Here is a 56,744-nt window from a genome sequence, read left to right on the forward strand (position 1 = left end):
TGAGCTGACCGAAGCGCTGACCGAACGCCTCTTCCCCCAGGCCGGCGTCGAGCCGCTGGTCGGCGGCCTGCCCGAAGGTGTGGAGGTGACGATGCGGATGAACGACGAGCGGCGGCTGCTCTTCGTGCAGAACTACACGGACCAGCCAGCGACGATCGGCGGCGTGCCGGCCGGGCGAGATCTTCTAGATGATGGCAAGACGGTTGCGGGGAGGCTGGAGCTTGGGGGCTATGGGTGTGCGATTGTGGAGTTGGAGGGGTGAGGGTTAGCAGCCAACGATGACGAAAGGTGTCCACGCGCGTTCATGACGCGCGGGGACGTGCTTCGCTGCTCGAGCAGCTGTGGTTTGGTGGCGGCCTTCTCCCAGCCGGATTCTGGCCACCTATTTGGAACCAAGGACGGGCGGGACTGTTTCAGCTGTGACTTTGGCTTGACGCCGACGTGCCCTCCTGGCTGGGTAAGCCTCGATTTTGAGGAGATTCGCATTATGAAGATTTCGTCCAGATTTCGTTCAGTCGCGGCTGCGGCTATCGCAGCAGCAGGAGTGAGTTTTGCCGGCTCTGCGTATGCCGACAGCGGTACGATCAGCTTTTCAGTCTACAAGGCTGCCTTCTTTGTAGGTGGTTCTGGAGGCGAGGGCACGCTGACCTTCCATGGTCGCCATTATCCCATCTCTATCGGCGGCATCTCGGGCGGCCTCGCCTTCGGGGCTTCCAAGACCAATTTTCATGGTACTGTTCGCCATATTCGCCGGGCTCGAGATGTGACCGGGGTCTACGGTGCGGCGGGCGGTGGTGGCGCGGTCGGCAAAGGGGCCCAGGTGATCGTCATGACCAATGAGAAGGGCGCCGAGCTCGAACTCTCAGGCAAGCAGGTAGGCCTGCAGGTCAACGCCGATATCAGCGGTATGGCCATCACGGTAAAGTAATGTAGGTGCCGTGCAGCCCCCTCATCCGACCCTTCGGGCCACCAGCCGGATGAGGGGGCTGCACGGCACGCCGCTCACACCCCACCCACCCGCTGTCACATCTCCGGCAGGCCGGCCTTTCGGAAGCCGTCGACAAAGTGGTCTCGTACAGATGCATCGCGCAGCGGCTGGGAGCTGAGCCAATGGCCGATCGTGAAATGCGGGTGGGCGATCAGGAACAATTCTGCTTCTCGCCGCGCCTCCTCATGGTGGCCCGACTGCGCAAGCGTAGCAGCCAGGAATTTGCGTGAGTTGGTACGATACGTGTCTTCCCTGCGGAGGGTAGCGGCTGCCGCCTCATAGTCACGTGCGGCGTATTGCGCCTGCCCAAGATGACAAAGATACCAGCAGGCTGGACGGGGATTGAGCCGCAGAGCTTTCTCGATCTGCGCCAGTCCGTCGGCAACCCTGCCGTCCAGCACTGAGATATCAGACATGGCGGCCCAGGTGTCGGCGTGGTTGGGGTCCAGCTCCAGGGCCTTGGCGAAGGCGGCCTCCGATTCCTCCCATCGCCGCTCGTAGGCCAGAATGGTCCCCAGAACGTAACGGCAGCCGGCATCGTTTGGATCCAGCTCGACCGCCTTTTGCGCTGATGTCGTCGCCATCTCACGGTTGGGATCTTCGGGCTCGCCGAAATGAGTCCAGGCCAGCCAACGGTTATAGGCGAGCAGACCGAGCGCCTCGGCATAGGATGGCTCGAGCTTGACCGCGCGCTGGAGCAGCATATAGGCCTCGCGCTCGGTTTGCGGCGACTCTTCCGTCAGGAGGCGGGCGCGCACACACAGGTCGTACGCCTCAAAGTTCGTCGGCCGATTGCGCGGCGTCGGGATGGTCAGCCGGCCGACGAGGGCTTCGACAATCTTGGCGTTGACTTCATCCTGCAATTCGAAAACATCTTCCAGCGTCCGGTCGAACCTCTCGGCCCACAAGTGCCCGCCGTCAGCCGTGTCGACCAGTTGGGCGTTGATGCGGACACGGCCCATTGCGCGTCTGGCGCTCCCCTCCAGGACGTAGCGGACGCCGAGTTCCTGGGCGACCAGCTTTACGTTGACCGGCTTGCCCTTGTAACCGTAGACGGAATGGCGCGCGATGACGAACAGCCCGGCCGTGCGGGAAAGGTCGGTGATCAGGTCTTCCGTCAGGCCGTCGGCGAAAGGCGCGTCGGCTTCATTCCCACTCATGTTCGTGAACGGCAATACAGCGATCGAGGGACAGTCGGGCAGCGGCAATATGCTTTCCAGCGCATCCGGCCAATGCCACATGTGGACGGGGCGAGTCAGGTTCTTCAGGTAGCGTTCGCCTGCGTCGAAGAACCGGTCGCCGATCTTGCCGACGATCTCGTCGTGAACGCCGGCTGAAATGCAGATACCTCCCGGCGCGGCCTGCGTCTCCAGGCGCGCCGCGACATTGACCCCGTCGCCGAGGACGTCTGAACCATCATCAATGACATCTCCCAGATTGACACCTACACGTAAAAGTAGGCGTCGTTCTCCGGAAGCCTCGACAGTCGTGGTGGCCCGCTGCATTTCCAGCGCTGCTTCGACTGCGTCCACCGCACTGCCGAATTCGATCAGGAAGCCGTCGCCCACGACCTTGAAGATGCGACCGTTGTGGCGCGTCACAGCCGGCTCGATAACGCCAGAACGGAGTTCTCTGAGATTCTCAAGCGTTGCGACTTCATCAGCCTCCATCAGGCGTGAAAATCCCACCACATCGGCAACGACGATGGCAGCGAGACGACGCTGAAGAAATTGATCCGTCATGTGAGGACAAGCCCAACGACCAAATTAGCAAGTTATTGTTCAACTGCGGGTGAGTCAACAAGCCGTAAGAGGTAATGTCCAGGCGATCTCCACCTCCGAGTGGACAATGTCCCCTAGTTGCCCCAGCCAATTTGGAACCGATCAAATCGAACCTCGCTCAACGGCTGGTTGGAGGCGCTCAGCCTTACCGAACGAAGAACGAGATGAAGCTCGGGGGAATAATATTGTTCGAAAATAATCGGAGGCAATTCCGTCAGTTCCAGACGGCTGTTGATGGCCCAGACTTTGTAGGAACAAGATGCAATCGTTTCCTCTCCCAAGCCGTCGAACCTCATGAAAGTCGTGCCCGAAACGGATTTCTTGCCATTGATGAAAAGCGTGGTGTCGGATTGCCAGTTCTTCTTCTGCAGTAGATCGTCCAACGCAATCGCATTCGCGTATTTCAGCTCATGCGTTCCGCTGGCACTCACTCTCTTTTCGACGAGCAAGGGGTGCAAATATACAGCCGAGACCGGCTGCAACGAACCGTCGCGCTCCATCAGCCGTTGTTCGGTGAGAGCCGGGCCGTCCGGCTTGTAGAATACGGAATAGAAAGGCGCCTCTCTGGTCAGCAGCACGCCCTGTTTGGTCTCATTGGCGGTTAAGCAATTGCCAAAGGCTGGTACCGCCAATGTTATTCCAACCAGTAGCGACAGATTTCTTAGCAAGATCGACATCCTAGATTCCCCTCATCCAAGTCCGCTACCACAGTGCTTGGGTGAAATTGGGGAGATCTAGTCGAGCCCAGGCGGATCGCGCAAGCTCTCGCTTAGGCTGTGCGCATCCTCCTGCGCCCGCGATTACCGCGCGGCATCCTCCAATGCCCCTCATGCTGAGGTGCGCAGCCCGAGAGGGCGGAGCCTCGAAGCACGCCGCAACGCGGCTCCTTGCACCCATCTGACGTCGAGCGCCCGCCTCGTCCTTCGAGGCCCCTGCGGGGCACCTCAGGATGAGGCTCGCTTATATGCCCGCGTCACGCCAACCGCAGTCACCGCCGAACCCAGCATCGTCACCGCACTCAACACGAACGGGCTCCACCAGCCGACATGATCGAACAGCAGGCCGCCGGCGAATGCCCCTGAAGTGATCGCAAACTGAATAAGCGCGACAAACCAGGCGCCGGCTTCCTCCAGATGGTGCGGGACCGTCCGCGTCATCCAGGTTGTCCATGCCGCCGGCACCGGCGTCGTCAGCAAGCCCCAGAAAAGCAGCAGGCCGGCCGTTGCGAAGGCCACGGGGCCAAGGCCGACGAGTGCCAGTGCCACGGTCACCAGCACCGCCGGAAACCCGATCAGTACATGGGCCATATGCGCGCGCAGCATGGAGGGGATCAGCGAGGTTCCGGCGAGGCCGGCAAGGCCGATCCCGAGCAGCACCAGCGAGAGCGCGTTCACCCCGAGATGGGTGATGTCTTCGAGAAACGGCCTCAGATAGGTCGAGAGCGCGAACTGCCCCATGAAAAACAGGATCATCGCCGTCATGCCGAGGGCGAAGGTGCGGTTGCCCATCAGGCTGAAGGTCCTGCCGAGCGATCCGCTTTGGCCGCCCGGCATCCGGGGCAGGGCGATGGCCTGCCAGATGAAGGCGACAATGCCGATCGGCACGACGATGAAGAAGGCGCCGCGCCATCCGACAAGGCTGCCGAGGAAACTGCCAAGCGGTGCGGCGATCACTGCGGCGAGCGCACTGCCGCCTTGAAGCATGGCAAGGGCCTTGGGCACGTCGGGACCGGAAGCGATGCGTGCGATGATCGCCGTCGCCAAGGACCAATAGCCGCCGATCGACACGCCGATGAGGGCGCGGCCGACCATGAAGATGAGGTAATTGGGGGCAAAGGTGACCGCCAGACCCGACACCACGAGCACGACGGTGTAGCAAAGGATCACCAGGCGCCGGTCGAAGCGCGCAAACAGCACATTGCTGAACAAGGCGGTGATGACGGCGAAGAAGCCCGAGATCGAGATCGCCTGACCCGCCTGGCCTGCGGTGCTCGCCAGTTCGTCGGCGATCGGGGTCAGCAGGCTCACCGGCATGAATTCCGACGCGACGAGCACGAAGGAGGTCAGCATCATGCAGATGACCGCACTCCACGGCGTCGTCTTGGCTTCAATTCTCATGTCGTAGTTGATGTCCATCGGGCTGTCCCTTCAAAGCGGGTGTTCATGGCGCCGGGCGACGGCTGCGCGCCGCCGTTCCGGCGACCAGGGTCGCGCCGACAAGCCATGCCGGCGTCGTCGATTTCGAAATCTCTGACGGCTAAGTTTTCGGTGTGATCCGAAATCCGGACGTCACATCCGCAGAAGCGCCTTGATTGCCGAGCGCTCGTCCATCGCCTTGTAGCCTTGGGCGACATCGGCGAGCGGCACTTCGAGATCGAAGACCTTTCCGGGGTTGATCTTGCGCGACAGGATGAGATCGATCAGGTGCGGGAGGAAGCGGCGCACCGGGGCAGGGCCGCCCAACAGGTTCTTCTGTGTGAAGAACAGCATCTGTCCGTCGAGACTGACGCCATGGGGAACGCCGACATAGCCGATCGAGCCGCCGGGGCGGCAGGCATTGATCGCCTGCATCATCGACTCCTCGGTGCCGACGCATTCCAGCACCGAATCCGCGCCGACGCCACCCGTCAGCTTCTTGATCCTGGCCACACCCTCGTCGCCGCGCTCGGTGACGATATCGGTCGCGCCATATTCGAGCGCGAGGTCCTGGCGTTGCTTGTGGCGGCTCATCGCAATGATGCGGCCGGCGCCAAGCTGTTTGGCCGCGAGCACGCCCATCAGGCCGACCGCGCCGTCGCCGACCACGACCGCTGTGCATCCCGGCGTCACCCGCGCGGCGTCGGCCGCATACCAGCCGGTGCCGAGAACATCAGAAGCCGCGAGCAGGCTGGGGATCAGGTCGTCGGAGGGCATGGTGTCGGTCGCCACAAGCGTGCCGTCGGCAAGCGCGATCCGGGCATAGGGCGCCTGCGCGCCCGACATGAATTCACGATGCTCGCAGGACGACTGGAAGCCATAGCGGCAATGCGGGCAGGTGTTGTCGGAGAGGCAGAACGAGCCGACGACGAACTGGCCGGGCCGAACGGTCCTGACCTCGCTGCCGACCTCGACGACCACGCCGCAATATTCGTGCCCCATGTGCTGCGGGGCATTTATCGGTTGAAGGCCGCGATAGGGCCAGAGGTCGGAGCCGCAGACACAGGAAGCCGACAGCTTGATGATCGCGTCGGTGGGTTTCTGGATTGTGGGTTCCGCGACTTCCTCGCAGCGGATATCGCCGGGGGCGCGAAGGACGGTGCCGAGCATAATCATCTCCTGTCCGGGCGGAATGCCCGTCTCATTCTTTGGGGGATGGATAGCACTATTCGATAACTCCGATTAGCCGTTGCAATTTGCATGGACTTATCGAAATCGGCTATTAATGACGCCGGATCGGAATGACTGGAGACATCAACCGTGGCCCGCGAGAATTTCAATGAGCTGCTGCTCTTCCTGGCGGTGGCGGAGGAGCGCAGCTTCACCAGGGCCGCGGCAAAACTCGGAGTGGCGCAGTCGACGCTGAGCTACGCCGTCAAGGAACTCGAAGCGCGCATGGGGCTGCGGCTCCTCACCCGCACGACGCGGAGCGTGGCGACGACGGAGGCCGGAGAGCGCCTCCGGCAATCGCTTGCACCGCGCATTTCCGAAATCGAGGCGGATATCGCGGCATTGATGGCCTATCGCGACAAACCGGCCGGCACCGTCAAGATCACCCTTTCAAACCACGCGATGGAAAGCGTGGTCTGGCCAAAGCTCGCCCCCGTCCTGGGGGAATATCCGGATATCAAGCTGGAACTCAGCGTCGACAACAGCTTCCGCAACATCGTCGAGGATGGCTTCGATGCGGGCGTGCGTCTTGGCGAGAGCCTGGAGAAGGACATGGTTGCGGTGCGGATCGGGCCGGACTGGCGTCTGGTGGCCGTCGCTTCCCCCGACTATTTCAAGACAAGACCGGTGCCGACGACACCGCAGGAGCTGATGCATCATAACTGCATCAACAGGCGTCTCGACCGGGTGGGCGGACTCTACGCCTGGGAATTCGAAAAGAACAACGAGGAGGTCCGGGTGAGGGTGGAGGGCCAGTTTACCTTCAACACCGACCGCGAAATGGTCGGCGCAGCCCTTCAAGGCTACGGCATCGCCTTTGTTCCGGAAAGCTATGTCGAAACGCACATCGCGGACGGGCGTCTCCAACTCTTCCTCGAAGACTGGACCCCCAAATTCGCCGGCTATTACCTCTATTACCCCAGCCGTCGGCAGAACCTCCCGGCCTTCTCCGTCATTGTGGACGCGCTTCGGGAGAGGAATCTCTGACGCCGTCACACCCGCCCCGTCCTTCGAGGCCCTGCGGGGCACCTTAGGATGAGGCTCTCTTGGAGGCCGCGCGAGCGGCGGCGTAACAGCAGGCGAGACCAAACCACGCTATTCCAACCGCCTGTAATTGGGCGCGGCACCCTCCAACCTCCCTCATCCTGAGGTGCGTAGCCCGAGAGGGCGGAGCCTCGAAGGACACGCTCCAACGCTGCTCCTTTGCATCCCTCTGCCGCCGAGCACCCGCCTCGACCTTCGAGGCTCCAGCCTCCGGCGCTGAGGCGCGAGTTCAAAACCCTAGGATGACACGCATCCCCGCCGCACAGCCGCATTATACAGCAACGGCAACGTAGGATGAGGCTCTCTTGGGCGCTGGTGCGACACCCTCTAATGCCTGCGATGACGGCGCGGCACCCTCCAACCTCCCTCATCCTGAGGTGCGCAGCCCATAGGGCGGAGCCTCGAAGGACACGCTCCAACCATGCTTCTTGCATTCACCGAACTGCAATCGCCGGCCAGGCTGGACGATGAAAAAACGACAACCTAAAAGAGATGAAGCCCAACCCACCTCTTGAAGGAGGAGAAAAAATGAAACGCATCGAGATGCAGCTCAGCGGCGGCTGCCAGTGCGGTGCCGTGCGCTACCACGCAACCGCGATGTTCGACAATTCGCATCTCTGCCATTGCCGGATGTGCCAGAAAGCCTCGGGCAACATCTTTGCCGCGCTGGTCGCCGCGCCCGATGATGCGCTCAGCTGGACACGCGGCAAACCGGGCATCTGGAAGAGCTCGGAACTTGTCGAGCGCGGCTTCTGCGCCAATTGCGGCACGCCATTGTTCTTCCACCACCTCGAAAACGGCCGCACCAACCTGATGATTGGCTCGCTTGACGATCCGAACGCCTTCGCGCCGCATGCCAATACCTGCACCGAAAACATGGTGTCATGGTTCGATACGATCACCGGCATCGAAAATACCGGCGCGACTGAAACCAACGGCGCCGACTGGGCCGCGGCAATCAAAGAGAGCAACAACCAGCACCCGGATCACGAAACCGCCTCATGGGCGGTGAGGGGGCGTGACGGCTGAGGCTATTGCGGCAGCCCTCGTGCTTCGAAGCTCCTGGGAAGTCCACGTTTTAAGCGATAATTCCGCTGTCGTATTGCAGTATCATGTTGTCGAGGTAGGCATAAGCGGTGCCCGCAAAATTGGTGCCAAAGTGCATTTCCGTGAATGCATTAGCATCGACCACGATATGCCCAATGAAAGGGTCGTCATAGTACTCAGAAATTTGTGGGTGGTATGAACCGTCATTGATGCCATTTAGCACTGGGATAGTCGTGCTGAGGCCATCGCCATCGTGAAAATCGAACTCCACGAGCTTCACGTCATCTAATGCGTAAATTCCGGAGTTGTCGCCGTCACCCTGAAAGAAGATCTCTTTCCCGCCATCTGCAGCCTGCACCACGGTTGCGTTTTTGAATAGCAGTCCGTGATAAGTGAATGTTCCCGTTGTGCCGACCGGGAGGTCTTCGAAGTCAAGCAGCATTTGGTTGGACGTCAAAGGATCGCCTTTGATCTCCAAATTGAGCTTTCCGACATCGGCATTTCCCGCACCGTCAGAAATTTTGTAGGAGAGGTTTTCGGTGAAGATTTTGCCGGCAAACAGCAGAAGGCGCGCGTCGTCATTGAGCGAATATGTGTAAGAGCCATCGGCTTTTACATGGAATACTCCGTAGTCTCCTGCGATATCGGTGATCTGGTTCGCGTTTTTCGCCAAGACATTCTCGTTGTCGAAGAAACGCAGAAATTTGTGGCCGTTGGCGCCGGCATCGTCATTTTCGAGAAGGTTACCGGAAATCGTATCGCTCTCGTAGAAGCTGAAATAGTCGTCGGTCGCGATAGGTTTAATACTGGCAGCCATCGGTTGCTCCTAGTGAATCATGCTCTTCAGGATCACAGATAAAAGGATTGCCTGCAACCTATGAGACGCCCTATCATCAGGTGGATAGGCGGCCGTCGATACAATCACGGGCATAGAAAATACCGGCGCGACCGAAAACAACGGCGCTGGCTGGGCGGCGGCTCCCGCTAACGGCTAGTTTCATAGGGCGCTAATCAGCTTCTTGGTGGAGACGTCTAGCTTCGCCTCATTATAGGTCGGGTTGCTTGTGTTTTCGGGATGGTGAATACAGTGGCGCACGTATGTGCATTCTGAAACTGTTTGCGACTTCCCGGCGCGCACCCATATATGGTCACTCGGAATGCCTTTGCCCGACAAGAAGCGGTCAACGTCTTCGCACTTTAGAAGATTGTGCTTGTCTTGAAGGTAGCCGTACAACTCATTGTGGAAGTCCACCGTCGGCATGGCGAAGGCTTTGAAATTGACCTCGCCAAACGACGGGCTCCATGGAAACAGGCCTCCGCCTGCTTGTTGTTCCACTTCGATCCCGCCCGTTGCTGTGGACGAAAACACATTCGTCGTTCCGAATTTCACCAGCCTTTGGAGCAAATATGGGGAATGGCTACTGACGACAATTTGGCTGGTCTTGGCTTCTTCAAGCAGGAGGTCGGCCAGCTTCTTCTGGGCAGTCGGATGCAAGTGCATCTCAGGTTCGTCTATCAGCAGTATCTTGTCGCCCTTTGCCGTGTCGGAAAGTAGACGCTGAAGCAGCAAGGCCAAGACGAGTTCGACACCCGAACCAAGGCTCCGAGTTGTGACTTGCTGGATTTGGTCTTCGGCCCGGACAGCAAGAAAAGCCGACGAGAACGGCTCCAATAGGGACAACAGTTCTAATCTGAGGTTCTTGAAATGGGCATTGTCGAAGAAATCACTGAATTGTTCGCTTAACTTGGCACCCGTTCCCTTCTGCGCCGTGTCCAGCGCCCAAACGAAAACTTCCTTTGTGACCTTAGAAGCGTAATCCGCGCTCGCTTCTTCCTCGCGGAGCTTCTTCTGGTATCGCCAGTTCAGATCATCGCAGATCGCATCGAATGTTGTACGGTACGTGCCGCTTACCAGATGGCGGGCGCGGTTCTTGTCAAAGTAGAAGACGTTGACGCCGTTCGGACCGACCTTGCCCGTGTCGAGCGTTAGTTCGCGCGGGTCCACGTTCTTTGTGTCGCCTGTCCTGGTTTGCAGGTGGGGCTGTCCGTCGCTTTCGTTGTAATAGGCGTTCTCGTCCAATGAGAAATGGCTTTTCGCTGAAATTGTCGACGATAACAGTTTGCCCGGCTGCTTCCTGTCCCTCGGTTCGGCAGAGAATTTCAACCCTACGCAGTTGAAGTATTTCCCCTTGTAGTATTCCAATTCTGATTTGATGCTAAACCTATCGGTTTTTCCCGCTATTGAAATGGGCTTCACGAAGTCGTTAAAGTCTTTGATGCTCAGCTTATTTTCGGCTTTGTATCGTCCGCCGAACAGGTAGTCTAATGCCTCAAGGGCCGATGTCTTCCCTGTTCCGTTGTTCCCGACAAACAAGGTTAGACCGCTGCCAAGGCTACCGTTTGGCACCGCCAAATTGATCGTCTCCGCAGAGAAGCAGCGGAAGTTGTCGATTGAAAGTTCGCGTATAAAAGCGGGGCCGTCGTACATCCGTGCTCCTAGAGATGAGAGACCTTCGCTTCCAGCATGCGGTAATGCTCGCTTTGCCATCCGTGCAACTTATGGTAATGAGCCATGCAAGTAAACTATATCCACTAACCTTTCTCACGGAATAGGAAGCGGATTGGTTTCTTTAATGGTGCTGGTTTCGCCTCTCTATTCGTTTAGACTCTCAGTAGGAGGGCGGTAAGGTGGAGTCAGAAGCTGGAATGGGATGGAAATGGCAACGGTAAAATTCTTCAAAGTTGAAGACGATACTGCAATTCTCTTCGGGGCAAACGGGACAGCGCTTACGGCAAGCCTTGCAGCCGTTGCCGGAATGATCTCGAATATTAAGTTCCCAATTCCCACTTTCCCGATGTGGATATATTTCCTCGGGCTCATTTTCGCCTTTGGTTCGAAGATGGTAATCATGATTTACAATGGGGACATTCTGGAGAGAGAGAAGAGCCAGGCAACCCGAGATTTCTTGCTTGAGATTAAAGACGGCCCCAATCTGGATGACGCATTGAAAGCGGATTGGGACACGAGTTGGAAGATGATGGATGGCAGACGAAAAATTTTGTTGAGCATCGAGACCGCTGAACGAATGAATTACTGGCGGTCCCTACTTTTCTTCGCCTCAGCACTCTGCTTTCTAATAGCCACTTCCAGCGTCATTTGGTTTGTGGGAACCAAGGCGAGCATTTGATCGTTTGTATCGCTACGCTGACGAGTAAGACCGCATCAATCTGTCGATAAAGTATAGCTTTGCGGACATATTTGCGTGTCCTATAGGGCTGAAATGCCCAATCGGATAGCGCGGTGGTCGCACAGAACTTCTATGGTCGCTGATTGTCGAAGCCCCAGCGATTGATCTTGCGGGGAGCCCAGGGGTGAGAAGTTCAAACGACATCACGATGACCGGCGCGATCACCGCGCAAATCCATTCACCATACCAAGACACCGACCATAAACGACAATCTCACAACCTGACTAGACAACCTCGATATACCACCCGGCCGCCCCATTGATTTCAACCTTCCTTAAGCGACCGCTGATTAGCGTGCCCTCTGAAATCGAGGGCCTCTTCCATGTTTACCGTTCTGACGTGCGTTACCGAGCAGCATGATCTCACGCTGGTCGGGCTTGCGGGTCTGATCTGCTTTCTCGCAAGCCATTGTGCGCTCGTTCTGCTGCATCGGGCGACCTTGTCCGATGGCGCGGTCCGGTGGGTGTGGCTGGTGACGGCGGGGGCGGCGGGCGGTTTCGGCATCTGGGCCACGCATTTCATCGCCATGCTGGCCTACGATCCCGGTGTCGTCGTCGGCTATCACGCCGGATTGACGCTGGTCTCGCTGCTGGTCGCGATCGTGGCGACAACGGCGGCGGTTGCCGCCAAGATCGCCTATGATAGATGGGTGGCGAACGTCCTGGCGGGCGTGCTCTTCGGCGTCGGTATCTGGTCTATGCATTTCGCCGGCATGTTGGCGATCGAATTCCCCGGTGAAATCTCGTGGGATACGGGCTTCGTGACGGCCTCGGTCGTTCTCGGCGTGGCGTTTTCGGTCGCTGCCTTTCGATTTGCCGGCCGGAGCGGCCGGTCGACGTTGGGTAAGCTGGCGCCGACGGTTCTCCTGACGCTTGGCGTCGTTGCCCTGCATTTCACCGCAATGGCCGGGATAACGGTCATTCCCGGGATCACGGCGCTCAATCCCGCCATGCTGCTTTCGCCGGCGCTGATGGCGGTGACGATCGCCGCCGTCACCTTTTCGCTGCTGGCGGCGGGTTTTGCGGCTGCCATCTTCGCCGTGCGCTCGCAGGCCAAGACGGCCGGGGCGGAGCGCAACTTCAAGCTCCTGGTGCAGGGGGTGACCGACTACGCGATTTACATGCTCGATCCGGATGGCAAGGTCAGCAACTGGAATGCCGGCGCCGAGCGCGCCAAGGGCTATAGCGCCGACGAGATCGTCGGCAAGGATTTCTCGCTGTTCTATTCTGAGGAGGATCGCCGGAAGGGCCTCCCGCAGCGGGCGCTTCAGACCGCCCGCACTGAGGGCAAGTTCGAGGCCCAGGGGTGGCGATACCGCAAGGACGGCTCCTCCTTCTGGGCCCATGTCGTCATCGACCCGATCTATGACGAGGCCGGCGAACTGATCGGCTATGCCAAGATCACCAAGGACAACAGCAAGCAGAAGGCGGATGCCGATCGGATCGAGGAGGTCACCCGCAATCTCGACGTCGCGCTCGAAAATATCGGGCAGGGCATCTGCATGTTCGACAAGGACGAGCGCCTGTTGCTTTGCAACAAACGCTATCTGGAAATCTTCAAATTCCCCGAGGGATCGGTGCGTCCTGGCATGGTCTACCGTGAGATCGTCGACATCGGCTATGCCGCCAATACGGAGGATCCCGACGAGGCGGCCGCGCGGGCCGAGGCGCATTATACCAGGAACATGGCGCTGATCAGATCAGGCGCCGGCAGCGCGGTTCACAAATATCCAAGCGGCATATCCATCCAGCAGAATGTCAACATCCTGCCCAATGGCGGCTGGGTCGTCACCTTCGAAGACATCACCGATCGGCTGAAATCCGAGGAGCAGGTCGCCTTCCTTGCCAAGCATGACGGGCTGACGGGCCTGCCGAACCGGCTGCAGTTCGGCGAGAGCGTCTCGGAGGAAATGATGATCGCCGACCGGGTGAGGGGCAACGTCGCCGTCATCGGTATCGATCTCGACAAGTTCAAGGAGATCAACGACCAGCACGGGCACGGCACCGGCGACAAGGTGCTTGTCGAGCTGGCGCGGCGTCTTGACGAAGCGCGGCAGGAGGGCGAGTTCATCGCCCGGTTCGGCGGAGACGAGTTCGCGGCGACCAAGCGCTTCGATGAGCTGAGCGCGCTCCACGATTTCATCGCACGGCTGGAAGGCGCGCTGACCGGAACGGTCACGATCGACGGCTTCGAGATCAAGACCGGCGCCAGCCTCGGCGTGGCGGTTTATCCGAGCGACGCGGCAGGCGTCGACGGTCTTCTCGCCAATGCCGACCTTGCCATGTACCGCGCCAAACAATCCTTGCTGCAGAAGGTCTGCTTCTACGAGGCTGCCATGGACGAGCATGCGCGCCGCCGCCGCTCGCTCGCCAAGGACCTCTGGGCCTCGATCGACCGCAGCCAGCTGCATCTGCACTATCAGGTGCAGAAATCGGTGCGGACGGGCGAGATCACCGGCTACGAAGTTCTGCTGCGCTGGCGGCATCATGAACGCGGCAACATCCCGCCGATGGATTTCATCGGCCTTGCCGAGGAATGCGGCGCGATCCTGCCGATCGGCGAATGGGTGCTCAGGGAAGCCTGCCGCGAGGCGGCGAGCTGGAACAACGGTCACAAGATCGCCGTCAACCTGTCGCCGATCCAGCTCGGCCATGCCGATATGGCCGCCATCATATCAGAGATCCTTCTGGAAACCGGTCTGAACCCGCGGCGCCTCGAAATCGAGATCACCGAAAGCTCGATCATCGTCGACAAGGACAAGGCCTTGCGGACGATGCGGCAGATCAAGGCGCTCGGCGTCTCGATCGCCATCGACGATTTTGGCACCGGCTATTCGTCGCTGGAAACGCTGCGCTCCTTCCCGTTCGACAAGATCAAGCTCGACAAGAGCTTCATGGCCGAGGTCGAAACTAGCCCCCAATCAAAAGCAATCGTCCGCGCCATCCTGGCCCTTGGCCGCAGCCTTGAGGTGCCGGTGCTCGCCGAAGGCGTGGAAACCCAGGCGCAGCTCGACACGCTCTTGGAAGAGCAGTGCGACGAGGCGCAGGGCTACCTGCTCGGCAAGCCGCAGGCGATGGGCGAGCCGGCGGTTGAGAAGGCGGCTTGAGGCGGCGATACGCCTGTCCGGTTCGCACCGATAACTGCCCCTCACCCTAACCCTCTCCCCGTAAACGGGGCGAGGACTCGCCCTGCGAGACGTTGGCGAGGGACGGAGAGGTTGCCGCATATCCCCTTCGCCCCGCAAGCGGGGAGAAGGTGCCGGCAGGCGGATGAGGGGCTGCCCCCTCAATCTCCAGAAATTGCTCAAAAAAAGAGAGCATTCCGTTACTTAAACAAAGACGGAAATGCTCTCATAGTCTGGTGCGCAACATAACCGATTAGCTGCGCACCTCACGCAACCCACTGGTGGCTATTCGTCTGACGTCGCCGGCGCGGCGTTTTCCAGCGAGGTGCGGATTTGATCGATCTTACCGTTCGCATCGCCCACGCCCAGAATGGTCTTCGCTTCAGCCAGGACCGCCGGGCTCACCTGACCGGATTTCGTTGCGGAAGCCAATGCGTCCTCCAGCGCCGCATCCCCGAGCAGAGGATCGGTCGCTGCGGGCTCGATTCCGTTGTCGATTTCATACTGGGCATAAGCCACTGCATAGGCCGAGATGGCCGTCATGCGTGGGTCCGAGGTATGTATCAACGCCCTGTAATTCCGCTTCAAGGAGTTCAGGCCCGCAAGCTGCGCCGAAAGGTTTTTCTCTTTTGTGACCCTGTCTGTTTTTGCCGACTTCGACTTGCCTTCCGCTTCGGAAGATTTGCCTTTCAAGCCTGTCGATTTGGAGCCGCTATTGGTTGAACCTCTGCCTTGGTTGTCGCTGTGGCTGCCGCTGTTTCCATGGCCGCCACCATTGCCGCCGCCGTTACCACCACCGTTGCCGCCGCCATTGCCACCACCATTTCCGCCGTCCTTCGCCAGCGCGGCCATATCGATACCGGCAATCGTGACCGGGCCTGCGGCAAGAGCCAGCGAGAGCACAGCCAGAGACGCTAAGGTTGCTATCCGCATCGTTTTCCTCCGGATCAGATCAATAGGCGCCGTGCAGTTTCACGACGTAAGCAGTTGTTAAAGATTAAACCGCGATCGCATTCTGCACATCGGACTGAGGTCTGGTGCCGGGCCACGGCTATGGTCTTAGAAGAAACGCCGGCTAAGCTGACTTGATGAGGGTGGAAAGGTGTGCCGGCCCGATGAAACATCCTCATGAAGTCAGTACGACCGAGGTGCCGGTATTGTTTGGTTCGGTTGGTGGATCGCATTCCACGGCAGGCTCTGCGCCGTGAATAGCTCTTTGTGCTCACCCCGCCCTCCGTCATGCTCGGCCTTGAGCCGAGCATCCACACCGCACCCACCGGCACTCGTGGCATGGATCCTCGGCTCAAGGCCGAGGAAGACGGAGAGTGGGGTTGGCTTTTCAGCCAAACTCCCCGGCACAAAGCAGAGAGTTAGGTGCCTTGAGACGCAGACACGCCGCGGCTGATTCCTGTGACATCCCTCGGTCGAAGCCCGAGGACTGGTAAGGAGGAGAGGTGAGTGCCTGATGAGCATCTGTGACGCGGCGAACCTGGGGGCGACGCGGACGGATCGTTTTGGTGGGGCATGACCGCAGGCCGGTCGCAATATGCGGTGCACTACCTCTCATCCCTCATTCCTGTCCTCGTCACAGGAATCCAGCCACGGCGCGTCCGCGCCGTGAATGAATCAAATCGCAATGGAAAAGTCTCTCGCGCCCAAGGACTTGGGCGCACTGGATTCCTGTGACGAGCACAGGAATGAGGGCAGAGAGGTAGCGCCTTGAGACGCAGACACGCCGCGGCTGAGGGAGAGAAGGTTCTTCGCCCCCAACTCACGCCAAGCGCAAATCAAGAAGCGGATGCAGCTTTTTAAGGTTCGGCAGGGATTTGGCTTGCCAGGGATATTGGTGCGTGCCTTTGACGATGAGCAGCAAGTCGCCCATTTTTCTGGCTTCGATCGTCAACTTGGCCAGGAGATTTATGCCGGAGGAATTGAGGAACTCGAGACCGGTCAGGTTGAACGTCACCTGTTTGTGCCCGTCGTGGAGCAGGCCTGAGATCAAGGAATAAATCGGTGCATAGGCGTCCGGTCCGGCCAGCCGGAAGACGCCGTCGAAATAGACTTCGTTCTGTTCCGCCCATACACGGAAGTTTTCGTCGCTGATTTCCATTCTTCGCTCACGGATTGGAGGAGGGCGGCATTGCCACGGCTGCAGTCGTCGTCAGGATAATATGCTCATCATTATTCTCTTCGAATGCCCATGCCATTTTTGCGTCGTAATCACTTAAAAGCGTCAGCAAGCCCAAGCCGGAACCGCTTGCAGACGATATGGCGTTGGTTTCGATTTGCTCAAGAAGAAGTTCGCCGGGATCCTTCGATTGCAGGCGATGCAGCAGCTGCTGAAAGCGCGAGGCTGTCGCGCCGTCGATGGTGTTCTTTACCCGTATCAAGAAGCTCCCCTCGGATATGCCGGCTTCAATGAGGATTTCTCCCGGCAGTCGAAACTTGACGGCGTTTTCGATCAGCTCGTTGCTGAGGTAGCCGATGTCATGATGCGCCTGCATGTAGTCTTTTTTCGAACGCGAAAAGGGTAGCGCCATGACCTCAGCGATGAAGTCGGCCGTCATGCCCGAGTGCTTCCATCCAAGCTGAAGCGGTCCATCGGTCAAGGTGAGGCGCGTGCCCGAATCCAGGCTTATGTCAGTCAGAGATTCGATGCCGAATACCGTTGGCGCCATGTCTCACCTATGCCGTACTGCGAGAAGCGTGATGTCGTCGTAGATCTTCTGCGATCCGATAAAGAGCATGAGTGTCGCCACGATTTCGGAAACGACTTTCTCAGCGCTCAGATTCCTCAGGCGAACGGCTTCGCAGCACAGCCGGTCCATGCCGAACAATTCTCCGGCGTCGTTTTCGGCTTCCGTGACGCCATCCGTATGCAAGAGTATGAGATCCCCCTTTTCGAACGCGATTTCACGGGTTTTGATGAAGGCCGAGATATCGGCCTCCAGCCCGATCGGTATGCCCAGATCCATGGTGTCTATGCGTTCGACCTCGCCGTTCGCCCTGACAACGACAACTTCCTCGTGTTGTCCCGACAGGATCATCTCTTTTCCGTCGTAGTCAAGAAACGCCAAAGTGAGGTGCTTATCGATTTTCGTCCTGACGATATTTTTAAACAGGGCGCTGTTCAGATGTGTCAGAAATTCCACGGCATCGGTGTTGCCGGCTTCCTGCAGGGCGCGGGCGACAGACTGAACCATCAGCATCAACACGCCGCTTTCCAGCCCGTGTCCGGTGACGTCGCCGATGCCAATCTTCAGCCGGCTGCCATTCTTCAAGACGTCGTAATAATCGCCGCCGACTTCTTCCGCAGGTCTCATATAGGCGGCGATCTCGAGCGCCTGAAAGTCCTCGAGCTCCTGATCCAGCGGAAGCACCATCAGCTGGATTCGTTCGGCGACGGCGAGCTCCGTTCCAAGACGTCTGTTTTCTCGCTGCAGCTGTGCGTTCAGTGTCGAAATCTCTTCCTTGGCATCTTCGATTTGAGCGGTGCGCTCTTCGACGAGCTGCTCGAGATTTTCGGTGTGATAGCTGATCTCTTCGGCCATGCGATTGAAGGCTTCACCGGCTTCGCCGACTTCATCCTTGCTCGATATGGCCACCCTGACCGAATAATCCTTCGCCTGGATGCGTTTGGCAGCACCGGCCAAGGCGCTGATCCCGCTGGTTATTCGTTTCGAGGCCGCAAAGACCGCGATCGTCACGATCAGCAGCGACATCAGGATCGCCAGAATTTGATAGAGGACGATCCGGTTCGTCGCTTCGGAAATCTTGGCCTGGGCCGCATAGAGCGAGGCATCGATTTCGCGCTCGGGCACGACCACCCCAAGCAGCATCGCCTCTTGCCGAACCGGGCCACTGACCCAGAGATTGGTCGCAGGCAGTTTCTTCACGATAGCGATATAGGGAACCTCGTTGCCGTCCTGCTGCAACAGCAAGTGTTGGATGCCCTGTTCGCGGTCGAGGGCCAGTTTGGCGATCGCCGGCTGGGAGCTTCCCTTCAGGGAGCGCTCCAGGCCGGTCACGCCGGTTCCGCTCGCACCGCTTGCGGACCGCAGGCCGAGGGTTTTTTCGCCGGTGCTGTTGATCGCGACGACATTGCCGTCGGACATGGCGAGAAAGCCGAAGCCGGATTGGGCGACTTTGACATTTTCAACCGTCTGCGCCAGCTGATCGAGTGTGATGTCGGCACCGGCCGTTCCGGCCACATCCTGCCTGTCGGCTGTCCATAGGGGATGAAAGAAACTGACGATCAGCTTGCCGGTAATGGCGTCCGTATAAGGCGCTGTCTGGGTGATGTCGTCGGCGACCGGCCGCGTCTTCATATCCTTGGCCCAGCCCTGCCAGGATTCGTAAAGTCCGGGGAAAAAGAAGTCCCAGAAATTGGCCTCGTTATGGCCGGGATAAAGGCGGTCGAAGGTCTGGGCCTGGTCGGTATAGGGCGCCGTTCTGAAGATCGGCCGTTCTTTCGAGCCGATGTAATACATCTGCAGCTTCGAAGCACCGTGCTGCAGCAGGCTCGGCGCAACAAGATCCAGAACCGCGCTCGTGCGGATATCGCTCTCGACGTCCGGCCTTGGCTGCCGGTCTTGTCCAAGCAGGTAACCCCAGACGCTCACGACCGAGACCGAGCCCGGCGCGTTCTGAGACCACTTCCCCTGCGGATCGTAGGAAAGGCTGACGCTGCCGGGAGATGTGCGGGAGATTGCCGCGCCGACGTCCGAATTGCGCGCGGGATCGTCGATCTGCGCCTGCAGCACGCCGGCGAGCGTACTGACGTCGCTATGAACCTGCCGCAGCAGCAAACTCACCTGTGACGCGGTCGAATCCGCATAGGTGCGGATGTACTCCTGGCTTGCCGCTTCGAGACCCTGGCCGACCTCGAGCGTTGCGTCGCGCGACAGCCTCTGAACGTTCCAAAGCGCCAGCCCGCCGCTGACCAGCAGGTCGAAGAGGACGGCTCCGCCGACGACCAGGATGAACTTTGCCCGAAAGCCTATTCCTGCCGGTCTTTTCAGTGATCGCCCCTCCATCATTGTGGCTTTCGCCCGGAAGCCGCCCAGATCGGCCAGCCTGCATAACCTTTGGGGTGAAGGGCGGCAAAGACGTGATCCTTGAACCCTTGCCGGAACCTGCGGATAAAATCCACCGAGTCGCCGCGCCGGACCGCCATCTCACCGGCATAGACATTTTCCCAGGCTTCGATGATGTCGGCGAAGTCCTGAGGATCCCCGTCGAGGTTCGTCACCATAAAGCAATCGACCTTGATGGCATCGAAGCCCGCATCGGCAAGGAGATGCCGGCTTTTCGGCCCCATCTCGACATCCATGTCGAAGTGCCTGAACAGCTTGGCGACTTCCTCGTACGTCCATTTGATCGTTTCCGCATGCGGCTCGCCCAGGCAATGCGAATTTTTCTCGTTGGTGATGTAGACACGGCCGCCGGGCTTGCAGATGCGGTAAAGCTCGCGCAGCAGCATCTCGGGGCGGTTGAAAATCTGCAGCGAATGCCGGCAGGTCACAAAGTCGAACTGATTGTCCCGAAGCAGCATCTGAGAGGCGTCGCCATAGGTATACTCGATCCCCTGCAGATCGAAGTCGGCGGCGACCCTGCGGGCATAGTCGAGGCTGCGTACGGAATGATCGAGCGCCACCAGCCGTTCGGGTTTGAATTCCCGTTGAACCAAAGCGGCGAAATCCCCAATTCCGCAACAGATATCCGCCATGACAAGACCGTTGCGCAGGCCGTGGCGCGGCAGCAGCTCGCGTTCGTGCCTCCATGTCATTTTCGTCTGGGTGCGCAGGATGGGAATGAAGCTCTCATCCTCGACAAAGGTCTGGCCCGGATAAAACGCCGAATCATAGACTTCTACCGAAAGGTTTGGCTGTGATGTCGCCAAGGTCTGGAACAATGAGGTCGACCAGGCCACCACGCTCGACGTAATGATGACGATCTTCCGTTCCGGCCTGGTCCGGCAGTGCGCCGTCAGAATATCGGAAAGAGCTGTAAAGGCCGTCATGTTGATGTGCGTCAGACGTTTGACGTTCAGGTAAACGACGCCGCTGTATTTTTCCAAACTTTGCCGCACCAGCCTGAGTGCATCGGCAATCTCGTTTGCACTTTCGGGCCGCATCTTGCCGGACAGCAGCAGTTCCTGATTTGTCGGATCGAAATGGACGGTGAAGGGGCGGGCAAGCAGGTTCATTGGAAATCCTCGGCCGCGGGGAAATCCGCGATGATCTGCATTCCGTCAGCACCGTCTTGCTCAATTCGGATAGCGGCGCGGAATATGGTGGCCAGATCTTTGAGCAAAATCGCCCCGTCGGACTTCAGCTCAGGCCCGGCGCCCGGGAGAGGCTGGCGTTCACTTGGCCCCATGCCAGTGCTTTCGCGGTCCTCGCGGGCAAAGGCAATTCTCAGCCGGTTGGACGTCGCGCCACGATAGAGACTGAAACTTATCCTTCCCGGCTCACCCGTCGAGCGGAAGGCAAGTTCAACGAGTTCGTTGGCCGCGACGGAAAGAAAATTCGAATATCGAGCCGGGTCGCTGTGACCTTGGCCGAGAATGTCGGAGAGATATTCGGTAATCCTGTCGCAAAACTGCCACTGAGATTTGAACGTCGCAACATTCAGTTCCAGCGATACCATCGGCGCCAATGGGTGGTCATCGAAGCCAGATGCTTGCTCTTCCAATACAGCCTCCATCAGTTTGTCTGGAGCGTCAGATGCCCTCAAAAAAGCACGGCGAAATATCTCTCGTTTGCTATACCAGCGCGTGGCTCACCGATGTTTCAGCCCGGTCGATGAATTCGCCGATCGCCTCGACCGGAAGCGGCCTGCTCACCAGATAGCCCTGAAGCCTGTCGCAGCCCACACTGTGCAGCCATTCCGCCTGAGCCGGCGTCTCGACCCCTTCGGCCGTCACCTGCATGTCGAGGCCATGTGCGAGGTTGACGACGCAGCGGACGATCGTCTGGCTTTTCGGATCGGTTTCCAGATCGGTGATGAAGTATTTGTCGATTTTGATCGTGTCGAAAGGGAATGTCTTGAGATAGCTGAGCGAAGAATATTCGGTCCCGAAATCATCCAGCGAGATCCGTATCCCCAGCACGTTGAGCGTATTCAGGGTGTCGATGTTATTGACGGTGCGCTCAAGCAGCACGCTTTCGGTGATCTCAAGCTCCAGACGCTCGGGCGGAAGTCCGACCAGGTCCAGCGTCTGCGATATGCGATCCGTCAGGCCGCTCGTCAAGAATTCCGCCGCCGAGACATTGACGGCCACGATGTAATTCTCAGGCCACTTCATCGCTTCGCGGCATGCCTGCTCCAAAACCCATGCGCCGATGTCAGGCATCATTCCATCGGCCTCGGCCATCGGAATGAATGCCGCCGGTGGAATTTTTCCAAGTAGCGGGTGGTGCCATCTCAGCAACGCTTCGAACCCGACGATGCGGCTGCCTTCGGCAAGGGGTTGATATTCGACGAAGAATTGCTGTTGATCCAACGCCATGCGCAGGCTGCGGCGCAGCAATTCGCGTTGCTCCAGCAACTCAAGCATTGCGGCATCGAAGGCTTTTGCCCGGCCGCGCCCGTCTTGCTTGGCGGCATAAAGTGCGAGGTCGGACGCCTTCATCAGCTGCTCCGGATTGGTTCCATCCGGAGGAGCGGTGGATATGCCGATGCTGGTGCCAACAAACACCGCGATGCCATCGATCGTGAAAGGCTTTTTGAATGCGGCAACCAAGGCTTCCGCCAACCGATGCGCTTTGGCCGGATGTCCCGAGCCCCTGGAAATAACGGTGAATTCGTCGCCGGCCAGTCGGTAGGCTCGGTCATCGCTGGTCAGGCAGTCTTGAATACGCCTTGCGGCAAATTGAAGAAGCTTGTCACCGGCTGGATGCCCAAGTGTGTCGTTGACGGGCTTGAAATCGTCAAGGTCGAGCTGCATCAGAGACAGGGTCTCGTCCGAGCCTGCGGTCTCCTGCAGCAGCACAGCAAGATCGTCGCTGAACTGGCGTCGGTTCGGCAGTCCCGTCAGCGGATCGTGGGTCGCCAGGTGCAGAAGGGTCGCGCGCTCATCGTCGACAAGCTCATCGGAGCGAACCACGGCAAACAGCTCTCCGATCCGATAGATCGTCAGCCCGTGTGCGCCCGGCCCGCCCAGATCGCCCGATATTCGCAACGGCTGGGCACTGTCATCCAAGGAGCGGAAAGCGAGCGTAATCGCCGATTTGTCCAGCTGTGGAAAATGCTCCCAAAGGGACGTGGCCGGTTTGACGGATGCAGGCAGCTCATTGCCCAGCAAATTCTCGACGGGATTGAAGTCGCGGTCAAAGAACAAAAGCCGGTCGATCGAAGTCGAAGCTTCTGTCTGTGTTTGTCCGAGGGCCGAGCTGGCCGCACGAATTTTCCGCATCTTCGGGCCTCTCCCAGTCGAGTGTCCTAACCAGATATCGTAGCAAATCAACTGTCGCACAACTTGTGCACGTCAAGATTTACATTAGGCACCCCTGATTAACAATCCCAAACCTCTGCCGACAGGCTTACGATTTTGGGCACACTGCACTGATCCAACAGGGGATTTGCAGATCGGGACGCTGATGTCAGGCGGTGGCAGGCCAGAGCTCATGCACAAGCTGCCGCAGCGTAAGGGCCTCAGCCCATCTATCGGTCGAGTCGTTGCCGTCTCTGCCGGTGATCGCATAGGGTTTGGGACCCAGCTCGCAGGTAAAGATCAGCTCGGCGTCCTCGGCGGCGCGGGATCGCCAGTGGCGAAAACCATACTCCCACCACTCGAGGAAGAGATCGACCCAGGGCCGGTGGTGCGGAAAGGAGATCTCGATCTGCACCTGTTCACGCGAGGCAATCCGGCCGTGAAATGCGTGGGCGTTCTCCAGGATGCGTCGGATCAGAGCGTGGTTTTCCTCATCGACCGGAAAGGCGAACTCGCGGCCGACGAGGAAATGCGACAGGTCGGCCAGCAGCGGCAGGTCGGGGCGCTGATCGAGCAGATCCAGTGTAAAGAACAGGTCCGCAGTCATCCTGTCGCGATGCGTTTCGATGAACACGGGAATGCCGGCATCTTCAGCGAGCCGCATCCAGCCGTCGAGAAGCGGCAGGCAGGCATCGACACGGCGCGGGCGGATATCGGGTTGCAGGTTGATGTGGCTGACCGGAAACTCCGCGGCCAGTTCCAGCGGCAGGCGCAGATCGTCGATACAACAAGGGAAGCAGACACCCTCGATCTTCAGGCCAGTGCCCCGGATGGCCTTGTTGAGGGCAACGACATCGCCGCGGTTGGTGTAATGCGCGCTGATGCCGTCGAAGCCCGCCGCGGAGATCATCGCGATGTTCTCGTCGAGTGTGCGCTCGATCCCATCCGTGTGCCGGCGCTCCATGGCCCAGAGCGATTGGAAGATCAGCAGCCTCTGTGTCATGCGGCCCGCGCGCTCTTCAGAAGCATTTTGAGGTTTACGCCCGGGTCTGCCAGTTCTGCGGGGCTGGGGCTGATGCCTGCGGCAATCAGCATCTCGGCAAGCTTGATGTCCCTGGCGAGGCTATTGCCGATGCCAAGGCCGGCGGCTGCCACGAGGCGCCCGCCATCGAAGTAAAATTCGAGCTCGCCTTCCGCGGTCGAACGTTGGACGGTTCGATGGGTGGGCTGCGGCAGTCCTGCCACCTGGAGGCCGAGATCGTACTGGTCGGACCAGAACCAGGGGAGGGCGCTAAAAGTCTCGGCGCCGCCGGCCATGTTTCGCGCCGCGGTTTCGGCCTGCGTCCTGGCGTTCCGCCAGCTTTCATAGCGAACATGTCCGCCACCCGGCTCAGCCACCGCCGCGCAATCGCCTGCGGCGAAGACGTTTGGTGCGCTGGTGCGAAGACAGGCGTCCGTCAGAATTCCGTTGCCGGTGGCCAGTCCCGCTGCTTCCGCCAAAGCGATGTCGGGCACCACACCGATCGCGCTGACGACGAGATCGGCATGCACCAGGCTGCCATCGGTCAGGGTGACGCCGCCGTCGCCGATTGCCGTCACGCCTCGATCGAGGTGAAAGCGCACACCTTCCGCAGCATGCCTGGCGTGCAGCTTTTCGGCAAAGCGGGCAGGGACGGCGCGGCCCAAAGGTTTCTGTGCGGCTTCGATCACGTTGACCGCGACGTCCTTTCCACGGAGCACCGCTGCAAGTTCCATCCCGATCAGACCGGCGCCGATGATCGCCACGCTCCGGCCCGGCGCAACACGGGAGAAGATCGCTTCGGCCTCAGTGTGGGTGCGGAAGTCGAGTGCATGCGTTGCACCGGGGCAAGTGAGTCGTCTCGGCCGCGCGCCGGTCGCCAGAAGCAGCTTGTCGTAGCGCAGCACCCGTCCGTCGCCCAAACCAACCGTTCCGGCTCCGGCATCCAGCTCGGCGGCCGACAGGCCCCTGAGATAGGCAATGCCGCCCGCTTCCAGCGCGTCCGCCGCGCAGATCAGCTTCATCTGTACCGCATCGTTCAGGGTCTTCGACAGGGGAGGCCGTTCATAGGGCAGATGAGGCTCGGCTCCGACCAGCGTGACGGGCCCGGAATAACCGGCTTCACGCAGCGCAAAGGCTGCCCGGGTGCCAGATTCGCCCGCACCGATGATGACGATACCGTCCATGTTTTCTCCGTGGAAAGAGCGGCCGGCGCTCGTGAGGACATAAAAACCAACGCCTGAAGCGCTGCGCAGGTCTGGGCGACATGCATCAAGCCAGAGCCACGCGAACCTCTCCGTCGATCACCTCTGCCGGATAGGTTTTCAGATTTTCGCAGGCGGGAAGCCTGAGGGCCTCGCCGGTGCGATAGTCGAAGGCGCCGGAATGTTTCGGACATTCCACCTCGAAATCCATGACCAATCCGTCGGCGAGATGGATTGCCTCGTGGGTGCAGAGGCCGGCGGTGCAGTAGACGCTGTCATCCGGGCCACGGTAGATCGCATAGGTGCGCCCGCCATGGTCGAAGCGGATGGCGCCTTCCTGTTCGATGTCGTCGAGTTTGCCAGCTGAAACCCAGGTCATTCGGCGGCTCCCCCGACTTCCAGGCGGGCCTTGCGGGCCGCGAGTTTTTCCTTCCGCCTGCGGTAGCGCTCCTGCATCTGCGCTTCGCCCTCGGGCGAGCCGTCGTGCCAGGTGCCGAACCATTTATCGAGCGGGATCAGGGCGTCGCCGTAGTTCACCTCGAAATATTTGTGGTGGAGGTAATGCGCATAGGCGTGGCTATCGACCAGTTGCTCCTTACCGATCTCGACCTTGTCGAAGCCGACATGGCCGGGAATTGCCCCGAAACCGGCATAATGCAGCTGGTAGAGCATGAGGATCGGGTTGGAGGGCAGGAACAGATGGTAGAACGCCGTTCCGAAATAGAGCAGATGCTCGATCGGATGCATCGACAGCGACGACCAGGGCGAGGGGTTCACCGAATTGTGATGCACCGAGTGCACCGATTTGTAGAGCAAAGGCGTGTGGATCAGCCGGTGTATGCAGAAAAAGTGGAACTCGTGAATGATCGGCACCACGAGCGCGACGAGCGCCAGCGTCCATGGGTTTTCCGCAAAACTCAGCCACGGCGCGTAGCCATTGGCATAGGCCCAGAGCATGCCCACCTCGACGGCGGTCCAGATCGTCACGCCTGACAGGAAAGTGCGCAGCATGTTGTCGAGGTTCTGGCGCTCGAACCAGAAGGCGTTGCTCCTCTGGTCGGCCGGGAACTTGCCATTGTACTTGAAGCGGTTTTCCTGCCGCTTCAACACGTAGAGATGCAGTTCGAAGGCGCCGTAGAATAGGAAGACCGCGACGGCGTTCACCGCATAGAGCCATGCGATCCAGCCAATCCTGAATGATGTCATCGTCTCCACGGGCGGAATGACCCAGGCCCAATAGGCGAGCGCAGAGACCGCGAAAATCAGGTTCCAGGGAAAGAAGTAATGCGGCAGCCATTTCAGGACCGCCACCAGCCGCGGCGGAAAGGCGAAAAGCGGCGCAGTCTCCACCGGCTGGTCCGGCGCCCAGTCGCCGCGCTTGTTGCGCTTGCCGAATTTCAGATCATCCATTGGCATCTCCTCCGCCCCCGCATCTCTCTGCTGATTAGCAGGGACGCCGGTGAATGCCGAAGCCTTCCTTGATCTGATTAGATCAAAGCCCTTCCTTGGTGATGGTAATAAAACGGATCGGTGCCTGGTCCGGTTTGATATCGGTCAAGCCAATGTGGCGCAGGATCAGATCGAGCGATCGCCTGGCCTGCGCCTCGGGCGCCTGGTCGAGGACTACATCCATGATACCGTCCTGCAAGGCGCTGCGCGTATAATCTGTGAGCTCGTGCCCGACGAAGAAGATGCCGCGTTCGCGCGCATGCCGCCGCAGCACAGCGATCAGCGCCGAATTGCCGCCGCCGGCATTATAGAGGCCGGCAAGGTCCGGATACATCCGCAAGGCCGAGGACAGGAGTTCAGCGCCGAGATGCTCTTCGTCGAGACCGAAGCCCAGATATTGGAAGCTGGTGGCGCCGGGATGCTCGAGAAAATAGTCCGAAAAACCGCGGATGCGGTCGCGGTGCACCTGATAGATCGGATGGCAGATCGCAAAGACGGGACCGGTCCGGCGTGCCATTCGGCTGATGAAGAGCGCTGCCGTCCGGCCGGCGGCATAATTGTCGATGCCGACGAATTCGCCTGTCCGTTCCGAGGCGCGGGTGACGACGTGGACCACCGGCAAGCCTTGGGCGCTGACCTTCTCGACGGCCGCGCCGATCAGCGGGTGGTTGGGCACCGCCAAGATCAGGCCGGCGCGCCGCAGGCCGGCCGACAAGATGCGGCGCGCGATTTCTTCCGGCTTCATCTCTTCGGTAAAACTGCGATGTACGATGACCAACGGGTCGAGGGTCGCCGCGATCCTCTCGAATGCTGCGGAGAGCCGCTGATAGAAGGTCGTTTCCGGACGGACCATCAACACCTCTATGCGCAGCAGGCCGCGATGGGTGTCCGGGAGCGTGCGGGGATAATCCAGCGCACGCGCGGCAATGATCACCTTCTCGACCAGTTCCGGGCGCACGCCCCCGCGTCCGTTCAGGACCCGCTCGACCGTGGCCGTCCCGACGCCGGCATGGCGGGCGATGTCCCGATAATTCGGCTTGCTCACTTTTCAGGTCCCTGGAATGGCGAATGCGGTCGATCGATCCTATGGCCAATCCGTCCTTCTTCATACACCCGAGCCTCAGAAGTCACAGAAGCTGATTGGCCGATACCAATGGCGGAAGGGAGAGCTTGTATCGCGGGTGCAGTCGATCTATGATTTCTGCCAATTCAGCATGAGATTGCAGGCAGTATTTCACCGTTAAACCGGACGCGGGAGAGTTTGTCCTCCGGCCGGCCGAAGGAGCTGGGCAATGAAAATTCTCATGGTTCTCACATCGCATGATCAGCTGGGAAATACCGGAAAGAAGACCGGCTTCTGGCTAGAGGAGCTCGCCGCCCCTTATTTCGTCTTCCGTGATGCCGGGGCCGAGGTCGTGCTCGCTTCGCCCAAAGGCGGTCAGCCTCCGCTTGATCCGAAGAGCAACGAGCCGGCGTTTCAAACCGAAGACACGCGACGGTTTGAACGCGATCCGTCGGCAACGGCTGCGCTTGCCAACACGCTGAAACTGTCCGACATAGACCAGGCCGATTACGACACCGTATTCTTCCCCGGCGGCCATGGCCCGCTCTGGGATCTGACGAACGACCGCAACGCCCACACGTTGATCGAGGAGACGCTTGCTGCGGGAAAACCGCTGGCGCTCGTCTGTCACGCGCCGGGGATCCTGACCAAGGTCAAGGCTCCGGACGGCGGGCCGATCGCTAAGGGTCGAACGGTGACCGGCTTTACCAATTCCGAGGAGGCTGCCGTGCAGCTGGTCGAGATCGTGCCCTACCTGCTCGAAGACGTGCTGAGAGAGCAGGGGGCGAAGTTTTCGACGACGGAAGACTGGGCGGTGCATGTCGTCCAGGACGATCAGCTGATTACCGGGCAGAACCCGGCCTCGTCGAAGCAGGCCGCACGCCTGTTGCTGCATGCGCTGGGCAAGCAGGATGCGGCCTGAGGCGTAGGGGCGAGCTCCGCCGCCGATCTTGAAACGGATGAAGGACCCCGGCATGGGTAGGAAATATACGGGAAAATGTGCTTGCGGCGCGGTGCAATTCGGCTTCGACACAGATCCGACCTTCGTCGCGGACTGCCATTGTCTGGATTGCAAGAAAGCCTCGGGCGGCGAGGCGGCCACCTTCTTTGCCGTGCCGCAGGATGATTTCACCCTGACTGCCGGCAAAGCCAAGGCGTTTCACTACATCGCCGATTCCGGCAAGGGGCTCGATCGCAACTTCTGCGCCGATTGCGGTGCACGGTTGTTCAGCAGCAACCTCGAAAGCTTTCCTGGTCTGGTCTTCGTCACCCTTGGCAGCCTGGATCGGCCTGAGCTGATACAGCCCGGCGTCGAGATGTTCACCAAACGGCGGCTGGCTTGGGCAACGCCCCTCCACCTTCCGCAGTTCGAAGGCATGCCGAGCTGACGGCTGCACGGCGCCAAGCGATTTTTCTTGAAGAAAAGATCGATCCCGTGTCGGATCGGCGAAGGCTTGTCCGTCCTTAGCGCGTTCATTCCACCACAAGGGATCATCACCATGCCGAACACCATACGCCTGCATCGCGTCTTCGCGACCAGCCCGGACAAGGTCTATCGCGCCTTCATCGAGGCGGATGCGCTTGCCAAGTGGCTGCCGCCGAACGGCTTTCTGTGCACCGTGCATCATTTGGAGCCGGTCGTCGGCGGCACGTTCAGAATGTCGTTCCGCAACTTCACCACCGGCAACAGCCATGCCTTCGGCGGCGAATTTCGCGAGCTCGTCCCCGGCGAACGCGTCCGCTACACCGACAAGTTCGACGATCCGAACCTGCCGGGCGAAATGGAAGTCACTGTGACGCTGAAAAAGGTCTCGGTCGGTACCGAGGTTGATATCACCCAAGCAGGCGTGCCCGACCTCATCCCGCCGGAGGCTTGTTATCTCGGCTGGCAGGAGTCTCTGAAAAACCTCGCCAGGGTGATCGAGCCCGATATCCAGGAATAGCGCGATTGCGCCAGGGCTGCCGGGGCTTTACGCCGGCGGCCCAAGAGAGCCCTCAGGTGGGCTGCCGGAGGATGCCGCGTTTGGCCAGCGCCGCACGCGCTGCGGTGGCTCCCCACTCTTCTGAAAGGTCATGCCCTTCGATCTCGGCTTCGGCGATCGGCGTCGCGCGGATCAGCGGCGCGGCGCCGAAAGGCAGGCCGTCGATCCGGTCGGGGTCGCGGCTGAGCATGATCCGAGTCATCGGGCGGTAGTCATCGGTCAGCCGGCAGAACAGGATGGCGCCGTGCTTGTCGACATCGCGGGCGACGCGATGCCCGTCGGCCACGAGGTCGCCGATGCTGATCAGCAAGTTGCCCCAATTGCCGATCTCCTCCGCATCCATTGTCGCAGCGTTGAATTCCATGAAAAGCTCGCATTCGACACCGTTCTCCTGATCGGATATGCCGGCCCATGGGGTCGACAGTCCGTCGGTGGCAAGCGTCAGCATTTCCGGCGCATGGATGGCGAGGATGCGGCGGTGCGGGCCGAACCATTTCGTCTGGTTATAGATATTGGCCGTCGCACGCTCGACGGCAAAACCCTCTTGCACTAGGCCGCGGCTCTGCCAGAAGGCGCGCCGCGCGGCGGCGGAAGCCTCGTAAATCGGATCGTCGGGACCACGCGGAACGATCGATTGGTCATAGGTGGTTTCGAGGGTCAGCTGCGCCCGCATCAAGGGAAATCTCGGTTTTTTCCAGCGGATCACCACCGTGTTGAACCGCTCCGTTGCGGCCGCATCGAGCTTTTCGACGACCTCCTCGATAATGCCGAACGATTGGGTGGAATCCTGAGTGATATGCTTGCCCTCGGCATCGACATAACCGCCGGTGCGGGAGGAATGGCCGGCCTGCAGGGTGGTGGCGGTCCATTCGGCCCTGACTGCACCCGCCGGCGCCTTGCCGAGTACCGGAGCAAGCTCCCGGATCGCATCGTCGATCGAATAGGATGTCACGTCGCCCCTCCGCCTTCGCCCCAGTTCGTATCCCCCGGCCAGCCGGCCGCGAGCAGAAGGTAGGGCAGAGGCGTTGCCGTTCAATGACGAGTGGGGATGGTGTGGGTACGGGCCAGGCGAACGCGCGGCTGGCGATACCGGCTGGCGTTGCGGCGTGTGCATGCCTGTAGAAGATTTGACAGAAAACGCTCACCCAGAATCCTCATCTCTGTCCTTGGGTCAAAGCCCAAGAACAGAAATGAGGAAGGAAACGTGGATCTCCCGACAACAGTTAGCAGGGATATCGCCACCACGTAAGCGGGCGGCACGCGCCGCTCAATTGCTCCCGTCGTTCGGCCGCGCCTTGGCGCTGTCGTTGCTGCTGTCCGAGGCAGTTTTGCCGTCGGGCTGCTGACCGAAATATGTGCCGCCGAGGTGGCCGCCGGCGCTGGTGTTTTTGACCTGCTGTTCGGCGCGTTTCTGTAGCTCACGGACGTTGGTCTTGCTCATTTTCGGCTCCCTGTTTGAGGTTGCGACCTCGGGACAACCGATGAGGCACGACACTGTTCCATATTTTCTGCGGGACGATCCCGCCGATATGAATGAGGGGTGGATGCGGTAGGGGTCATTTCTGCAAGATCGGCGGCATCCCCTAATGGCGCGCCCGCCTCGTCCTTCTAGGCCCCTTGCGGGGCACCTCAGGATGAGGCTCTCGGGGGGCGGCGTCTTAACCACCGAAATAAGCCGGGTGGTCGATATCAGCGAGCAGGTCCGGCTGGGTGGGCTGCCAGTTGAGGAGTGCGCGGGTGCGCTCGCTCGACGTTGGCACGTTGAAGCCCGCAAACATCGCGAACCAGCCGAAATGCTCAACCGCTTCCTCGCGGGACTTCGAGACCACCGGAACATTGAGCCGCTGCCCGATCACCTCGGCGATCTTCCGGAACGGCACGCCCTCCTCGGCGACCGCGAGGAAGGGGCCGCCCACCGCGCCGCGCTCCAGCGCCAGCCGATAGAGACGGGCGGCATCGAGCCTGTGCACCGCCGGCCAGCGGTTCTGCCCTTCGCCGATATAGGCGGAAACACCCGTGCGCCGGGCGAAATCGATCAGGATCGGCACGAAACCGTGATCGCCGTGGCCATGCACCGACGGCGGAAGCCGGACGGTGGAGGCGCGCACCCCGCGCGCCACAAGCGATACCGCGGTGATTTCGGAGGCGCGAGGGTAGGTCTCGGAGGTCGGCATGGGCGGATCCTTCTCGGTGCCGATGCGGCCCGGCGCATGGCCGAGGCCTGATGTGACCAGCAGCGGACGGCCGGAGCCCTGAAGTGCTTCGCCGACCGCGTCGATAGCGCGACGGTCGAGGGCGCAGTTTTCGGCGAATTTCGAGAAGTCGTGGTTGAAGCCCGTGTGGATGACGCCATCGGCCTCGGCGGCGCCGCGCTTCAGGTTCTCCACATCCTCGAGCGTGCCGCGATGGACCGCTGCGCCGGCGGCCGCCAATTCCTCAGCTCCTTTTTCGGAGCGGGTGAGGCCGAGCACCTGGTGTCCGCCAGCGATCAATTCACTGACGACGGCCGAGCCAACCCAGCCGGTTGCTCCGGTTACGAATACGCGCATGTCAACCTCTCCTGTTTTGCTGGAGACAGATATCGACCGTCCTGCTATCATGGTAAAGTAGTGACATTATCATGGTATAATGACTAACAGGATGAGCGAATTCGTCACTTCTGAAAACCGGCTGGGCGCCTATCTCAAGGACCGCCGTGCCAAGCTTGATCCGGCCGCGCTCGGCTTTGCCGGCGAGCGTCGCCGCACGCCGGGGCTGCGCCGCGAGGAGGTGGCAGGCCGTGCCAATATCAGCCCCATCTGGTACACCTGGCTGGAGCAGGGGCGCGGCGGCGCGCCGTCGGCCGACGTGCTCGACCGGATTTCGCGGGCGCTGATGCTGACCGATATCGAGCGCGAGCATCTTTTCCTCATCGGCCTCGGCCGCCCGCCCGAGGTGCGCTACTGCAGGCAAGACGGGGTGACGCCCAGGCTGCAGGGCGTGCTCGATGCACTGGACCCGAGCCCGGCGCTGATCCGCAACGCCATCTGGGACGTGATTGCCTGGAACCGGGCGGCAACCGTGCTGCTGACCGACTACGGCGCACTGCCGCCGGAAGAACGCAACGTGCTGCGCTTCATCTTCCTCGATCCGCGCGTGCGCGCCGCCCAATACGACTGGGAAAGCGTCGCCCGCTTCGTCGTCGCCGCCTTCCGGGTGGACGCGGCCCGCGCGGGTGCTGCGGCCGAGGTCGAGCCCTTGGTCGAGGAACTCTGCCGCAAGAGCCCGGAATTCCTGGCGATGTGGCGCGACAACGATGTCCGCACCCATGGCGAGGGCGTCAAACACATCAAGCATCCGGTGCTCGGACTGCTCTCCTTCGAATATTCCGCCTTCCAGGTGGATGGCCGGCCGGATCTCAGCATGGTGGTGTACAATCCGGCGACGATGGAGGATGCGGAGAAGATCAGGGGTCTGGTGGGGTGAGAACGCTAGTCGGCTTCTAAGTGCGGGGCCTGATGCGATGCGCACCCGCCTCGTCCTTCGAGGCTCCGGCCTTCGGCCTGCGCACCTCTGGATGAGGCTTTCTTGGGCGTTGGCGTCCATCCTCCGACTGCTGTTGTTGCGGGCGCGGCATTCCCCAGCGCCCCTCATGCTGAGGCGCGCAGCCCGAGAGGGCGGAGCCTCGAAGCACGCGCCGAAACGTTGCTTCTTGCGGGCGTGGAGCGCCGGCGCACCCGCCTCGTCCTTCCAGGCTTCAGCCTTCGGCTTCCACACCTCAGAGCCTATGAATCTTTCGTCGTTTTTACGAGCGCTAAGTTATTGATTTAACTCGCATCGAAAAATCAAAAAATCGATAGATTCACAGGCTCTCAGGATGAGGCTTTCTTGATCTTCGGCCCGGCTGATGTGACGAAATTGTAAATCACTAAAATACCACCTCAGCTAGAAAATCATTTGACCTTACCCTGCAATGGCTGTTTCCTCCCGATCGACGAAGGCGAATGGATCTTGAAGGAGATATCCAGTGTTTGCAAAACCCGTGGCGGTCGATGACTCCCATACCGTCTACGAGAGCGACTTTATCTCAGGCAATCTGCTGGATAACGATATAGCGGCGGCCAACGGCAATATGTTTCTCAACTTCTTCGACGGCGAGAGGATTCTCGCCAAGCAGAGTGGGCAGGTCACCGATATCGAGGGTGAGCATGGGACGTTCCACGTCAAGGCTGACGGCTCCTATACCTATACGTTGAGCGACGTCGCCAAGGCGGGTTTCGTCGATGGAATGACGCTGACCGAGACGATCGGCTACAAGATCTCCGATGGCGCCGGCAATACGGATGTCGGCCATTTCACGCTTGATATTCACGGGGTCACCAGCCCGCCGGTCGCGGTCGACGACACCTTCTCCTTCCGCGAAGGCAGTGAGATCGCCGGCAACGTGCTTGCCAATGATCACGCCGGAGAGGCCGGCACACTCTTCCTGCGTTCGGTCGAGGGCACGAATGTCGGAACTGGCCAGGGGCAGACGACCGACGTCGCCGGCGAATTCGGCACCTTCCATTTCTCGGCGGACGGAAGCTTCACCTACAATCTCGATCCGGCCGTGAAGGCGGGTCTCGATGACGGCGAGCATGTCACGGAGAAGCTCCAATATTACAAGGTCTCCGACGGCGCCGGTCACGCGGATGCCGGCGTGATCTCGCTGACCGTCGACGGCGTGACGGACGGCAAGCCGTTGAACACCAATCATGTCGAGGCACAGGCGGATGTGGTGCGCCCCTTCCTGGACCATTACGAACTCCAGGGGGTCGCGGTCGATCACCAAACGGGCAAGTTTTACGTCAGCTCCGGCCATGGTTTCCCGGATGATTCCATGGTGTATATTTACGACAACGCCGCCGCATTTGAAGCCGACAACGCCAGCGGCGCCATCTCTCTCGGCGAATATGACCGTGGCGAATATGACATCAGTGGAACCTATTTTGCAGTCCGCGGCGGCGAGATCATCGGAAGAACCAACGAGGCCAGAGGCGAAGGTCCTTTCCCCGATCAGACCTATCTCGCAAAATGGGATGCCGCAGACGGATCGCTCGATCAGCAAGGCGACCCGATCCCCGGCCTTATCGGCGAGAATGGCGCGGGTACGTTCGACTGGGGTGGATTCACGGCCGTCAATACGATGCAGGATTCCACAGGCATCTACGTTGTCGGCCGCATCGATGATGCGACCTGGCAGGTCTCCAAAATCGATCCCGACACGCTGAACCCGATCGAATCCAAGACTTTCGCTGCCGGTGGGCTGGGATACGGCTTTGCCGTCGACGGCACGTTCTTCTTCGGCGATTCCTTCGGCAGCGAGCATATCGGCACGGCATTCGATTTCGAAACCGGGGTCAAGACAGCAATCGATGTCAACATCGCCATATCAGGAGACGACTCCACCACCAACGTGGCGTATGACGCTGCGGCGGATTCGATCTACATCACCAACTCTCAGACCGACGAAATCTCCGTCGTGCACAACATCTCGGACATATTGTTCGCCTGACGGGCCTTAACCGTATGGCGTCGCCCCGTTCGTTTGTACCGGGCGACGTCTGGTCAACAGCGGCGGCGCTACTGCAGCGTGCGCGTCTGGATTTGCTCTGCGGCTGGCTGAGAGGCGGAGGCGGGCATGGCGCCGCCTTCCAGGCCGGTCGCCACGACCGAGACGCGGAACCTGCCGTCAAGGCTGCGGTCGAAGATGGCGCCGACGACGATGTCGGCGTCTTCCTGGACCTCGTCGCGAATGCGGCTTGCCGCTTCGTCGACTTCGAACAGCGTCATATCCGAACCGCCGGAGATCGAGATCAGCACGCCCCTGGCGCCCTTCATCGAAATATCGTCGAGCAGCGGGTTGGCAATTGCCGCTTCCGCCGCCTTCATCGCGCGGCTTTCACCGGAGGCTTCGCCAGTGCCCATCATGGCGCGGCCCATGCCGCGCATGACCGACTTCACGTCGGCAAAATCGAGGTTGATCAGGCCTTCCTTGACGATGAGATCGGTGATGCAGCCAACGCCGGCATAGAGCACGCGGTCGGCCGTCATGAAGGCATCGGCGAACGTGGTTTTCGCATCGGCGATGCGGAAGAGGTTCTGGTTGGGGATGACGATGACCGTATCGGCGGCCTGGCGAAGCGCCTCGATGCCGATTTCCGCCATTCTCATGCGGCGGTTGCCTTCGAAGGTAAAGGGTTTGGTGACGACGCCGACCGTCAGGATGCCGGCCGCACGTGCGGCGCGGGCGATGACGGGTGCTGCTCCCGTGCCTGTTCCGCCGCCCATGCCGGCGGTGACGAAGCACATGTGCGAGCCGGCCAGGTGATCCATGATCTCATCGATCGATTCCTCGGCCGCCGCATGGCCGACCTCCGGCAGGGAACCGGCGCCGAGACCCTCGGTCACATTGGCGCCGAGCTGGATACGGCGCGTCGCCTTGGAGGTGGCGAGCACCTGCGCATCCGTGTTTGCGGCGACGAATTCGACGCCTGCCAGGTTTTCCGCGATCATATTGTTGATCGCATTGCCACCACCACCACCGACGCCGATCACAGTAATGTGCGGCCGCAGTCCCGAAATGCCGCCCTTGGCGTCCGTCATCGCGCTCTCCTTTGATGCTTCGTTCACGCCACGCCCTCGTCGCGGATAGCGAATCGGCGCTTAGGATAGCCGCCCAACAAGGCGGAGGCGAGGCGAAAGACATCTCGGCGAGAGCGGCTGCCAGGGAGAAACGGGTTTGCTTGTGGATTTGAGGGAGAGAGCGTCATGTCGAGCGGTGACGATTACGCCTTGAACCCTATCCTGCCGCTCCTACCGTCACCGGCAGACACAACACACACCGCAATCCCGCCGCATCGTTCGCCTCCAGTACCAGCGACCCGCCGTAGAGCCCGGCAAGCTCGTTGACGATACTCAGGCCGAAGCCGTTGCCGGGGACGGTTTCGTCTTCCCGGACGCCGGGCTGCATGACGGCGGCGAGGCGATCAGGAGGGATGCCCGGGCCGTCGTCTTCGATCGTGATCCGGGCGGTCGGGCCGTCGCGGCGGGCGCGGACGGTGACGCGCGAGGTGGCCCATTTGAAGGCGTTGTCGATCAGGTTCCCGAGCATTTCCTCGACATCGCTTTCGTCGCAGGCGACCCACAGGCGGTCGGCGATATCGGTGTCGAAGGCAATGCTGCGCTCGGCGTAGATCTGGCCGATCGCCCGATGCAGATCGGCGACCGAGGCTGCCAGATCGGTGCTGGCAACATTGTTCGACGAGGCCATCACCCGACGGGCAGCGGCGAGGTGGTGCTTGATCCTGTTGTCGATCCGGGCGGCGAGGCCCCGCAATGCGCCCTTGGGATCGTTTTGCTCGTCGAGCGCCAGCAGCAGGCTCGCCACCGGCGTCTTCAGGCCATGGGCGAGGTTTGCGAACTGCATGCGTGTTGCCGCGAGCCGCTCTTCGCTGGCGGCCAGCAGTGCATTGGTTTTCAACGACAGTGGCGCAAGCTCGGCGCTTGTTTCCTCCGGCAGGCGGGCGCGTTCTCCCCGGTTGATGGCGTCGATATTGGCCGCCATGGATGCCAGTGGCCGCAAGCCAAAGCGGATTTGCCAGAGGGTGCCCGCCATCAGCACAAGCCCCAGCAGCAGCATGCAGGGAACCAGCCAGAAGAGCGCGCGTAGCGCCGGGCCGACAAGGGCGATCATCGGCGCAGTCGCGGTGATCGTCAGCGTCATGCCGTCAATGCTGCGGACGGCTTGGCGAAGGTAAAGCGGCCCTCTTCCACGATCGCCGCCCGTGCCGGATGTCGGCATGCCCATCAGCATATGGCGCAGATCCTGCCGTGGCGGCGGCGCATCGATCGTGCCGTTCATCAGGGAGCGGGAGGTCAGGCGTTGCTCTCCATCGTCGATCTGCCAATACCAGCCGGAGGAGGGGCGATCGAAGGGCGGTGCATCGAGCGGCGCGGAGAGAGCAATCCTTCCCGCCGCGTCGCGCGTCACGGCGCCGGCAAGGGCGCCGATCTGGGTGTCGAGACGCTGATCGACCTGCTCGCGCACCACAGTCTTCAGCGCCAGCCAGAGCACGATCGCGGCTACAACGAGCGCCAGCGTCACGAAGATGCCCGAGAACATCAGCAGCCGGCCGGCGATCGATCTCGGCTTGAACAACGGAGCCTTCATGGCGCCGCTGCCGCCGTCAGCATATAGCCTCGGCCGCGCACCGTCTCGATGCGGTCGCCGCCAAGCTTCTTGCGCAGCCGGGCGATGATCACTTCGATGGAATTGGAGTCGACCTCGGCATCGCCGTCATAGACGCGCTCGGTCAGCTCCCGCCGGTCGACGATCATCTCCTTGCGCAGCATCAGGCAGGAGAGCACCCGCCATTCCAACGCCGTCAACTTCAGCGGCAGGCCGTCGAGTTCGAAGGTGCCGAGCTGGGCATCGAAGACCAGCGCGCCGCAGGTCAGCCGCGCGGCGGCGTGGCCGGCCGCCCGGCGCACCAGGGCGCGCAGGCGCAACACCAGTTCTTCCACCTTGAAGGGCTTGGCGAGGAAATCATCGGCGCCGGCCTTGAAGCTTGCGACCTTGTCTGGCCAGCCGTCGCGCGCCGTCAGCACCAGAACCGGCAGGTTGCGGCTGCCCTCGCGCCACTCCTTCAGCACGCTGACGCCATCGATCTTCGGCAGGCCGAGGTCAAGGATCGCGACATCGAAGAGTTCGGTCAGGCCTGCATGGAGAGCGTCCTCGCCGTTGCGAGCGATATCGACCACGAAGTTTTCCGATCGCAGCACGGCGGCGATCCGGCCGCTGAGGTCTTCGTCATCTTCGACGAGCAATACGCGCATGGGGCAGGGCTTTCCTCAAGGCTGGGCATCTCCGGGGACGGGCCAAAACTATCGGGCCGAGCTTAACTCAATCTGAACGGAGAGGTTCAGGCGGGCGAGGGGATGGGGCGGCTAGAGTGCGGCAACGACTGATGCAAGGAGCAGATATATGCCGAATGAAGACCATGACAACGTGCAGACCGAGGGCGCAGCCATGCCCGTCCCGCCAGGACAGCGCCGGCGTCGGCTGGCGCTTCCCATCATCGCCGCCGCCGTGGCGCTGGTCATCGGGGCTGCCGGGGGCGCCGGTGCTGTCAAGATGATGCGTCCCACGCCGGAAATGGCGCCGCTGACGCCGGTGGCGATTTCGGCCATGCCGGCATCGAGCCTCGTGACGATCAAAGGCAAGGTCGCCGAGATCTACGGCAATAAGTTCGTGCTGCAGGATGACAGCGGCAAGGCGCTTGTTGAAACCGGCCGGGCCGGCGAGGGCGGCACTCTCGTCAGCCGTGACGAAGCCGTCACGGTCCAGGGACGCTTCGACGACGGCTTCGTGCATGCGAGCTACCTCGTTCGCCAGGACGGACGAACCGAAGCGCTGCGTCCGCCGAAAGGTCCGCCGCATAGACGATTTGAGGATTTCGATCACAGGCCTTGACGGTCCATGAACCATAGCCGCGCTGCGGTGTTTACAGACGTGCTTCTCAATTCCGGCAAAGGAACAATTCCCATGCAAAGATTTCTCCTATCAGGCCTTGCTCTTGCCGCACTCGCCGGCGCCGCCTTCGCCCAACAACCGCCCACCCCGCCGCCCGCCGCGACCCCACCCGCTGCGGTCGACCCGGCCTCGCCACCGCCACCGCCGCCGCCGCCAACGAATCCGTCGGCTTCCGCTGATGACGAGCGGATGATGGGCGAGCCGGATGCGCGGCCGGGAGATCGCCCCGATGATCGGTGGCATCGTTCGAGAGACGATATGGGCTTCCGTGACGACAGAGGCTTCCGTGGTTTCCGTGGCCATCGCCCGCCACCGCCGCCGCCGTCCAAGGCCGCCCATTTCCGGATCGAGGATGGCGACACCAGGATCGATCTGAAATGCGCCGAGGACGAACCGATGAAGGCCTGCGCCGATCTCCTGCTCCAGGTGATGGATCGCCTGCAGGGCCAGAACTAGGCTTGCATATCCTGGCATAGCGGGACGCCGCACGACATTGCAACCGTCCGCCGTTCTCTGGCGGGCGGTTTGCAGATTGATGAAGGCCACCGTCCTCCGCAAGCATTGACGGCGGCCCGATTTGGCTTTAGCTGTGACGCCATGAAAATCGCAATGGTTCTGGCAGTGGTGATCGGGCGCATGGGCAGGATGGTGTAGCCATCCGGCGAAAGCACCCATGCGCGGTAAGCAGGCTCCTGACGGGGCCTTTTTTTATGCCCTGAATCCGGGGCGGGCGCCTCGTCGGACTTTCCACACATCGTCATACTGATCAAGGAACGGAACCATGAGACCCCGTCATTCCATCGACACCCCGCGCGCGCAGATGACCGGCGCGGAAATCGTTCTCCAGGCGCTGAGAGACAATGGCGTCAAGCATATATTCGGCTACCCCGGCGCAGCCGTGCTGCCGATCTACGACGAGCTTTTCCAGCAGGAAGACATCAGACACATTCTGGTCCGCCATGAACAGGGAGCCGGCCATGCCGCCGAGGGCTACGCCCGCTCGACGGGCAAGGTCGGCGTCATGCTGGTGACCTCTGGACCCGGCGTTACCAACGCGATCACGCCGCTTCAGGATGCCTTGATGGATTCCGTGCCGCTCGTCTGCCTGTCCGGCCAGGTGCCGACGACGCTGATCGGGTCCGATGCGTTTCAGGAATGCGATACCGTCGGCATCACCCGAGCCTGCACGAAACACAATCGGCTGGTCAACGACGTCAATGAGCTCGCGGCGGTCATCCACGAGGCCTTTCGCATCGCCGGGTCAGGCCGGCCCGGACCCGTTCTGGTCGACATGCCCAAAGACGTGCTGTTTGCAAGCGGCAGCTATGCACCGCCTGAGGCTGTCGCCCCGAGACCGAGCTACCAGCCGGACCACAGCTGCGGCATGAGGGAGATCGAGGCTGCGATCGCTCTGATGGCAACGGCACGCAGGCCGGTTATCTGCGCGGGCGGCGGCATCATCAATTCCGGCCCCGAAGCGGTAAATCGGTTGCGCGAGCTGGTCGATCTCACCGGCTTTCCCGTCACGTCGACGCTGATGGGGCTCGGCGCCTATCCGGCTTCCAGTCCGAACTGGCTGAAGATGGCCGGGCTTCACGGCTCCCATGAGGCCAACATGGCGATGCAGGACTGCGACCTTATGCTCTGCATCGGCGCGCGCTTCGACGGCGGGCTTGCCGCCGACGTCGATGGTTTTTCACCGAATTCCCGGAAGATTCAGATCGATATCGATGCTGCCTCGCTCAACAAGACTGTACGCGCCGATATCGGTATCCGGGGCGATGCGGGCGACGTGCTTTCCGAGCTCGTTCGTCTTTGGCGGGCGCTTCAGCGGGCGCCGGACCGGGCGAGATTGGCCGAGTGGTGGAGCATGATTGCAGGCTGGCGCGCACGGCGATCGTTTTCCTATGCGATGCGCGAGGACGTCATCATGCCGCAATATGCCATCGAGCGGCTTTACGAACTGACGAAGGATCGGGATACCTACATCACGACGGAGGTCGGCCGGCATCAGATCTGGGCGGCGCAATATTACGGCTTCGAGCAGCCGAACCGCTGGATGATATCAGGCGGCCTGGGGACGATGGGATACGGGCTGCCCGCCGCCCTCGGCGTGCAGATCGCCAATCCCGGCAGCCTCGACATAGCCGGCGATGCCTCCGTGCAGATGACCATGAAGGAAATGTCGGCCGCCGTGCAGCACAACGCGCCGATCAAGATCTTCATTCTCAATAATGGCGATCAGGGAGCGGTTCGGCAGCACGGAAATCCGGATTTCGTGAAACTGGCGGAAGCCTATGGCGGACACGGCATTCGCTGTGAGAGGCCGGCCGAACTCGACGATGCGATCCTGGAGATGATCGAGGTGAACATGCCCGTTCTGTTCGATTGCCGCGTCGCCGCACTCGCCGATCGCCTGCCGACGATCGGGGCGGGCCGGGCGCGCAAGGAGATGCTGCTGTCCGGCGACGTTGGCGTCGCGCAGTTTGCCGCGTCAGCCGATGCTGATGGGGAGTGGCGCGTCTAGCGGCTTTGGAGCATGGTTTGAGGATGTCAGTCGCAGCGGTGGATTCTGCGACTGGCGTCGAACCATCAGGCCGACAATGTAGCCTTGCGCCGGCAGCATCATCGCTGCGCCAACCTGATCTCGCTCAATATCTCAACAGGCGGAAACCGGACACAATCGGCGGCGTCGAAATTTACCGAGAACTGCATGCTGTTTTCGTTCGCCCATTTGATCGCGGCCGCTGATTTCGCCTTCGGCACTTTCGCTGCAATGGTGCAGTGGGGCGCCCAATTGCCGGGTCGATAGTGCTCATGACAGAAGGTAGGATCAATCTTTCGATGGAGAGCCGCGTGCAGTTGGAGAAGAGCGCCGTCTGGGATCGGGCGCGCCCAGAGAACGAGAAAGTCGTTCTGAAAATAGCCGATGCCCGAAAAGGCTACGGTCACGGTGGGGCGCGTCCAGAAAATACCTTCGAGCGCCTCGCCCAATCGATCTGCATCAAACGCCTGATAAACTGCGAGGGTGAGGTGCGGAGGATAATTCAAAGCCCGCATCGAAGCCGTCTCTTCGAATGCCGCTGCTTGATCCCAGAGTTTGAAAACCGGCGATGCGGTCTCGTTCAGACATTTGAGGCTGATCCCGTAAGGCATTTGCGAGCGTTATCCAGTCCATCGCGCCTGGACCTTAGGCCGATATCGTTGCCGATGTCGAGCGGCCAGGAAGGAGCATGGCGGCGGCCGGCATTGCTGAATATCGGGCTGGCGCAAGGGATAATGGTGCTCCTCCTTGCAACGCGGGCTCAAGGCCCAACCAACCGTTCGAGCGAAGACATGGCGACGGAATGCTCGCTGAGGTGCGAGTTAAAAACCCAGGGATGACACGCATCCCCGCCGCACAGCCGCATTATACAGCAACGGCAACGTATAAGGATGAGGCTCTTTTGGACGTTGGCGTCTGTCGACCCGATGCCTGATCCCCTCATGCTCTATTCCCGCGCCATCGCCTGCCAGGCGGCAGGCGGGCTGGCGAAGGCACGGTTGCAGGCGCGGGGAGCGGCGCCAAGCGACTATTCTTGCGCTCGGCAATATACTTGTGAGATTGTACCGATATACATGCGATACTGCCGATGCAGGCAGCGCGGGGGCTTCGATGACATCCGTAAGGGTCAATGAGCTGATATCGGTGGCGGGGCAGCCCGATGCCGCCGGTTTTGCTGCTTTTGCGGCAGACGGTTTTGCGGGCGTCATCAATGCCCGGCCGGATGGCGAGGAGCCGGGGCAGCCGGGCGATGCGGCGGAAAAGGCTTCCGCCGCCGCCGCGGGGCTCGCCTACAGCTTCGTGCCGGTGAAAGGGCCCGAGATTACCGAGGCCGATATCCGCGCCTTCCAGAGGGCGATGATGCAAGCGAAGGGGCCGGTCGTCGCTCATTGCAAGAGCGGCACACGGGCACTGACGCTCTATACGCTGGGAGAGGTGCTCGACGGGCGGATGCAGTCCGGGGACGTCGAGGCCTTCGGTCAAAACCTCGGCTTCGATCTTGCCGGCGCACGCCGCTGGCTGGAAAAGCGGGCAGGGCAGGCGGCTGTCGTGAAGGCCTTCTTCGAACCCCGCACCTGCAGTGTGCAATATGTCGTTTCGGACCCGGTAACGAAACGCTGCGCCATCATTGATCCGGTGCTCGATTTCGACGAGATGTCGGGTGCGACGGGAACGACCAATGCCGACGCCATCCTCGCGCATATCGACAGCGAAGGGTTGACGGTCGAGTGGATCCTCGACACGCATCCACATGCCGATCATTTCTCCGCCGCGCACTACCTCAAAGGAAAGACCGGCGCGCCGACGGCGATCGGCGCCCATGTCACCGAGGTCCAGCTGCTCTGGAAGGAGATCTACAACTGGCCGGCACTCGAAACCGACGGCTCGCAATGGGACCGGCTGTTTGCCGAGGGCGACACTTTCGAGATCGGCGGGCTTAAAGCCCGTGTGATGTTCTCGCCCGGCCATACGCTTGCCTCGGTAACCTATGTGATCGGTGACGCCGCCTTCGTGCACGACACCGTATTTACGCCGGATTCCGGCACGGCGCGCACGGATTTTCCCGGCGGCAGCGCCAGCGCCCTCTGGCACTCGATCCAGGCCATCCTGTCGCTGCCCGAGGAGACCCGGCTCTTTTCCGGCCACGACTATCAGCCTGGCGGTCGCCATCCCCGCTGGGAAAGCACGGTGACCGCCCAGAAGGGCGCCAATCCGCATATATCGGGCATCGATGAGGCCGGCTTTGTGGCGCTGCGCCAGGCGCGAGACCGTACGCTGCCGAAACCGAAGCTGATGCTGCACGCGCTGCAGGTGAATATTCGGGGAGGCAGATTGCCGGAGCCGGAGGGAAATGGGCGGCGGTATCTGAAGATCCCGCTGGATGCGTTGTAGGAACGCAGGGAGCAGCGCTGCGGCACGTGCTTCGAGGCTTCGCCCTCCCGGGCTGCGCACCTCAGCATGAGGGACGTTGGCGGATGCCGCGCCCTCATGGCCAGCTTTGAGGGATGCAGCGGCGGCGCCCAAGAGAGCCTCATCCTGAGGTGTGTAGGCCATTGGCCGAAGCCTCGAAGGACGAGGCGGGTGCTCCATTTGCAGAGCTGGATGCGTCTGTAGCAAGGAGCAGCGTTGCGGCGTGCTTCGAGGCTTCGCCCTCTCGGGCTGCGCACCTCAGCATGAGGGACGTTGGCGGATGCCGCGCCCCGGAACGGGAGAAAGCGGCGCCAACGCTGAAGAGAGCCTTATCCTGAGGAGGCGAGGATGCTGGCATCACGCCGGCCACCAGCCCTCCCACGTTCCATCTCCATTTTTCACCCACCCAAACTCAATCCTCCGCAATAATCATTGACGTCGCGCGGGCCGGCAACGTAACTGGGGGCGACGGTTCCCTGAAGATGACTCCAAGGGGATTAATAGGGAACACGGTGAGGACGACCCAGTAGGGACCGAGACCGTGGCTGCCCCCGCAACTGTATGCGGATTGTCGATCATCTCAGAAGTGGCCAGCGACTGGCCATCTCTGAAGGGCTGATAGCCTCGCCACTGCGATATATCGCGGGAAGGCGGATGAAAGACGGATATCCGCAAGCCAGGAGACCTGCCGTCAATCACGATCCAATCAACCGGGCGGGGATGCCCGGATAAGGAACAGACATGATTGACCTTCTGAACCTTCGCCGAATTCCGGCATGCATCCGTCTCGATTGGGCCTCCTGCGGCTAGCGCGCGCGTCAGCGTGTCTTCGGCCGCGCGTGCGGCATAACCGTGCTTTTTCCCTTCAATCGAGGTTTCCATGCGCCAGATTCTCGCAACCATGACATTTGCCTTCGGGCTGATCGGCCTTGCGGCACCGAGCCTTGCCGCCACCCATTATCCTTTGACCATCACCAATTGCGGTGAGCAGGTGACTTTCCAGAAAGCGCCGTCGAAGATCGTTTCGATCGGCCAGGGCATGACCGAAATTCTTTTCTCGCTCGGCCTTGCCGACAAGATCGCCGGCACGGCCGTCTGGGTCGGTCCCGTCCTGCCGCAATATGCCGGGGCCAACAGCAAGATAAAGCGTCTCGCCGACAATGATCCGAGCTTCGAATCCGTCGTCGGACAGGAGCCCGACCTGGTGGCGGCCGAGTTCGAATGGCATGTCGGCGCACAGGGCTCCGTCGGCAAGCGGGAGCAGTTCCAGGATCTCGGGATCAATACCTATCTCGCGCCGGCCGATTGCGTCGCCAAGGTCAACACCGATGGCGGCGACGGTGTGCGCAAGGAGCTGTTCACGATGGAGCTGGTCTACCGTGAGATCGCCGAGCTCTCGGAGATCTTCGACGTGAAGGAGCGCGGCGATGCGCTGATTTCCAAGTTGAAGAAGCGCGAGGCGGATGCCGTCGCATCGATATCCGGCGCATCGGGCAAGAACCTGCCTATCGTCTTCTGGTTCTCCAGCAAGGAAGTCAACGGCGATGCCTTCATCGCCGGCAAGAACAGCGCGCCTGCCTATATCCTGAAGGCGATCGGCGCCAGGAATGTCGTCACGACCGAAGAGGAATGGCCGCTGGTCGGCTGGGAAACCATCGCCCAGGCGAACCCGGCCGTCATCGTGCTCGCCACCATGGACCGGCGCCGCTACGCCGCCGACGATCCGAAGGTCAAGATCGATTTTCTCGAGAACGACCCCGTGACCAAGGAACTCGATGCCGTCAGGAACAAGCACTTCGTGATGATGGACGCGCAATCGATGAACCCGACGATCCGCACGATCGACGGCATCGAGACCTTGGCGAACGGCATCAAATCCTTCGGCCTGTCGCAGTGAAGGCAGTGTCGGTCAGGCAACAAGGATGGTGGGCGCTTGCCGCGCTCACCATTTCAGCCCTTCTCCTTCTCGGACTGATGATCAGCCTTGCCGTTTCGATCGGCGAGATCGCGATCCCGCTGGCGACGACGGCGGAGGCGGTCTCCAACCGGCTGTTCGGCACGCAGTTCGAGCTCAGCCGCATCCACCAGGGCATCGTCTGGGATTATCGCTTGAGCCGGGCGCTGGTTGCAGCCAGCGCCGGCGCGTCGCTCTCGCTCTGCGGCGCCGTGCTGCAGGCGCTGCTGCGCAATCCACTGGCCGAACCCTATGTACTCGGCATCTCCGCCGGCGCCTCGACCGGAGCCGTCTGCGTGATGATCCTCGGCCTCGGCTACGGTGTTTTCGGCCTGTCCGGCGGCGCCTTTATCGGCGCGGTCATCGCCTTTCTGCTGGTCGGCTTCCTGGCGACGGGTGTGGGGGGAACCGGCGAGCGCATCATCCTGTGCGGCGTCGCCGGCTCGCAGCTCTTCAATGCGCTGACCTCCTACATCGTGACGACATCGGCGAATGCCGAGCAGGCGCGCGGCATCCTGTTCTGGCTTCTGGGGTCGCTCAGCGGTGTGCGCTGGCCGGATGTCTATCTCTCGGTGCCGATCGCGCTCACAGGTTTCGTCATCTGCATGGCCCATGTCAGGGCGCTCGACGCCTTCGCCTTCGGCACGGATGCAGCCGCCTCGCTCGGCATTGCCGTGCGCCGCGTCCAGATCCTGCTGTTCGGCCTGACGGCGGCGATGACGGCAAGCGTCGTCAGCGTGGTGGGCTCGATCGGCTTCGTCGGCCTGGTCATTCCGCATGCCGCCCGCTTCCTCGTCGGGCCGGGCCATCGGCGGCTGCTGCCGGCAACGGCGCTCGGCGGCGCGATCTACATGGTCGGCGCCGATATCGTCTCGCGCATCATCATCCCGCAGCAGGTCTTGCCGATCGGCGTCGTCACGGCGCTCTTCGGCGCACCGGCCTTCGCCGTCATCCTCTATCGCGTGCGGAGGAGCGCATGAGCATTACCATCGACGCGGTGAGTTTCGCCGCCGGCGATACGGTCATCGTCAACGGCGTCAGCCTGACGGTGACAAAGGGCAAGGTTCTCGGTCTGCTCGGGCCGAATGGGTCCGGCAAATCGAGCCTGCTGAGGCTGATCTGCCGGCTGCGCAAGGTCCGCAGCGGCGTCATCCGGCTGGGCGACGACGATATCGCTTCGCTGTCGCGCGCAGCCCTTGCCCGACGCATCGCTTTCGTCGAGCAGCAGTCGACGACCGATACGCAGCTGACCGTGCGCGACGTGGTGCGGCTCGGCCGCACGCCGCATCGCGGGTTGCTTGCGCCCTTCGGCGCGGAGGACGATGCCGCCGTCGAGGAAGCGCTGGTGCGAGTCGACATGCAGGCGAGGGCGGGCCAGCTCTGGCAGACGCTGTCGGGCGGCGAGCGCCAGCGTGTCCATATTGCGCGATCGCTGGCGCAGACGCCGAGCGAGCTGCTGCTCGACGAGCCGACCAACCATCTCGATATCCAGCACCAGCTCGACATTCTCCAACTGATCTCGAAGCTCGGCATCACCTGCATCGTCGCGCTGCACGATCTCAACCTGGCGGCGATGTTCTGCGACAGCCTGGCGGTGCTTCAGAAAGGCGAGGTCGTCGCCTCGGGCGCGCCGGAGCAGGTGCTGACGGAGGAGATGATCGGCCGGGTGTTCGGGGTACGCGCCCATGTCCAGAAATCGGCCGTGCATGGCCGGCATCATATCCAATACGTGATGGATTGAGGAACGGCCGGGACTGTCGATCTCAAGGAGGAGATATGACCTCACTGGCCTTTTTCATGGACTGGCGTATGATTTCTCGGGGCGTATGCGCCGCCCCGGTCGAACGGAGTTTCGAGATGCTCGAACGAAATCAGTTTCCCCTGCGCCCCGTCATCCCCGGCTTCGCCGTCGCCTGGGTCGTCATCATTTCAGGTACAAGTGTCGCTCTCAGCCTGGTTTTTGCCTGCGTCACGCCCTTCGTGGCCCTGGCGGCGGTATCGGCGGTCATTCTTCCCCGGCGCATGGCGCTGACGGCGGTTCTGCTGGCCTGGCTCGCCAACCAGATGGTCGGCTATCTCGTGCTCGGCTATCCCCAGACTTGGGACAGCTATGCCTGGGGTCTGGCGATCGGTATTGCGGCATTCGCATCCCTGGCCGCAGCGCTCGGCGTGCTTCGCCTTGCCGCCGGCCTCAGCGTCGCCGCGGCTGGCGCCTTCATGGCCGGCTTCGTTGCCTATGAAGGCGTGCTCTTTGCCGCGACGGCCGTGCTTCCGTCAGGCGAGGGAGCGTTTTCGGCGTCTGTGGTGGCGAATGTCCTGCTGATCAATTCTCTGGCCGCGATCGGCCTTATCTGCCTTCATGCCGGCGCGGCGGCCGGCCGTGCGCTTGTTGCAAGTCAGCCGGGACCGGCGTTGCCTTAGGCGGTTGACTCGATGCACGAAATCAAGGCGCCGGAAACCGCATTACCTCCCGCAGTAACGCAATGACCTCTAAGACCGATGGCCCTTGGGCCGGTGGCGGCACTGCGCGTTCACAGAACTCGCGCCAGACGAACAGCGTCAGCTCCGCGCCGTCCGTTGCGGTTTCTCCCGGTCCTTCTGCAAACTTCTCGAGCAGACGATACCGGCTGTCCTTCCAGAACAACTCTTCCACCCAGTCATATATCGGGATGACGTGAAAATGGATCGGATAACCGGGCGAGTGCCCGTATCGGCCGATATAGACGCGCTGAGCATTCAGGTCCTGTTTCAGCGCCTTCTGCGTTCTTGCAAGCAATGGGCCGAATTCGCCCAACGCCATTTCGGACAAATCCGAAAGGTCGGTCGTGTCGGTCTTGCAACTGATCATGAGATAGCCGGGAAGGGCGGAGTTCATCCGGTGGTTCACCAGCCATCCCGCGGTCTCGGCAACATGAAACTGCGGAGGAATTTGCAAGCGCCGCCTCTTTCGCTTTCGCAAAGGAACATTTCGACGCCGGAGAATAGGCAGTTTTGCGAGGGCTGCAACGGCGATCCTGGAGATCGACCGTGACTCGTTCTCGGCTTCGCGGTGTCACTCGCAAACCCAATGAAGACGAATGGGTGGCGAGCGGCAGGGCGGCGCTGAAGTGAAATGCGCCAAGCATGGGTTGAGATCGTCGCCGGCAACGGCTATCTGGTTCCGACCCGCAAGCGGACCCTCCGCGAACGACAAGGCGCAAAGCTCCCATGATCCCCGATTTCCTCGTCACCCATTCCGGTGGCTTCCATGCCGATGAATTGCTGTCGAGCGTCATTCTGACCCGGCTTTTTCCGCAGGCGCGTATCGTCCGCAGCCGGGCGCCGGAATGGATCACGCCGGGGCAAGGCCGCATCATCTATGATGTCGGCGGTGCCTATGATCCTGCTGCCGGGATATTCGATCACCACCAGCGCGGCGCGCCGACGCGCGAAGATGGCCAGCCCTACAGCTCGTTTGGCTTGATCTGGAAGCATTACGGCCGTGATTATCTTGCAGCCTCCGGCCTTCCCGAAGCTCATGTCGAGGCTGTGCACGGCACTTTCGATGCGGGCTTCGTGCTGCCCATCGATCTGACCGACAATGGCGCGCTCAGCCCCTCGGGACCGTTGGCGGGCTTGACGCTGCCGGCGCTGCTGGAGACGCTGAAACCGGTTTTCGACGAAGCGGAACCCGAGGCCGACGATCGCGCCTTCCACGCAGCACTTGCCATTGCCCGCAGTTTCGTCGAGGCGAGGATAGCCCAGAGCGCTGCAAAGTTGCGGGCCGAGGCGATGGTGCATCGGGCAATCGAGGCTGCGGGGCAGGGGCGCGTTCTGGAGTTGCCGAGGGGAATGCCGTTCCGTCCCGCCATCGTCAAGGCAGGGGCCGATCACCTGCTGTTCGTCGTCCATCCGCGCGAAAAGGATTGGTGCGTGACCGGCATCCGACGGGCCGAAGAGGGCTTCGAGCTCAGGGCCGATTTGCCGGCAGCCTGGGCCGGTCTCGCCAATGGAGAGCTAGAGGCGGTTTGCGGCATAGAGGGCGCGAGCTTCTGCCACAACGGCCGCTTCATCGCCGCCGCCAAGACTCGCGAGGCAGCACTTGCCATGGCGGATTTGGCGGTGACGGAGGCGCTTTCGATCGGGATGTAGTGGCCGTTGTCCGCGCCGGGTTCACCTGATCTCATATGCGTTCAGGTGAACCCAACTGTGAGGCGATTGACTTGCATCCGCGAAGGATTAAGCTTCTAGCCATAACAACCACCACCCACACGCGAGAGATAATGGAGGGTGTGAGTGGCCGGCGACCTTGAGGAGGATGAGGTTTGCCATGGATTACCGTGTTGTTCTGCTGATTGGTGCAACTGCGATTGCCCTTTTCCCCGGTCATGCCGGGGCGCAGGAGGGTGATGCGACGGCTGGCGCCACTGTTTTCAAGAAATGCGCAACCTGTCATGTCGTCGAGTCCGATACCAACAAGGTCGGTCCGTCGCTGAACAAGCTTTTCGGCAGGAAGGCCGGGACGCATCCCGATTTCGCCTATTCGGCCGCAATGAAGGCGGCCGGTGAAGGCGGCCTCGTCTGGGACGAGACGGTGCTGCGCGACTACCTCCATAATCCGAAGGCAAAGGTGAAAGGCACGAAGATGGCCTTTGTCGGCGTGAAGGACGATCAGGAGATCACCGATCTCATCGCCTATCTCAAACAATATTCGCAGTGATGGGCAATATTCGCAGTGACGGGCAATATTCGCAGTGACGGGCAATACCCCAAATGACGGGCCGCGGCCGGGTGGCGCATGGCTAAATTGCCGTAATTGCCGATATTTTCTATCTGTGCGATAATAAAGACGGACTTGTTGCGGAATGCGGTTTCACGGGTCAACCTGCTCGAGGAGGAGCGGAAATGGCTGTCGTGCTGATCCTCGTCCTGATTGTCGTCGGCTCCGTGCTGTTTCATGTGCTGAGCCCGTGGTGGTGGACGCCGATCGCGTCCAACTGGACCTATATCGACAGTACCCTCGTCATCACCTTCTGGATCACCGGTATCGTCTTCGTAGCGGTGGTGTCGTTCATGGCCTACTGCGTCTTCCGCTTCCGGCACAAGCCCGGCAACCGGGCGCATTATGAGCCCGAGAACCGCCGGCTGGAATTGCTGCTGGGAGGGGGAACGGCAGTCGGTGTCGCGGCGATGCTGGCGCCCGGCCTCATCGTGTGGAACCAGTTCATCACGGTGCCTGCCGATGCCGCATCGGTCGAGGTCGTCAGCCAGCAATGGCTGTGGAGCTTCCGCCTGCCGGGTGCCGACGGAAAGCTCGGCCGCGCGGAGACGCGCGACGTCAGCCCCGAGAACCCGCTCGGTCTCGACAAGAACGACGCAAGCGGCCTCGACGACATCATCATCGAGGGCGGCGAGCTGCATCTGCCGATCGGCAAGCCGGTGCACATCCTGCTGCGCTCCGTCGATGTGCTCCATGATTTCTATGTGCCGGAATTCCGCGCCAAGATGGACATGATCCCCGGGATGATCACCTATTTCTGGCTCACGCCGACGCGGACAGGGACTTTCGAGATCCTCTGCGCCGAACTCTGCGGCGTCGGCCATCCGCAAATGCGTGGTACCGTCGTCGTCGACAACGACGCGGACTACCAGACCTGGCTCGGGCAGCAGCAGACATTCACCCAGCTGACGGCGTCATCGGGAGAGCCGCCGCCGGCAAACTGACTTCGGCGCAGCGGTCGTAGGCCGGTTCACGGAACCGGCGGGGAAAGGGAAGAGAGATCATGGTCGAGATTCCATCCGGCAGCATCCCCTCCGCCGAAGTCGAGGATGTCGAGCTTTATCATCCGCACAGCTGGTGGACCAAATATGTGTTCAGCCAGGATGCCAAGATCATCGCCGTGCAATATTCGATCACTGCGATCTCGATCGGCCTGGTGGCGCTGGTGCTTTCCTGGCTGATGCGAATTCAGCTGGCCTTTCCCGGCGCTCTCTCCTTCATCGATGCCGATCATTATTACCAGTTCATCACCATGCACGGCATGATCATGGTGATCTATCTTCTGACTGCACTCTTCCTCGGCGGCTTCGGCAATTACCTCATTCCGCTGATGGTCGGCGCGCGCGACATGGTGTTTCCCTACGCGAACATGCTGAGCTACTGGATCTATCTGCTTGCGGTTCTGATCCTTGCTGCCGGCTTTTTTGCGCCCGGCGGCCCGACGGGGGCCGGCTGGACGCTCTATCCGCCGCAATCCGTGCTCTCCGGCACGCCGGGCGGCAAGGACTGGGGCATCCTGCTGATGCTTTCGTCGCTGATCGTCTTCATCATCGGCTTCACCATGGGCGGCCTGAACTATGTGGTGACCGTGCTGCAGGGACGCGCACGCGGCATGACGCTGATGCGGATGCCGCTCACCGTCTGGGGCATCTTCACCGCGACCGTGATGGCGCTGCTCGCCTTTCCCGCCCTCTTCGTCGCCTGCGTCATGATGATGTTCGACCGCGTGCTCGGCACCAGCTTCTTCATGCCGGCGATCGTCGAAATGGGCACGCAGCTGCAACATGGCGGCGGCAGCCCGATCCTGTTCCAGCATCTGTTCTGGTTCTTCGGGCATCCCGAAGTCTATATCGTCGCGCTGCCGGCCTTCGGCATCGTCTCCGACCTGATCAGCACGCATGCACGTAAGAACATCTTCGGCTACCGCATGATGGTCTGGGCGATCGTCATTATCGGGGGCTTGAGCTTCGTCGTCTGGGCGCACCACATGTATGTGAGCGGCATGAACCCGGCCTTCGGCTTCTTCTTCGCCACCACGACGCTGATCATCGCCGTGCCCACCGCGATCAAGGTCTATAACTGGGTGCTCACCCTCTGGCGCGGCGACATCCACCTGACGCTGCCGATGCTGTTTGCGCTCGCCTTCATCGTCACATTCGTCAATGGCGGCCTGACCGGGCTGTTTCTCGGCAATGTCGTCGTCGACGTGCCGCTGTCGGATACGATGTTCGTCGTCGCGCATTTCCACATGGTCATGGGGGTGGCGCCGATCCTCGTCATCTTCGGGGCGATCTATCACTGGTATCCGAAGGTGACGGGCCGCATGCTGAACGACACGCTCGGCCATATCCACTTCTGGATCACCTTCCTCGGCACCTATGCGATCTTCTTCCCGATGCATTATCTCGGCCTGCTCGGCGTGCCGCGCCGCTATTTCGAGATGGGAGAGACGGCCTTCGTTCCGCCTTCGGCCCATTCGCTGAACATCTTCATCACGGTGATGGCGCTGATCGTCGGGGCCGGGCAGATGGTCTTCCTGTTCAATCTGGTCTGGAGCCTTTTCCGGGGCAGGGAGGCGGGCGGCAATCCGTGGCGGGCGACAACGCTCGAATGGCAGACGCCGCAGACGCCGCCGGCACATGGCAACTGGGGCAAGGATCTGCCTGTCGTCTACCGCTGGGCCTATGATTACAGCGTGCCGGGGGCGGCCGAGGATTTCATCCCGCAAAATGTGCCGGCAAGCGATGGCGTCACCCGGGAGGTTCCGGCATGAACGTCATCCTGGTCTTCCTTGCCGCAGTCGCCGCCATCATCATCTGGTGGCTTTCCGGGCAGCGGCTGACATCCAAGCCCTGGCTGGAGACGGGGTCGGTGCAGCTGCCGGCTCATGACGGCGCCGATCGGCCAGCCGTGCCGGCGGTGAAGATCGGCCTCTTCGTGTTTCTCGGCGTCGTCGGCGCGCTCTTCAGCCTTGCCGTCAGCGCCTATTTCATGCGCATGGCGTCGGCGGACTGGTGGGGGATGCCCATTCCGCGCCTGCTCTGGGTCAACACAGCAGCACTGGCCTTGAGCAGCGCCGCGCTGCAATGGGCCAAACGAGAAGCGCGGCACGGCCGCATGGAAGCCCTGCGGCCGGCGCTTGTGACGGGACTTGCGCTTGCGGTCTTCTTCCTCGTCGGACAAATCCAGGCTTGGCGGGAACTGACGGCCGCCGGCTACGTGCTTGCCGACAACCCCGCCAACAGCTTCTTCTACATGCTGACCGGCCTGCACGGGCTGCATATTCTCGGCGGGCTTGCCGTGCTCACGCACACGACGGTCAAGGCATTCTCAACCGACGTCGCGCCGGAAAGACTGCGCCTCAGCGTCGATCTTTCCAGCATCTACTCGCATTTCATGCTCGCCGTCTGGCTCCTGCTTTTTGCGCTTTTTGCCGGCTGGGCGAATGATTTCGTCGATCTCTGCCGGACGTTGTTGAAATAGGGGCTGAACCAGGAGGTTTGCAGATGGCACAGACTATCGAGACGCATGGCGAGCCAGGCCTCCGGCCGGCCGGTCTGCGCGGTGTCGCCGCCGATTTCAGCTCGGATCAGCGCGCCTTCAAGACCGCCTCCTGGGGCAAGGCGATGATGTGGATCTTTCTGCTCAGCGACACCTTCGTCTTCGGCTGTTTCCTGATCGCCTATATGACCGCCCGCATGTCGACGCCCGTGCCATGGCCCAATCCGAGCGAGGTTTTCGCGCTGCATATTGGCGGGCAGGATGTTCCGCTGATCCTGATCGCGATCATGACCTTCGTGCTGATTTCGAGCAGCGGCACCATGGCGATGGCGGTCAATTTCGGCTATCGTCGCGACCGCCACAAGACCGCGGTGCTGATGCTGCTGACGGCGCTTCTCGGGGCATGCTTCGTCGGCATGCAGGCCTTCGAATGGACCAAGCTGATCACCGAAGGCGTGCGCCCCTGGGAGAACCCGTGGGGGGCCGCACAGTTCGGATCGACCTTCTTCATGATCACCGGCTTTCACGGCACCCACGTGACGATCGGCGTCATCTTCCTCATCATTACCGCCCGCAAGGTCTGGCGGGGCGATTTCGACGTGGAGCGGCGCGGCTTTTTCACCAGCCGGAGAGGGCGCTACGAGGCCGTCGAGATCATGGGCCTCTACTGGCACTTCGTCGACCTGGTCTGGGTCTTCATCTTCGCGTTTTTCTATCTGTGGTGAGGTCGTCATGAGCGAGACAGCAGCGCATGGGCAAAGCCCGCATACACAGGCCCTGCACGCACAAGATCACGGGCAGCAGCATCCGATCGGGCTCTATTTCTTCGTCTGGGGCCTGCTCTTCGTGCTCAGCGCCTTTTCCTATATGGTCGATTATCTCGGGATCCACGGCTATCTGCGGTGGACGCTGATCCTGCTGTTCATGATGCTGAAGGCCGGGCTGATCGTCGCCGTCTTCATGCACATGGCCTGGGAACGGCTGGCGCTGGTCTACGCCATCCTGCTGCCGCCGGTGCTGCTGCTGGTTTTCGTGGCACTGATGGTATCGGAAGCGGACTATACGATCTTCACCCGGCTCGCCTTCTTCGGTGCCGCGCCTTAGATATCGGTCATCAGGTGCGACTATCTCAACCGGAGCAAATATGGCCGAGATTTTGCTGTTCCACCACGCTCAAGGGCTGACGCCTGGCGTGCGCGCCTTCGCCGACGAGATTGCGGCCGCCGGTCACATCGTGCACACGCCTGATCTGTTCTACGGGCGCATATTCGACAGCATCGAGGCGGGGCTTGCCTATATCGGCGAGATCGGATTCGACGCCATGCGGGAGCGTGGCGTCCGGATCGCCGACGACCTGCCTCGCGAACTGGTCTATGCCGGGTTCTCATTCGGCGTACTGCCGGCGCAGAAGTTGGCACAGACACGGCCTGGTGCCCGCGGGGCTCTGCTTTTTTACTCCTGCCTGCCGATCAGTGGCGAATGGGCTTTCGGGCCTTGGCCGGAGGGCGTCGCCGTCCAGATCCACGGCATGGACAACGACCCGATTTTCGCAGGCGAGGGCGATATAGATGCCGCCCGCGAGATCGTGGCGAAGGTCGAGGACGCGGAGCTTTTTCTCTACCCTGGCGATCAGCACTATTTTGCCGACAGTTCGCTGCCGTCCTATGATGCGGATGCGACCGCGCTCCTCATCACCCGGGTGTTGGCGTTCCTGGGTCGCCGCTGATCCCGGCGGATCCCCCACAAAATCCCCACCTAAAACACGTCCTAAAACATGATGGAGGTCGCGCCGGGCGACGATCTCGGCAATGATGGCCGCCTATTCGCCACGATCCTGTCAGGCCATGCTGTTTATTCCGCTTCCCTTCGCCGTTGCCCTGCTGCTGCTTGTCCTCTTCGTCACGGTCCTCAGGCGCGACGAGGAGGCGGTGCCGAACCGGCCATTTCTGGCGCTCATCCTGCTCGCCGCGCTGCAATCCGTGCTCTCCGGCCTGCGTTGGGGATATGGAGTGCAGGCCATCGGCTTGATCGCGCCGGTGATTGCGGCGATGGTGCCGCCGCTCGCCTATGCCGGGGTTTCCCGGCTGGTGCGGACCAGCCGGCGGCCACTGCCGGCGCGGGTCGCTCTGCACGCCGTTCCCGCCGCGCTTGTCCTGCTGCTGATGGCCGTTTGGCGCGAGGCGATCGATATCGCGCTGGTGCTGATCTTCGTCGGTTATGCCCTGGCCATTTTGCTTCTGATGCGCCCGGGCGCCGATGCGCTGCGGCTGGC

54 protein-coding genes and 1 riboswitch (2 of these 55 only partly in view) are annotated in these 56,744 nt (G+C 61.2%); of the genes, 28 read left to right on the forward strand and 26 right to left on the reverse strand.

Going from position 1 to position 56,744, the window contains the following annotated elements:
* On the forward strand, positions 1–262 hold the 3' end of the coding sequence (locus tag FHX14_RS24345) for a beta-galactosidase (RefSeq protein WP_184379194.1). 1,871 nt of this gene lie to the left of the window's left edge; 262 of the gene's 2,133 nt are visible here — the last part of the coding sequence; its start codon lies beyond the left edge, outside the window; it ends in the stop codon at positions 260–262.
* 225 nt (positions 263–487) lie between these two features.
* The gene (locus FHX14_RS24350; protein WP_184379196.1) at positions 488–928 is read left to right on the forward strand and encodes a hypothetical protein; all 441 of its coding nucleotides are present in this window, start codon (positions 488–490) and stop codon (positions 926–928) included.
* Between the two features lie 95 nt (positions 929–1,023).
* Here FHX14_RS24350 and FHX14_RS24355 read toward each other — a convergent pair whose 3' ends face one another.
* The 4 genes from FHX14_RS24355 to FHX14_RS24370 all read right to left on the reverse strand — a co-directional run bounded on the left by FHX14_RS24355 (position 1,024) and on the right by FHX14_RS24370 (position 6,074).
* On the reverse strand, positions 1,024–2,730 hold the full coding sequence (locus tag FHX14_RS24355) for an adenylate/guanylate cyclase domain-containing protein (RefSeq protein ID WP_184379198.1): 1,707 nt from the start codon (positions 2,728–2,730) through the stop codon (positions 1,024–1,026).
* A gap of 113 nt (positions 2,731–2,843) precedes the next feature.
* On the reverse strand, positions 2,844–3,446 hold the full coding sequence (locus FHX14_RS24360; protein ID WP_184379200.1) for a hypothetical protein: 603 nt from the start codon (positions 3,444–3,446) through the stop codon (positions 2,844–2,846).
* A gap of 267 nt (positions 3,447–3,713) precedes the next feature.
* Positions 3,714–4,904: an MFS transporter gene (locus FHX14_RS24365; protein ID WP_184379202.1), complete on the reverse strand. Its 1,191-nt coding sequence runs from the start codon at positions 4,902–4,904 to the stop codon at positions 3,714–3,716.
* 153 nt (positions 4,905–5,057) lie between these two features.
* Positions 5,058–6,074 (reverse strand): zinc-dependent alcohol dehydrogenase family protein, encoded by a 1,017-nt coding sequence (locus FHX14_RS24370; RefSeq protein ID WP_184379204.1) that lies wholly within the window; start codon positions 6,072–6,074, stop codon positions 5,058–5,060.
* A 150-nt stretch (positions 6,075–6,224) separates the two neighbouring features.
* Here FHX14_RS24370 and FHX14_RS24375 point away from each other — a divergent pair, with 150 nt between their 5' ends.
* Together FHX14_RS24375 and FHX14_RS24380 are read left to right on the forward strand one after the other, a co-directional pair.
* Positions 6,225–7,121 carry a LysR family transcriptional regulator gene (locus FHX14_RS24375; RefSeq protein WP_184379206.1) on the forward strand — a complete coding sequence of 299 codons (897 nt, stop codon included), beginning with the start codon at positions 6,225–6,227 and terminating at the stop codon, positions 7,119–7,121.
* Between the two features lie 585 nt (positions 7,122–7,706).
* On the forward strand, positions 7,707–8,207 hold the full coding sequence (locus FHX14_RS24380) for a GFA family protein (protein ID WP_184379208.1): 501 nt from the start codon (positions 7,707–7,709) through the stop codon (positions 8,205–8,207).
* Between the two features lie 49 nt (positions 8,208–8,256).
* On the opposite strand, the gene FHX14_RS24385 is transcribed toward FHX14_RS24380, so the two are convergent.
* On the reverse strand, positions 8,257–9,042 hold the full coding sequence (locus FHX14_RS24385) for an Ig-like domain-containing protein (RefSeq protein WP_184379210.1): 786 nt from the start codon (positions 9,040–9,042) through the stop codon (positions 8,257–8,259).
* A gap of 180 nt (positions 9,043–9,222) precedes the next feature.
* Positions 9,223–10,713, reverse strand: a complete 1,491-nt coding sequence (locus FHX14_RS24390) for an AAA family ATPase (RefSeq protein WP_184379212.1) — start codon at positions 10,711–10,713, stop codon at positions 9,223–9,225.
* Positions 10,714–10,942: 229 nt separating this feature from the next.
* Between FHX14_RS24390 and FHX14_RS24395 the strand changes: the two genes are divergently transcribed.
* Positions 10,943–11,413 carry a hypothetical protein gene (locus FHX14_RS24395; protein WP_246713445.1) on the forward strand — a complete coding sequence of 157 codons (471 nt, stop codon included), beginning with the start codon at positions 10,943–10,945 and terminating at the stop codon, positions 11,411–11,413.
* Between the two features lie 382 nt (positions 11,414–11,795).
* Positions 11,796–14,579 carry an EAL domain-containing protein gene (locus tag FHX14_RS24400; protein WP_184379216.1) on the forward strand — a complete coding sequence of 928 codons (2,784 nt, stop codon included), beginning with the start codon at positions 11,796–11,798 and terminating at the stop codon, positions 14,577–14,579.
* Between the two features lie 303 nt (positions 14,580–14,882).
* Here the strand turns inward: FHX14_RS24400 and FHX14_RS24405 are convergent, their stop codons facing one another.
* The 12 genes from FHX14_RS24405 to FHX14_RS24460 all read right to left on the reverse strand — a co-directional run bounded on the left by FHX14_RS24405 (position 14,883) and on the right by FHX14_RS24460 (position 27,751).
* Entirely contained in the window at positions 14,883–15,530 is a 648-nt protein-coding gene (locus FHX14_RS24405) for a hypothetical protein (RefSeq protein WP_184379221.1), read from the reverse strand.
* Positions 15,531–16,368: 838 nt separating this feature from the next.
* Positions 16,369–16,707, reverse strand: a complete 339-nt coding sequence (locus FHX14_RS24410; RefSeq protein ID WP_003593689.1) for a hypothetical protein — start codon at positions 16,705–16,707, stop codon at positions 16,369–16,371.
* A 7-nt stretch (positions 16,708–16,714) separates the two neighbouring features.
* Positions 16,715–17,275, reverse strand: coding sequence for a hypothetical protein (locus FHX14_RS24415; RefSeq protein WP_003593691.1), 561 nt, complete (start codon positions 17,273–17,275; stop codon positions 16,715–16,717).
* Between the two features lie 3 nt (positions 17,276–17,278).
* A complete protein-coding gene (locus tag FHX14_RS24420; protein ID WP_054183374.1) occupies positions 17,279–19,636 on the reverse strand; it encodes a SpoIIE family protein phosphatase in 2,358 nt (785 codons plus the stop codon).
* Entirely contained in the window at positions 19,633–20,805 is a 1,173-nt protein-coding gene (locus FHX14_RS24425; RefSeq protein ID WP_184379224.1) for a class I SAM-dependent methyltransferase, read from the reverse strand. Before FHX14_RS24425 ends, FHX14_RS24420 begins: the two co-directional genes overlap by 4 nt.
* Positions 20,802–21,293, reverse strand: coding sequence for a hypothetical protein (locus FHX14_RS24430; protein WP_184379226.1), 492 nt, complete (start codon positions 21,291–21,293; stop codon positions 20,802–20,804). The genes FHX14_RS24425 and FHX14_RS24430 overlap by 4 nt, the downstream gene beginning before the upstream one ends.
* 70 nt (positions 21,294–21,363) lie before the next feature.
* Positions 21,364–23,016: an EAL domain-containing protein gene (locus tag FHX14_RS24435; protein ID WP_003593698.1), complete on the reverse strand. Its 1,653-nt coding sequence runs from the start codon at positions 23,014–23,016 to the stop codon at positions 21,364–21,366.
* Between the two features lie 187 nt (positions 23,017–23,203).
* The gene (locus FHX14_RS24440; protein ID WP_184379228.1) at positions 23,204–24,037 is read right to left on the reverse strand and encodes a sugar phosphate isomerase/epimerase; all 834 of its coding nucleotides are present in this window, start codon (positions 24,035–24,037) and stop codon (positions 23,204–23,206) included.
* A complete protein-coding gene (locus FHX14_RS24445) occupies positions 24,034–25,239 on the reverse strand; it encodes an FAD-dependent oxidoreductase (RefSeq protein WP_184379230.1) in 1,206 nt (401 codons plus the stop codon). The genes FHX14_RS24440 and FHX14_RS24445 overlap by 4 nt, the downstream gene beginning before the upstream one ends.
* Before the next feature lie 85 nt (positions 25,240–25,324).
* On the reverse strand, positions 25,325–25,636 hold the full coding sequence (locus FHX14_RS24450; protein ID WP_003593701.1) for a MocE family 2Fe-2S type ferredoxin: 312 nt from the start codon (positions 25,634–25,636) through the stop codon (positions 25,325–25,327).
* Entirely contained in the window at positions 25,633–26,667 is a 1,035-nt protein-coding gene (locus FHX14_RS24455; protein WP_184379232.1) for a sterol desaturase family protein, read from the reverse strand. Before FHX14_RS24455 ends, FHX14_RS24450 begins: the two co-directional genes overlap by 4 nt.
* A gap of 82 nt (positions 26,668–26,749) precedes the next feature.
* Entirely contained in the window at positions 26,750–27,751 is a 1,002-nt protein-coding gene (locus tag FHX14_RS24460; RefSeq protein WP_184379235.1) for a LacI family DNA-binding transcriptional regulator, read from the reverse strand.
* Between the two features lie 247 nt (positions 27,752–27,998).
* On the opposite strand from FHX14_RS24460, the gene FHX14_RS24465 reads away from it, so the two are divergent.
* The 3 genes from FHX14_RS24465 (at position 27,999) to FHX14_RS24475 (ending at position 29,712) form a co-directional block, all read left to right on the forward strand.
* Positions 27,999–28,691 carry a type 1 glutamine amidotransferase domain-containing protein gene (locus tag FHX14_RS24465; protein WP_184379237.1) on the forward strand — a complete coding sequence of 231 codons (693 nt, stop codon included), beginning with the start codon at positions 27,999–28,001 and terminating at the stop codon, positions 28,689–28,691.
* Positions 28,692–28,743: 52 nt separating this feature from the next.
* The gene (locus FHX14_RS24470) at positions 28,744–29,157 is read left to right on the forward strand and encodes a GFA family protein (RefSeq protein WP_003593706.1); all 414 of its coding nucleotides are present in this window, start codon (positions 28,744–28,746) and stop codon (positions 29,155–29,157) included.
* Between the two features lie 111 nt (positions 29,158–29,268).
* Positions 29,269–29,712 carry an SRPBCC family protein gene (locus FHX14_RS24475; protein WP_054183381.1) on the forward strand — a complete coding sequence of 148 codons (444 nt, stop codon included), beginning with the start codon at positions 29,269–29,271 and terminating at the stop codon, positions 29,710–29,712.
* Between the two features lie 52 nt (positions 29,713–29,764).
* On the opposite strand, the gene FHX14_RS24480 is transcribed toward FHX14_RS24475, so the two are convergent.
* The 3 genes from FHX14_RS24480 to FHX14_RS24490 all read right to left on the reverse strand — a co-directional run bounded on the left by FHX14_RS24480 (position 29,765) and on the right by FHX14_RS24490 (position 32,300).
* Positions 29,765–30,703, reverse strand: a complete 939-nt coding sequence (locus tag FHX14_RS24480; protein ID WP_184379239.1) for a hypothetical protein — start codon at positions 30,701–30,703, stop codon at positions 29,765–29,767.
* A gap of 315 nt (positions 30,704–31,018) precedes the next feature.
* Positions 31,019–31,192, reverse strand: coding sequence for a hypothetical protein (locus FHX14_RS24485; protein ID WP_003593709.1), 174 nt, complete (start codon positions 31,190–31,192; stop codon positions 31,019–31,021).
* Between the two features lie 217 nt (positions 31,193–31,409).
* Positions 31,410–32,300: an SDR family oxidoreductase gene (locus FHX14_RS24490; RefSeq protein ID WP_184379241.1), complete on the reverse strand. Its 891-nt coding sequence runs from the start codon at positions 32,298–32,300 to the stop codon at positions 31,410–31,412.
* 91 nt (positions 32,301–32,391) lie between these two features.
* Between FHX14_RS24490 and FHX14_RS24495 the strand changes: the two genes are divergently transcribed.
* Positions 32,392–33,216, forward strand: coding sequence for a helix-turn-helix transcriptional regulator (locus FHX14_RS24495; protein WP_184379243.1), 825 nt, complete (start codon positions 32,392–32,394; stop codon positions 33,214–33,216).
* Positions 33,217–33,757: 541 nt separating this feature from the next.
* Positions 33,758–35,284 carry an Ig-like domain-containing protein gene (locus tag FHX14_RS24500; protein ID WP_184379245.1) on the forward strand — a complete coding sequence of 509 codons (1,527 nt, stop codon included), beginning with the start codon at positions 33,758–33,760 and terminating at the stop codon, positions 35,282–35,284.
* Between the two features lie 68 nt (positions 35,285–35,352).
* Here FHX14_RS24500 and ftsZ read toward each other — a convergent pair whose 3' ends face one another.
* The 3 genes from ftsZ to FHX14_RS24515 form a co-directional block, all read right to left on the reverse strand.
* Positions 35,353–36,375, reverse strand: a complete 1,023-nt coding sequence (gene ftsZ / locus FHX14_RS24505; RefSeq protein WP_003593717.1) for a cell division protein FtsZ — start codon at positions 36,373–36,375, stop codon at positions 35,353–35,355.
* Positions 36,376–36,571: 196 nt separating this feature from the next.
* Positions 36,572–37,942, reverse strand: coding sequence for a HAMP domain-containing sensor histidine kinase (locus tag FHX14_RS24510; RefSeq protein ID WP_184379247.1), 1,371 nt, complete (start codon positions 37,940–37,942; stop codon positions 36,572–36,574).
* The gene (locus tag FHX14_RS24515) at positions 37,939–38,607 is read right to left on the reverse strand and encodes a response regulator transcription factor (protein WP_012558100.1); all 669 of its coding nucleotides are present in this window, start codon (positions 38,605–38,607) and stop codon (positions 37,939–37,941) included. Before FHX14_RS24515 ends, FHX14_RS24510 begins: the two co-directional genes overlap by 4 nt.
* A gap of 148 nt (positions 38,608–38,755) precedes the next feature.
* Here FHX14_RS24515 and FHX14_RS24520 point away from each other — a divergent pair, with 148 nt between their 5' ends.
* From FHX14_RS24520 to ilvB, 3 genes are all read left to right on the forward strand, one after another.
* Positions 38,756–39,244: a hypothetical protein gene (locus FHX14_RS24520; protein WP_184379249.1), complete on the forward strand. Its 489-nt coding sequence runs from the start codon at positions 38,756–38,758 to the stop codon at positions 39,242–39,244.
* Between the two features lie 72 nt (positions 39,245–39,316).
* Positions 39,317–39,760 (forward strand): hypothetical protein, encoded by a 444-nt coding sequence (locus FHX14_RS24525; RefSeq protein ID WP_037073777.1) that lies wholly within the window; start codon positions 39,317–39,319, stop codon positions 39,758–39,760.
* Positions 39,761–40,124: 364 nt separating this feature from the next.
* Complete coding sequence (gene ilvB / locus FHX14_RS24530) at positions 40,125–41,831, forward strand: biosynthetic-type acetolactate synthase large subunit (protein WP_184379375.1); 1,707 nt, start codon at positions 40,125–40,127, stop codon at positions 41,829–41,831.
* A gap of 98 nt (positions 41,832–41,929) precedes the next feature.
* Here ilvB and FHX14_RS24535 read toward each other — a convergent pair whose 3' ends face one another.
* Complete coding sequence (locus tag FHX14_RS24535) at positions 41,930–42,460, reverse strand: 2'-5' RNA ligase family protein (RefSeq protein ID WP_184379251.1); 531 nt, start codon at positions 42,458–42,460, stop codon at positions 41,930–41,932.
* 499 nt (positions 42,461–42,959) lie between these two features.
* Here FHX14_RS24535 and blh point away from each other — a divergent pair, with 499 nt between their 5' ends.
* From blh to FHX14_RS24560, 5 genes are all read left to right on the forward strand, one after another.
* Positions 42,960–44,240 (forward strand): bifunctional sulfur transferase/dioxygenase Blh, encoded by a 1,281-nt coding sequence (gene blh / locus FHX14_RS24540; RefSeq protein WP_184379253.1) that lies wholly within the window; start codon positions 42,960–42,962, stop codon positions 44,238–44,240.
* Between the two features lie 470 nt (positions 44,241–44,710).
* A riboswitch (cobalamin riboswitch) is annotated at positions 44,711–44,966 on the forward strand.
* Positions 44,967–45,138: 172 nt separating this feature from the next.
* The gene (locus FHX14_RS24545; protein ID WP_184379255.1) at positions 45,139–46,155 is read left to right on the forward strand and encodes an ABC transporter substrate-binding protein; all 1,017 of its coding nucleotides are present in this window, start codon (positions 45,139–45,141) and stop codon (positions 46,153–46,155) included.
* Positions 46,152–47,192: an iron ABC transporter permease gene (locus FHX14_RS24550; RefSeq protein ID WP_184379257.1), complete on the forward strand. Its 1,041-nt coding sequence runs from the start codon at positions 46,152–46,154 to the stop codon at positions 47,190–47,192. Before FHX14_RS24545 ends, FHX14_RS24550 begins: the two co-directional genes overlap by 4 nt.
* The gene (locus FHX14_RS24555; RefSeq protein ID WP_184379259.1) at positions 47,189–47,953 is read left to right on the forward strand and encodes an ABC transporter ATP-binding protein; all 765 of its coding nucleotides are present in this window, start codon (positions 47,189–47,191) and stop codon (positions 47,951–47,953) included. The genes FHX14_RS24550 and FHX14_RS24555 overlap by 4 nt, the downstream gene beginning before the upstream one ends.
* A 116-nt stretch (positions 47,954–48,069) precedes the next feature.
* On the forward strand, positions 48,070–48,633 hold the full coding sequence (locus FHX14_RS24560; protein WP_184379261.1) for a hypothetical protein: 564 nt from the start codon (positions 48,070–48,072) through the stop codon (positions 48,631–48,633).
* 22 nt (positions 48,634–48,655) lie between these two features.
* Here FHX14_RS24560 and FHX14_RS24565 read toward each other — a convergent pair whose 3' ends face one another.
* On the reverse strand, positions 48,656–49,147 hold the full coding sequence (locus tag FHX14_RS24565; RefSeq protein WP_184379263.1) for an HIT family protein: 492 nt from the start codon (positions 49,145–49,147) through the stop codon (positions 48,656–48,658).
* Positions 49,148–49,419: 272 nt separating this feature from the next.
* On the opposite strand from FHX14_RS24565, the gene FHX14_RS24570 reads away from it, so the two are divergent.
* The 9 genes from FHX14_RS24570 to FHX14_RS24610 all read left to right on the forward strand — a co-directional run.
* The gene (locus tag FHX14_RS24570; protein WP_184379264.1) at positions 49,420–50,343 is read left to right on the forward strand and encodes an MYG1 family protein; all 924 of its coding nucleotides are present in this window, start codon (positions 49,420–49,422) and stop codon (positions 50,341–50,343) included.
* A 178-nt stretch (positions 50,344–50,521) separates the two neighbouring features.
* Positions 50,522–50,911, forward strand: coding sequence for a cytochrome c family protein (locus FHX14_RS24575; RefSeq protein ID WP_054183399.1), 390 nt, complete (start codon positions 50,522–50,524; stop codon positions 50,909–50,911).
* Between the two features lie 185 nt (positions 50,912–51,096).
* Complete coding sequence (locus tag FHX14_RS24580) at positions 51,097–51,915, forward strand: cytochrome c oxidase subunit II (protein WP_003593752.1); 819 nt, start codon at positions 51,097–51,099, stop codon at positions 51,913–51,915.
* Between the two features lie 59 nt (positions 51,916–51,974).
* Entirely contained in the window at positions 51,975–53,744 is a 1,770-nt protein-coding gene (gene ctaD / locus FHX14_RS24585) for a cytochrome c oxidase subunit I (protein WP_184379266.1), read from the forward strand.
* Positions 53,741–54,454, forward strand: a complete 714-nt coding sequence (locus tag FHX14_RS24590; protein ID WP_184379268.1) for a cytochrome c oxidase subunit 3 — start codon at positions 53,741–53,743, stop codon at positions 54,452–54,454. The genes ctaD and FHX14_RS24590 overlap by 4 nt, the downstream gene beginning before the upstream one ends.
* 23 nt (positions 54,455–54,477) lie before the next feature.
* On the forward strand, positions 54,478–55,197 hold the full coding sequence (locus FHX14_RS24595) for a heme-copper oxidase subunit III family protein (protein ID WP_003593758.1): 720 nt from the start codon (positions 54,478–54,480) through the stop codon (positions 55,195–55,197).
* A gap of 7 nt (positions 55,198–55,204) precedes the next feature.
* Positions 55,205–55,576 (forward strand): cytochrome C oxidase subunit IV family protein, encoded by a 372-nt coding sequence (locus FHX14_RS24600; protein ID WP_184379270.1) that lies wholly within the window; start codon positions 55,205–55,207, stop codon positions 55,574–55,576.
* Positions 55,577–55,616: 40 nt separating this feature from the next.
* Positions 55,617–56,198 (forward strand): dienelactone hydrolase family protein, encoded by a 582-nt coding sequence (locus tag FHX14_RS24605; RefSeq protein ID WP_184379272.1) that lies wholly within the window; start codon positions 55,617–55,619, stop codon positions 56,196–56,198.
* 82 nt (positions 56,199–56,280) lie between these two features.
* Positions 56,281–56,744, forward strand: partial view of an AraC family transcriptional regulator gene (locus FHX14_RS24610; RefSeq protein ID WP_184379274.1) — the 5' end (the start) only. The gene runs 580 nt beyond the window's last position; 464 of the gene's 1,044 nt are visible here — the first part of the coding sequence; its start codon is at positions 56,281–56,283; its stop codon lies beyond the right edge, outside the window.

This window comes from Rhizobium sp. BK619 (assembly GCF_014195245.1).
Classification (GTDB): Bacteria; Pseudomonadota; Alphaproteobacteria; order Rhizobiales; family Rhizobiaceae; genus Rhizobium; species Rhizobium acidisoli.

What these genes read in the sequence shown, in the direction of transcription:
- FHX14_RS24385 (WP_184379210.1), bottom strand. Translation starts at nt 9,042, where the DNA reads ATGGCTGCCAGTATTAAACCTATCGCGACCGACGACTATTTCAGCTTC.
- FHX14_RS24475 (WP_054183381.1), top strand. Translation starts at nt 29,269, where the DNA reads ATGCCGAACACCATACGCCTGCATCGCGTCTTCGCGACCAGCCCGGAC.
- FHX14_RS24395 (WP_246713445.1), top strand. Translation starts at nt 10,943, where the DNA reads ATGGCAACGGTAAAATTCTTCAAAGTTGAAGACGATACTGCAATTCTC.
- blh (WP_184379253.1), top strand. Translation starts at nt 42,960, where the DNA reads ATGACATCCGTAAGGGTCAATGAGCTGATATCGGTGGCGGGGCAGCCC.
- FHX14_RS24525 (WP_037073777.1), top strand. Translation starts at nt 39,317, where the DNA reads ATGCAAAGATTTCTCCTATCAGGCCTTGCTCTTGCCGCACTCGCCGGC.
- FHX14_RS24435 (WP_003593698.1), bottom strand. Translation starts at nt 23,016, where the DNA reads ATGCGGAAAATTCGTGCGGCCAGCTCGGCCCTCGGACAAACACAGACA.
- FHX14_RS24390 (WP_184379212.1), bottom strand. Translation starts at nt 10,713, where the DNA reads ATGTACGACGGCCCCGCTTTTATACGCGAACTTTCAATCGACAACTTC.
- FHX14_RS24365 (WP_184379202.1), bottom strand. Translation starts at nt 4,904, where the DNA reads ATGGACATCAACTACGACATGAGAATTGAAGCCAAGACGACGCCGTGG.
- FHX14_RS24570 (WP_184379264.1), top strand. Translation starts at nt 49,420, where the DNA reads ATGATCCCCGATTTCCTCGTCACCCATTCCGGTGGCTTCCATGCCGAT.
- FHX14_RS24450 (WP_003593701.1), bottom strand. Translation starts at nt 25,636, where the DNA reads ATGACCTGGGTTTCAGCTGGCAAACTCGACGACATCGAACAGGAAGGC.
- FHX14_RS24415 (WP_003593691.1), bottom strand. Translation starts at nt 17,275, where the DNA reads ATGGCGCCAACGGTATTCGGCATCGAATCTCTGACTGACATAAGCCTG.
- FHX14_RS24490 (WP_184379241.1), bottom strand. Translation starts at nt 32,300, where the DNA reads ATGCGCGTATTCGTAACCGGAGCAACCGGCTGGGTTGGCTCGGCCGTC.
- FHX14_RS24350 (WP_184379196.1), top strand. Translation starts at nt 488, where the DNA reads ATGAAGATTTCGTCCAGATTTCGTTCAGTCGCGGCTGCGGCTATCGCA.
- ilvB (WP_184379375.1), top strand. Translation starts at nt 40,125, where the DNA reads ATGACCGGCGCGGAAATCGTTCTCCAGGCGCTGAGAGACAATGGCGTC.
- FHX14_RS24575 (WP_054183399.1), top strand. Translation starts at nt 50,522, where the DNA reads ATGGATTACCGTGTTGTTCTGCTGATTGGTGCAACTGCGATTGCCCTT.
- FHX14_RS24520 (WP_184379249.1), top strand. Translation starts at nt 38,756, where the DNA reads ATGCCGAATGAAGACCATGACAACGTGCAGACCGAGGGCGCAGCCATG.
- FHX14_RS24590 (WP_184379268.1), top strand. Translation starts at nt 53,741, where the DNA reads ATGAACGTCATCCTGGTCTTCCTTGCCGCAGTCGCCGCCATCATCATC.
- FHX14_RS24360 (WP_184379200.1), bottom strand. Translation starts at nt 3,446, where the DNA reads ATGTCGATCTTGCTAAGAAATCTGTCGCTACTGGTTGGAATAACATTG.
- FHX14_RS24355 (WP_184379198.1), bottom strand. Translation starts at nt 2,730, where the DNA reads ATGACGGATCAATTTCTTCAGCGTCGTCTCGCTGCCATCGTCGTTGCC.
- FHX14_RS24535 (WP_184379251.1), bottom strand. Translation starts at nt 42,460, where the DNA reads ATGCCTTACGGGATCAGCCTCAAATGTCTGAACGAGACCGCATCGCCG.
- ctaD (WP_184379266.1), top strand. Translation starts at nt 51,975, where the DNA reads ATGGTCGAGATTCCATCCGGCAGCATCCCCTCCGCCGAAGTCGAGGAT.
- FHX14_RS24510 (WP_184379247.1), bottom strand. Translation starts at nt 37,942, where the DNA reads ATGAAGGCTCCGTTGTTCAAGCCGAGATCGATCGCCGGCCGGCTGCTG.
- FHX14_RS24370 (WP_184379204.1), bottom strand. Translation starts at nt 6,074, where the DNA reads ATGCTCGGCACCGTCCTTCGCGCCCCCGGCGATATCCGCTGCGAGGAA.
- FHX14_RS24495 (WP_184379243.1), top strand. Translation starts at nt 32,392, where the DNA reads ATGAGCGAATTCGTCACTTCTGAAAACCGGCTGGGCGCCTATCTCAAG.
- FHX14_RS24555 (WP_184379259.1), top strand. Translation starts at nt 47,189, where the DNA reads ATGAGCATTACCATCGACGCGGTGAGTTTCGCCGCCGGCGATACGGTC.
- FHX14_RS24445 (WP_184379230.1), bottom strand. Translation starts at nt 25,239, where the DNA reads ATGGACGGTATCGTCATCATCGGTGCGGGCGAATCTGGCACCCGGGCA.
- FHX14_RS24465 (WP_184379237.1), top strand. Translation starts at nt 27,999, where the DNA reads ATGAAAATTCTCATGGTTCTCACATCGCATGATCAGCTGGGAAATACC.
- FHX14_RS24400 (WP_184379216.1), top strand. Translation starts at nt 11,796, where the DNA reads ATGTTTACCGTTCTGACGTGCGTTACCGAGCAGCATGATCTCACGCTG.
- FHX14_RS24595 (WP_003593758.1), top strand. Translation starts at nt 54,478, where the DNA reads ATGGCACAGACTATCGAGACGCATGGCGAGCCAGGCCTCCGGCCGGCC.
- FHX14_RS24410 (WP_003593689.1), bottom strand. Translation starts at nt 16,707, where the DNA reads ATGGAAATCAGCGACGAAAACTTCCGTGTATGGGCGGAACAGAACGAA.
- ftsZ (WP_003593717.1), bottom strand. Translation starts at nt 36,375, where the DNA reads ATGACGGACGCCAAGGGCGGCATTTCGGGACTGCGGCCGCACATTACT.
- FHX14_RS24440 (WP_184379228.1), bottom strand. Translation starts at nt 24,037, where the DNA reads ATGACACAGAGGCTGCTGATCTTCCAATCGCTCTGGGCCATGGAGCGC.
- FHX14_RS24515 (WP_012558100.1), bottom strand. Translation starts at nt 38,607, where the DNA reads ATGCGCGTATTGCTCGTCGAAGATGACGAAGACCTCAGCGGCCGGATC.
- FHX14_RS24380 (WP_184379208.1), top strand. Translation starts at nt 7,707, where the DNA reads ATGAAACGCATCGAGATGCAGCTCAGCGGCGGCTGCCAGTGCGGTGCC.
- FHX14_RS24470 (WP_003593706.1), top strand. Translation starts at nt 28,744, where the DNA reads ATGGGTAGGAAATATACGGGAAAATGTGCTTGCGGCGCGGTGCAATTC.
- FHX14_RS24600 (WP_184379270.1), top strand. Translation starts at nt 55,205, where the DNA reads ATGAGCGAGACAGCAGCGCATGGGCAAAGCCCGCATACACAGGCCCTG.
- FHX14_RS24485 (WP_003593709.1), bottom strand. Translation starts at nt 31,192, where the DNA reads ATGAGCAAGACCAACGTCCGTGAGCTACAGAAACGCGCCGAACAGCAG.
- FHX14_RS24545 (WP_184379255.1), top strand. Translation starts at nt 45,139, where the DNA reads ATGCGCCAGATTCTCGCAACCATGACATTTGCCTTCGGGCTGATCGGC.
- FHX14_RS24405 (WP_184379221.1), bottom strand. Translation starts at nt 15,530, where the DNA reads ATGCGGATAGCAACCTTAGCGTCTCTGGCTGTGCTCTCGCTGGCTCTT.
- FHX14_RS24425 (WP_184379224.1), bottom strand. Translation starts at nt 20,805, where the DNA reads ATGAACCTGCTTGCCCGCCCCTTCACCGTCCATTTCGATCCGACAAAT.
- FHX14_RS24420 (WP_054183374.1), bottom strand. Translation starts at nt 19,636, where the DNA reads ATGATGGAGGGGCGATCACTGAAAAGACCGGCAGGAATAGGCTTTCGG.
- FHX14_RS24580 (WP_003593752.1), top strand. Translation starts at nt 51,097, where the DNA reads ATGGCTGTCGTGCTGATCCTCGTCCTGATTGTCGTCGGCTCCGTGCTG.
- FHX14_RS24455 (WP_184379232.1), bottom strand. Translation starts at nt 26,667, where the DNA reads ATGGATGATCTGAAATTCGGCAAGCGCAACAAGCGCGGCGACTGGGCG.
- FHX14_RS24605 (WP_184379272.1), top strand. Translation starts at nt 55,617, where the DNA reads ATGGCCGAGATTTTGCTGTTCCACCACGCTCAAGGGCTGACGCCTGGC.
- FHX14_RS24560 (WP_184379261.1), top strand. Translation starts at nt 48,070, where the DNA reads ATGCTCGAACGAAATCAGTTTCCCCTGCGCCCCGTCATCCCCGGCTTC.